The 53807-nt window shown below is 62.1% G+C and carries 64 protein-coding genes, 1 tRNA gene and 1 pseudogene (1 of these 66 running past the window's edge); 47 read left to right on the top strand and 19 right to left on the bottom strand.

What is annotated here, in order from left to right; genetic code table 11:
- The first annotated feature begins 80 nt into the window (after positions 1–80).
- A pseudogene (locus Q7V31_RS10075) lies at positions 81–844 on the top strand (IS5 family transposase).
- Here the strand turns inward: Q7V31_RS10075 and Q7V31_RS10080 are convergent.
- Complete coding sequence (locus Q7V31_RS10080; protein ID WP_304733982.1) at positions 841–1350, bottom strand: GNAT family N-acetyltransferase; 510 nt, start codon at positions 1348–1350, stop codon at positions 841–843. The pseudogene Q7V31_RS10075 and the gene Q7V31_RS10080 sit on opposite strands and share 4 nt — an antisense overlap.
- Before the next feature lie 376 nt (positions 1351–1726).
- On the opposite strand from Q7V31_RS10080, the gene Q7V31_RS10085 reads away from it, so the two are divergent.
- Positions 1727–2641, top strand: a complete 915-nt coding sequence (locus Q7V31_RS10085) for an SDR family NAD(P)-dependent oxidoreductase (RefSeq protein ID WP_304733983.1) — start codon at positions 1727–1729, stop codon at positions 2639–2641.
- 75 nt (positions 2642–2716) lie between these two features.
- On the top strand, positions 2717–2881 hold the full coding sequence (locus tag Q7V31_RS10090; RefSeq protein WP_304733984.1) for a hypothetical protein: 165 nt from the start codon (positions 2717–2719) through the stop codon (positions 2879–2881).
- On the opposite strand, the gene Q7V31_RS10095 is transcribed toward Q7V31_RS10090, so the two are convergent.
- Positions 2854–3792, bottom strand: coding sequence for a LysR family transcriptional regulator (locus Q7V31_RS10095; RefSeq protein WP_304733986.1), 939 nt, complete (start codon positions 3790–3792; stop codon positions 2854–2856). The two genes, Q7V31_RS10090 and Q7V31_RS10095, sit on opposite strands and share 28 nt — an antisense overlap.
- 124 nt (positions 3793–3916) lie before the next feature.
- Here Q7V31_RS10095 and wrbA point away from each other — a divergent pair, with 124 nt between their 5' ends.
- From wrbA to Q7V31_RS10110, 3 genes are read left to right on the top strand one after another with little or no spacing between them, the layout of a single operon-like run.
- Positions 3917–4528: an NAD(P)H:quinone oxidoreductase gene (wrbA, locus tag Q7V31_RS10100; RefSeq protein WP_304733988.1), complete on the top strand. Its 612-nt coding sequence runs from the start codon at positions 3917–3919 to the stop codon at positions 4526–4528.
- A gap of 30 nt (positions 4529–4558) precedes the next feature.
- Positions 4559–5269 carry a pirin family protein gene (locus Q7V31_RS10105; protein ID WP_304733989.1) on the top strand — a complete coding sequence of 237 codons (711 nt, stop codon included), beginning with the start codon at positions 4559–4561 and terminating at the stop codon, positions 5267–5269.
- A gap of 32 nt (positions 5270–5301) precedes the next feature.
- Positions 5302–6288, top strand: coding sequence for a glutathione S-transferase family protein (locus tag Q7V31_RS10110; RefSeq protein ID WP_304733991.1), 987 nt, complete (start codon positions 5302–5304; stop codon positions 6286–6288).
- 3 nt (positions 6289–6291) lie between these two features.
- On the opposite strand, the gene Q7V31_RS10115 is transcribed toward Q7V31_RS10110, so the two are convergent.
- Positions 6292–6663: a hypothetical protein gene (locus tag Q7V31_RS10115; RefSeq protein ID WP_304733992.1), complete on the bottom strand. Its 372-nt coding sequence runs from the start codon at positions 6661–6663 to the stop codon at positions 6292–6294.
- Positions 6664–6828: 165 nt separating this feature from the next.
- On the opposite strand from Q7V31_RS10115, the gene Q7V31_RS10120 reads away from it, so the two are divergent.
- Positions 6829–8256, top strand: coding sequence for an amidase (locus tag Q7V31_RS10120; RefSeq protein WP_304733993.1), 1428 nt, complete (start codon positions 6829–6831; stop codon positions 8254–8256).
- Between the two features lie 3 nt (positions 8257–8259).
- Here the strand turns inward: Q7V31_RS10120 and Q7V31_RS10125 are convergent, their stop codons facing one another.
- Complete coding sequence (locus Q7V31_RS10125) at positions 8260–8736, bottom strand: NUDIX domain-containing protein (RefSeq protein ID WP_304733994.1); 477 nt, start codon at positions 8734–8736, stop codon at positions 8260–8262.
- 111 nt (positions 8737–8847) lie between these two features.
- Between Q7V31_RS10125 and Q7V31_RS10130 the strand changes: the two genes are divergently transcribed.
- From Q7V31_RS10130 to Q7V31_RS10150, 5 genes are all read left to right on the top strand, one after another.
- Entirely contained in the window at positions 8848–9666 is an 819-nt protein-coding gene (locus Q7V31_RS10130; protein ID WP_304733996.1) for a hypothetical protein, read from the top strand.
- Between the two features lie 56 nt (positions 9667–9722).
- Positions 9723–10604, top strand: a complete 882-nt coding sequence (locus Q7V31_RS10135; RefSeq protein WP_304733997.1) for a class I SAM-dependent methyltransferase — start codon at positions 9723–9725, stop codon at positions 10602–10604.
- Positions 10605–10775: 171 nt separating this feature from the next.
- Entirely contained in the window at positions 10776–11273 is a 498-nt protein-coding gene (locus Q7V31_RS10140) for a response regulator (RefSeq protein WP_304733998.1), read from the top strand.
- Between the two features lie 11 nt (positions 11274–11284).
- Complete coding sequence (locus tag Q7V31_RS10145) at positions 11285–11821, top strand: hypothetical protein (RefSeq protein WP_304733999.1); 537 nt, start codon at positions 11285–11287, stop codon at positions 11819–11821.
- Positions 11822–11826: 5 nt separating this feature from the next.
- Entirely contained in the window at positions 11827–12327 is a 501-nt protein-coding gene (locus Q7V31_RS10150) for a response regulator (protein WP_304734000.1), read from the top strand.
- Positions 12328–12331: 4 nt separating this feature from the next.
- Here the strand turns inward: Q7V31_RS10150 and Q7V31_RS10155 are convergent, their stop codons facing one another.
- Positions 12332–13144: an alpha/beta fold hydrolase gene (locus Q7V31_RS10155; protein WP_304734001.1), complete on the bottom strand. Its 813-nt coding sequence runs from the start codon at positions 13142–13144 to the stop codon at positions 12332–12334.
- A gap of 185 nt (positions 13145–13329) precedes the next feature.
- On the opposite strand from Q7V31_RS10155, the gene Q7V31_RS10160 reads away from it, so the two are divergent.
- Positions 13330–14463, top strand: coding sequence for a ferritin-like domain-containing protein (locus Q7V31_RS10160; RefSeq protein ID WP_304734003.1), 1134 nt, complete (start codon positions 13330–13332; stop codon positions 14461–14463).
- A gap of 49 nt (positions 14464–14512) precedes the next feature.
- Here the strand turns inward: Q7V31_RS10160 and Q7V31_RS10165 are convergent, their stop codons facing one another.
- On the bottom strand, positions 14513–15115 hold the full coding sequence (locus Q7V31_RS10165) for a TetR/AcrR family transcriptional regulator (RefSeq protein WP_304734004.1): 603 nt from the start codon (positions 15113–15115) through the stop codon (positions 14513–14515).
- A gap of 91 nt (positions 15116–15206) precedes the next feature.
- Between Q7V31_RS10165 and Q7V31_RS10170 the strand changes: the two genes are divergently transcribed.
- The 11 genes from Q7V31_RS10170 (at position 15207) to Q7V31_RS10220 (ending at position 24529) form a co-directional block, all read left to right on the top strand.
- Complete coding sequence (locus tag Q7V31_RS10170; protein WP_304734005.1) at positions 15207–15860, top strand: hypothetical protein; 654 nt, start codon at positions 15207–15209, stop codon at positions 15858–15860.
- A 58-nt stretch (positions 15861–15918) separates the two neighbouring features.
- Positions 15919–16809 carry a serine protease gene (locus tag Q7V31_RS10175; RefSeq protein WP_304734007.1) on the top strand — a complete coding sequence of 297 codons (891 nt, stop codon included), beginning with the start codon at positions 15919–15921 and terminating at the stop codon, positions 16807–16809.
- 125 nt (positions 16810–16934) lie between these two features.
- A complete protein-coding gene (locus Q7V31_RS10180) occupies positions 16935–18545 on the top strand; it encodes an acyl-CoA synthetase (RefSeq protein WP_304734008.1) in 1611 nt (536 codons plus the stop codon).
- A gap of 21 nt (positions 18546–18566) precedes the next feature.
- Positions 18567–19046, top strand: coding sequence for a nuclear transport factor 2 family protein (locus Q7V31_RS10185; protein WP_304734009.1), 480 nt, complete (start codon positions 18567–18569; stop codon positions 19044–19046).
- Positions 19047–19162: 116 nt separating this feature from the next.
- Entirely contained in the window at positions 19163–20359 is a 1197-nt protein-coding gene (locus Q7V31_RS10190; protein ID WP_304734010.1) for an acyl-CoA dehydrogenase family protein, read from the top strand.
- An 82-nt stretch (positions 20360–20441) separates the two neighbouring features.
- Positions 20442–21581, top strand: coding sequence for an acyl-CoA dehydrogenase family protein (locus Q7V31_RS10195; protein WP_304734012.1), 1140 nt, complete (start codon positions 20442–20444; stop codon positions 21579–21581).
- A 31-nt stretch (positions 21582–21612) separates the two neighbouring features.
- Positions 21613–22332 carry a DUF1007 family protein gene (locus tag Q7V31_RS10200; RefSeq protein WP_304734013.1) on the top strand — a complete coding sequence of 240 codons (720 nt, stop codon included), beginning with the start codon at positions 21613–21615 and terminating at the stop codon, positions 22330–22332.
- Positions 22329–23300, top strand: coding sequence for a nickel/cobalt transporter (locus tag Q7V31_RS10205; RefSeq protein WP_304734014.1), 972 nt, complete (start codon positions 22329–22331; stop codon positions 23298–23300). The genes Q7V31_RS10200 and Q7V31_RS10205 overlap by 4 nt, the downstream gene beginning before the upstream one ends.
- Before the next feature lie 110 nt (positions 23301–23410).
- Positions 23411–23647 (top strand): AMP nucleosidase, encoded by a 237-nt coding sequence (locus tag Q7V31_RS10210; protein ID WP_304734015.1) that lies wholly within the window; start codon positions 23411–23413, stop codon positions 23645–23647.
- Positions 23644–24093: a hypothetical protein gene (locus Q7V31_RS10215; protein WP_304734016.1), complete on the top strand. Its 450-nt coding sequence runs from the start codon at positions 23644–23646 to the stop codon at positions 24091–24093. The genes Q7V31_RS10210 and Q7V31_RS10215 overlap by 4 nt, the downstream gene beginning before the upstream one ends.
- Positions 24094–24325: 232 nt before the next feature.
- On the top strand, positions 24326–24529 hold the full coding sequence (locus tag Q7V31_RS10220) for a cold-shock protein (RefSeq protein ID WP_304734018.1): 204 nt from the start codon (positions 24326–24328) through the stop codon (positions 24527–24529).
- Positions 24530–24628: 99 nt separating this feature from the next.
- Here the strand turns inward: Q7V31_RS10220 and Q7V31_RS10225 are convergent, their stop codons facing one another.
- A complete protein-coding gene (locus tag Q7V31_RS10225; RefSeq protein WP_304734020.1) occupies positions 24629–24772 on the bottom strand; it encodes a hypothetical protein in 144 nt (47 codons plus the stop codon).
- Positions 24773–24921: 149 nt separating this feature from the next.
- Here Q7V31_RS10225 and Q7V31_RS10230 point away from each other — a divergent pair, with 149 nt between their 5' ends.
- On the top strand, positions 24922–25548 hold the full coding sequence (locus Q7V31_RS10230) for a glutathione S-transferase family protein (RefSeq protein WP_304734022.1): 627 nt from the start codon (positions 24922–24924) through the stop codon (positions 25546–25548).
- Between the two features lie 13 nt (positions 25549–25561).
- On the opposite strand, the gene Q7V31_RS10235 is transcribed toward Q7V31_RS10230, so the two are convergent.
- The gene (locus Q7V31_RS10235) at positions 25562–26164 is read right to left on the bottom strand and encodes an exopolysaccharide biosynthesis protein (protein ID WP_304734023.1); all 603 of its coding nucleotides are present in this window, start codon (positions 26162–26164) and stop codon (positions 25562–25564) included.
- Positions 26165–26293: 129 nt separating this feature from the next.
- Between Q7V31_RS10235 and Q7V31_RS10240 the strand changes: the two genes are divergently transcribed.
- From Q7V31_RS10240 to Q7V31_RS10250, 3 genes are read left to right on the top strand one after another with little or no spacing between them, the layout of a single operon-like run.
- Entirely contained in the window at positions 26294–26551 is a 258-nt protein-coding gene (locus tag Q7V31_RS10240) for a GIY-YIG nuclease family protein (protein ID WP_304734024.1), read from the top strand.
- Positions 26548–26769: a SlyX family protein gene (locus tag Q7V31_RS10245; RefSeq protein ID WP_304734025.1), complete on the top strand. Its 222-nt coding sequence runs from the start codon at positions 26548–26550 to the stop codon at positions 26767–26769. The genes Q7V31_RS10240 and Q7V31_RS10245 overlap by 4 nt, the downstream gene beginning before the upstream one ends.
- A 7-nt stretch (positions 26770–26776) precedes the next feature.
- Positions 26777–27439 carry an RluA family pseudouridine synthase gene (locus Q7V31_RS10250; protein WP_304734026.1) on the top strand — a complete coding sequence of 221 codons (663 nt, stop codon included), beginning with the start codon at positions 26777–26779 and terminating at the stop codon, positions 27437–27439.
- Positions 27440–27568: 129 nt separating this feature from the next.
- On the opposite strand, the gene Q7V31_RS10255 is transcribed toward Q7V31_RS10250, so the two are convergent.
- The 4 genes from Q7V31_RS10255 to mnmA form a co-directional block, all read right to left on the bottom strand.
- Entirely contained in the window at positions 27569–27814 is a 246-nt protein-coding gene (locus Q7V31_RS10255; RefSeq protein WP_304734027.1) for a hypothetical protein, read from the bottom strand.
- A 163-nt stretch (positions 27815–27977) separates the two neighbouring features.
- Positions 27978–28054: transfer RNA gene (locus tag Q7V31_RS10260), tRNA-Met, on the bottom strand.
- A gap of 99 nt (positions 28055–28153) precedes the next feature.
- Entirely contained in the window at positions 28154–28843 is a 690-nt protein-coding gene (locus Q7V31_RS10265; RefSeq protein ID WP_304734029.1) for a class I SAM-dependent methyltransferase, read from the bottom strand.
- An 83-nt stretch (positions 28844–28926) separates the two neighbouring features.
- On the bottom strand, positions 28927–30171 hold the full coding sequence (mnmA, locus tag Q7V31_RS10270) for a tRNA 2-thiouridine(34) synthase MnmA (protein ID WP_304734030.1): 1245 nt from the start codon (positions 30169–30171) through the stop codon (positions 28927–28929).
- Between the two features lie 273 nt (positions 30172–30444).
- Between mnmA and Q7V31_RS10275 the strand changes: the two genes are divergently transcribed.
- The 12 genes from Q7V31_RS10275 to Q7V31_RS10330 all read left to right on the top strand — a co-directional run bounded on the left by Q7V31_RS10275 (position 30445) and on the right by Q7V31_RS10330 (position 43252).
- On the top strand, positions 30445–31923 hold the full coding sequence (locus Q7V31_RS10275; RefSeq protein WP_304734032.1) for a flagellar hook-length control protein FliK: 1479 nt from the start codon (positions 30445–30447) through the stop codon (positions 31921–31923).
- A gap of 18 nt (positions 31924–31941) precedes the next feature.
- On the top strand, positions 31942–32622 hold the full coding sequence (locus tag Q7V31_RS10280) for a flagellar hook assembly protein FlgD (protein ID WP_304734033.1): 681 nt from the start codon (positions 31942–31944) through the stop codon (positions 32620–32622).
- 131 nt (positions 32623–32753) lie between these two features.
- Entirely contained in the window at positions 32754–33029 is a 276-nt protein-coding gene (locus Q7V31_RS10285; RefSeq protein ID WP_304734034.1) for a DUF1153 domain-containing protein, read from the top strand.
- A gap of 298 nt (positions 33030–33327) precedes the next feature.
- Positions 33328–34998: a flagellar basal-body MS-ring/collar protein FliF gene (gene fliF, locus Q7V31_RS10290; protein ID WP_304734035.1), complete on the top strand. Its 1671-nt coding sequence runs from the start codon at positions 33328–33330 to the stop codon at positions 34996–34998.
- Positions 34999–35007: 9 nt separating this feature from the next.
- Positions 35008–36033 carry a flagellar motor switch protein FliG gene (fliG, locus tag Q7V31_RS10295; RefSeq protein ID WP_304734036.1) on the top strand — a complete coding sequence of 342 codons (1026 nt, stop codon included), beginning with the start codon at positions 35008–35010 and terminating at the stop codon, positions 36031–36033.
- Between the two features lie 38 nt (positions 36034–36071).
- On the top strand, positions 36072–36752 hold the full coding sequence (locus tag Q7V31_RS10300; RefSeq protein ID WP_304734037.1) for a FliH/SctL family protein: 681 nt from the start codon (positions 36072–36074) through the stop codon (positions 36750–36752).
- Between the two features lie 31 nt (positions 36753–36783).
- Positions 36784–37140 (top strand): flagellar motor switch protein FliN, encoded by a 357-nt coding sequence (gene fliN, locus Q7V31_RS10305; protein WP_304734038.1) that lies wholly within the window; start codon positions 36784–36786, stop codon positions 37138–37140.
- Positions 37141–37205: 65 nt separating this feature from the next.
- Complete coding sequence (locus tag Q7V31_RS10310) at positions 37206–38573, top strand: sigma-54 dependent transcriptional regulator (RefSeq protein WP_304734040.1); 1368 nt, start codon at positions 37206–37208, stop codon at positions 38571–38573.
- A gap of 39 nt (positions 38574–38612) precedes the next feature.
- Positions 38613–40748: a flagellar biosynthesis protein FlhA gene (gene flhA, locus Q7V31_RS10315; protein ID WP_304734041.1), complete on the top strand. Its 2136-nt coding sequence runs from the start codon at positions 38613–38615 to the stop codon at positions 40746–40748.
- A gap of 20 nt (positions 40749–40768) precedes the next feature.
- Positions 40769–41914 carry a hypothetical protein gene (locus tag Q7V31_RS10320; RefSeq protein ID WP_304734042.1) on the top strand — a complete coding sequence of 382 codons (1146 nt, stop codon included), beginning with the start codon at positions 40769–40771 and terminating at the stop codon, positions 41912–41914.
- Positions 41911–42729, top strand: coding sequence for a MinD/ParA family protein (locus Q7V31_RS10325; protein ID WP_304734044.1), 819 nt, complete (start codon positions 41911–41913; stop codon positions 42727–42729). The genes Q7V31_RS10320 and Q7V31_RS10325 overlap by 4 nt, the downstream gene beginning before the upstream one ends.
- A 172-nt stretch (positions 42730–42901) precedes the next feature.
- Positions 42902–43252: a hypothetical protein gene (locus Q7V31_RS10330; RefSeq protein WP_304734045.1), complete on the top strand. Its 351-nt coding sequence runs from the start codon at positions 42902–42904 to the stop codon at positions 43250–43252.
- Here Q7V31_RS10330 and Q7V31_RS10335 read toward each other — a convergent pair.
- The 3 genes from Q7V31_RS10335 to fliI all read right to left on the bottom strand — a co-directional run bounded on the left by Q7V31_RS10335 (position 43249) and on the right by fliI (position 45556).
- Positions 43249–43734 carry a YajQ family cyclic di-GMP-binding protein gene (locus Q7V31_RS10335; RefSeq protein ID WP_304734046.1) on the bottom strand — a complete coding sequence of 162 codons (486 nt, stop codon included), beginning with the start codon at positions 43732–43734 and terminating at the stop codon, positions 43249–43251. The genes Q7V31_RS10330 and Q7V31_RS10335 overlap by 4 nt on opposite strands.
- Before the next feature lie 77 nt (positions 43735–43811).
- Entirely contained in the window at positions 43812–44222 is a 411-nt protein-coding gene (locus Q7V31_RS10340) for a flagellar FliJ family protein (RefSeq protein WP_304734048.1), read from the bottom strand.
- Positions 44222–45556, bottom strand: coding sequence for a flagellar protein export ATPase FliI (fliI, locus tag Q7V31_RS10345; protein ID WP_304734050.1), 1335 nt, complete (start codon positions 45554–45556; stop codon positions 44222–44224). The genes Q7V31_RS10340 and fliI overlap by 1 nt, the downstream gene beginning before the upstream one ends.
- A gap of 357 nt (positions 45557–45913) precedes the next feature.
- Between fliI and ctrA the strand changes: the two genes are divergently transcribed.
- The gene (ctrA, locus tag Q7V31_RS10350) at positions 45914–46621 is read left to right on the top strand and encodes a response regulator transcription factor CtrA (protein ID WP_304734051.1); all 708 of its coding nucleotides are present in this window, start codon (positions 45914–45916) and stop codon (positions 46619–46621) included.
- A 97-nt stretch (positions 46622–46718) separates the two neighbouring features.
- Here ctrA and chpT read toward each other — a convergent pair whose 3' ends face one another.
- The gene (chpT, locus tag Q7V31_RS10355) at positions 46719–47381 is read right to left on the bottom strand and encodes a histidine phosphotransferase ChpT (protein ID WP_304734052.1); all 663 of its coding nucleotides are present in this window, start codon (positions 47379–47381) and stop codon (positions 46719–46721) included.
- Between the two features lie 172 nt (positions 47382–47553).
- Here chpT and cysQ point away from each other — a divergent pair, with 172 nt between their 5' ends.
- Positions 47554–48366: a 3'(2'),5'-bisphosphate nucleotidase CysQ gene (cysQ, locus tag Q7V31_RS10360; protein WP_304734053.1), complete on the top strand. Its 813-nt coding sequence runs from the start codon at positions 47554–47556 to the stop codon at positions 48364–48366.
- Between the two features lie 307 nt (positions 48367–48673).
- Here cysQ and Q7V31_RS10365 read toward each other — a convergent pair whose 3' ends face one another.
- Genes Q7V31_RS10365 through Q7V31_RS10375 form a run of 3 tightly spaced genes read right to left on the bottom strand, consistent with a single transcriptional unit; the run spans position 48674 to position 50830 of the window.
- A complete protein-coding gene (locus Q7V31_RS10365; RefSeq protein WP_304734054.1) occupies positions 48674–49024 on the bottom strand; it encodes a YdbL family protein in 351 nt (116 codons plus the stop codon).
- A gap of 13 nt (positions 49025–49037) precedes the next feature.
- A complete protein-coding gene (locus Q7V31_RS10370; RefSeq protein WP_304734055.1) occupies positions 49038–49271 on the bottom strand; it encodes a YnbE family lipoprotein in 234 nt (77 codons plus the stop codon).
- Positions 49268–50830: a YdbH domain-containing protein gene (locus Q7V31_RS10375; protein WP_304734057.1), complete on the bottom strand. Its 1563-nt coding sequence runs from the start codon at positions 50828–50830 to the stop codon at positions 49268–49270. The genes Q7V31_RS10370 and Q7V31_RS10375 overlap by 4 nt, the downstream gene beginning before the upstream one ends.
- Positions 50831–50863: 33 nt before the next feature.
- Between Q7V31_RS10375 and Q7V31_RS10380 the strand changes: the two genes are divergently transcribed.
- The 5 genes from Q7V31_RS10380 to Q7V31_RS10400 form a co-directional block, all read left to right on the top strand.
- A complete protein-coding gene (locus Q7V31_RS10380) occupies positions 50864–51295 on the top strand; it encodes a hypothetical protein (protein WP_304734058.1) in 432 nt (143 codons plus the stop codon).
- Between the two features lie 290 nt (positions 51296–51585).
- Positions 51586–52152, top strand: a complete 567-nt coding sequence (locus Q7V31_RS10385; protein ID WP_370690649.1) for a DUF1134 domain-containing protein — start codon at positions 51586–51588, stop codon at positions 52150–52152.
- Positions 52153–52247: 95 nt separating this feature from the next.
- Complete coding sequence (locus Q7V31_RS10390) at positions 52248–52937, top strand: hypothetical protein (RefSeq protein ID WP_304734060.1); 690 nt, start codon at positions 52248–52250, stop codon at positions 52935–52937.
- A gap of 79 nt (positions 52938–53016) precedes the next feature.
- Entirely contained in the window at positions 53017–53424 is a 408-nt protein-coding gene (locus tag Q7V31_RS10395) for an MAPEG family protein (protein ID WP_304734062.1), read from the top strand.
- A gap of 231 nt (positions 53425–53655) precedes the next feature.
- Positions 53656–53807 carry the 5' portion of a YccF domain-containing protein gene (locus Q7V31_RS10400; RefSeq protein WP_304734072.1) on the top strand. 313 nt of this gene lie beyond the right edge of the window, so 152 of the gene's 465 nt are visible here — the first part of the coding sequence; its start codon is at positions 53656–53658; the stop codon falls past the right edge of the window.

Here is a 53807-nt window from a genome sequence, read left to right on the forward strand (position 1 = left end):
TAGGTTCTGTACTCATAAAGGGATTCCGCTGACAGGCGAAGCGTGATTCACTTTCTCTCTCGGTTTTCTGGGAGGGAGAGATGGGACGGTTCGATCTGAGCGATGCGGAATGGGCTTTAATCAAGCCTTTGTTGCCGAACAAGCCGCGCGGGGTGGCGCGGGTGAATGACCGTCGGGTTCTGAATGGCATCTTCTATGTGCTGCGGACAGGCTCACCCTGGCGCGATCTGCCGGAGCGCTATGGGCCGTACACGACGGTCTACAATCGCTTCAACCGCTGGGCCAAGGCTGGCGTATGGGTGCGGATCTTCGAGGCCTTGGCGGCCAGATCGCCTCACTCGATGGCATTTATCGACAGCTCCATCATCCGCGCTCACCAGCATGCCGCCGGTGGAAAAAAGGGGGCGAAGATCACGCCATCGGCCGCTCTCGTGGCGGACTGAGCACCAAGATCAACGCCCTCGTCGACGAGAACGGCCTGCCCGTACGTCTCATATTGACGGCCGGCCAGGCCCACGATCTACGCGCGGCACCGCATCTGCTCGCCGGTCTGAAGTGCCGCCACGTCGTCGCCGACCGCGGCTATGACGCCGACGCGCTGCTGGCCCTGATCAGAGCCAGCGGCGCCAAAGCCCACATCCCGTCGACCAGCCAGCGCCTGATCCATCGCTCCGTCAACAAGCGCATCTATCGGCAGCGCAATCTGGTCGAGCGCTTCTTCAACAAGCTCAAGCACTTCAGGCGCGTCGCCACGCGCTTCGACAAGCTCGCACGCAACTTCCTCGCTGCGGTCGCCATCGCTTCAATCCGGATATGGGCCCGTGCTTATGAGTCCACTACCTAGCCCGCTTCCGGCGGCTTTTCGATGGCGCCCCTGACGCCGGTGAAGGCGCCGATGTCGAGCTCGCGATAGAGCAGCCGCGCCGGATCGACCGGGCCGGGCATCGTCAGCCGCCCCGGCGGCACCGGCCCGAAACCGACCCGCGCGTAATAAGGCGCATCGCCGACCAGAATGACGAGGCGGTGCCCGAGCGCCTTCGCATCGGCCAGCCCCTTTTCCATCAGCTTGATGCCGCAACCCTTGCCGCGCAGCTGCGGCTCGACGGCGAGCGGACCGAGCATCAGTCCCGGCCGGCCGCCGATCAGGATCGGCCAGAAGCTCAAGGCGCCGACCATGCGCCGCTCGGCGCCCTCGCCCGTAAAGGCGACATAGCAAAGCTCCGGCACCGGATGGTTGCCCTCGCGCAGCCGCTGCGCGGCCTTGGCATAACGGCCGGGACCGAAGGACAGGTCGAGCAGCGCTTCGATGGCAGGCCCGTGCTCGGGCCGCTCGGCGACGATTTCAAACATCGGAATTTCTTTCAGGCAGTGAACGCGAAAACAGGCTGAACCGCTTGCCCGTTGCGCTTTTGGCCCTCGCGCTCAGACGCGGGACGGCCGGATCGCACGGGCGTGCAAGGAACGGGGAGCACCTCGGCTCCCTTCCCTCATTCGTCGTCGCTGCATTGCGCCGCGTGCCATTTTCGTCGATCCATCTCGGGGCCGCCCGCCTTGGGGGTCAGCCGCTGCCTTGAACGATTAGTCGGGTAGCACGGCCAAATCCTTGCGTAAAGCCTCATGGCGGTCACACCGGGAATGAAAAAGGCTGGAACGGCGGCGCCCCCATCGGCTAGCTTGCCCGCCAACACGGGAAACCCCAAAGACAACGAGAGACAGGGAGCAAGCCATGGGACTTCTTGAGGGCAAGGTGGTGCTGGTCACCGGCGCGGCAGGCGGCATCGGCCGCGAATGCGCACTGATCGCGGCGAAACAGGGCGCCAAGATCGTGGTCAACGACCTCGGCGGCAGCGTCAAGGGCGGCGACGAGGGCAACGCCTCGGCCGCGCAAAAGACCGTCGACGAGATCAAGGCGGCCGGCGGCGAGGCGGTCGCCAATTCCGACAGCGTCTCGATGAAGTCGGGCGCCGAAAACATGATCGCCCAGGCGCTCGATACCTTCGGCGGCCTGCACTCGATCATCAGCCCGGCTGGCATCCTGCGCGACGGCATGTTCCACAAGATGCCCGACGAGGACTGGGACGCCGTGCTCGAAGTGCATCTGAAGGGGAGCTACAACATCACCCGCGCCGCCATCAATCACTTCCGCGAACAGCAGGAGGGCAACTTCGTCCTCTTCACCTCGACAAGCGGATTGATCGGCAATATCGGCCAGGCGAACTACGCCGCCGCCAAGATGGGAATTGCCGGCCTCTCGCGCATCATCGCCATGGAAGGCGCGGCGAAGAACGTCCGCTCCAACATCATTGCGCCATTTGCCTGGACGCGCATGATCGCCACCATTCCGGTCAAGGACGAAGAATCGGCCAAGCGCGTCGAGCGCATGAAGAATGCGATGCGCGCCGAACAGGTCGGCAATTTCGCCGTCGCCCTCGCCGCTCCGTCCTGCACGACGAACGGCCAGATATTCTCCGTTCGCGGCAACGAGATCGTGCTCTTCTCACAGCCCCGGCCCGTCAAGAGCGTCGCCCGCATCGACGGCTGGACGCCGGAAACGATCCTGTCCCACGGCCTGCCCGCCATGGCCGGCGGCTATACCGATCTCGGCAATACGGGTTCGGTGTTTACGTGGGAGCCGGTCTGAACCCTCGGCACGGGCTGGACAGATGAAACGGCCGGGTCTCCAATGACCCGGCCGTTTTGATTTCCGGAGCCCGGTATGACGAAGCGCAAACCGCCGCCGAAGCCACGCAACCCCGTGGCCAAAGCGCTGGCCGATCCGCTGTTCCGCAAGCGCATCGTCAAGCCGAAGCGCAAATATTCCCGCAAGACGGACGAACCCCCCGTCGAGGACGATCAGCCGGCAGACGACGAGACGGACTGAGCGACGCCTTCCCACCGCGCCTTGCCCGGCCCGAAATGCTCGACCGCGAAATCGACAAAGGCACGCACCTTGGCCGAGAGATGCCGCGCATGCGGATAGATGACATGAAGCGTCAGCGGCGGCATCGACCAGTCGTCAAGCGCGCGCACCAGACGTCCGGCACGAAGGTCCTCATGGCAAATGAAATCGGGCGCGAGGCAAAGCGCCGAGCCCGCCCGCATCAGCGGCAACATCGCATCGGCATTGTTGCAGAAGAAACGTCCCTTGACCTCGGCCGTTTCGCGCTGGCCCGTGCTGCGTGTGAACGTCATCTGGCCCGGCTTCGCAAGCAGCGTGTAGAGCATGAAGGGATGCGTCGCGAGATCGGCCGGCCGCTCCGGCTGCCCCTGCTTCTCGAAATAGGCCGGCGCACCGACGATGAAACGTTCGACCGGCGCAAGCTGCCGCGCAATCAGACTTGAATCCTCGAGTTCCGAAATCCTGAGCGACACATCGAACCCTTCCTCGATCAGGTCGACCCGGCGGTCGTTGAGCACGAGATCGATGTCGAGATCGGGATAGCGCGCAAGGAATGCCGGCAGCACCGGCCCGAGTTCACGAATGCCGAAGCTCATCGGCGCGTTGACGCGCAGCCGTCCGCGCACCTGGCCTTCAACGCAATTGGCCTCGGCGGCTGCCTCCTCCGCCTCGGCGACGATGCGGTTCGCCCGCTCGAAAACCAGCGCGCCCGCCTCGGTGACGGCGACACGCCGTGTCGTCCGGTTGAGCAGGCGGACACCAAGCTGGTCTTCCAGCGCCGAAACCTGGCGGCTGACCACCGATTTGGAGAGCCCCAGCGCCTCGGCCGCAGCGGTGAAGCCGCCCAGCTCGACAACCCGGGCAAAAACCGCAAACCCGTTGAGATCCGTCATCACATTGTTCCTTATTAGCAACAATCTGTTCCAATATGTCTGCATTGTATCTAATTCAATGCCAATTAGATAGGAGACATAGATTTGACGACATCCCCTTTGGGGGCCTGAACAGGAGGGCGGCATGGCCGACAAGACCAGGATTCTCGTGCTCTACCACAGCGCCTACGGACATATCGAAACGCTGGCGAAAGCCGTCGCCGAGGGCGCGGGCAGCGTCGGCGGTGTCGAGGTGACGTTGAAGCGCGTTCCCGAAACCATGCCCGAAGAGGCAATGAAGAACGCGGGCATGAAGGTCGACCAAGAGGCGCCGGTCGCCAGCCCTCAGGAACTTGCCGACTATGACGGTATTGTCTTTGGCAGCCCAACCCGCTTCGGCAACATGACGGGCCAGATGCGCACCTTCCTCGACCAGACGGGCGGCCTCTGGTCGAAGGGCGCGCTGGCCGGCAAGCCGGGCAGCGTCTTCACCTCGACCGGCACCGGGGGCGGCAATGAGACGACCATCACCTCGTTTCACTCGACACTGCTCCATCACGGCATGGTCGTTGTAGGCCTGCCCTATTCGGTCGGTACTGAGTTGTTCGATATTTCGGAAGTCCGCGGCGGCTCGCCTTACGGCGCATCGACGCTGGCCGGCGGCGACGGCAAGCGCCAGCCGAGCAAGAAGGAACTGAGCCTCGCGCGAAAACAGGGTGCGCATGTCGCGGCCATCGCGCAGAAACTGAAGCAATAGCGTCCGGCAAAAGGCCGGCGGGAGAAAATCATGATCGACATTCGTCCACTCGAAAGCCTCGGCGGCGCCGACCACGGCTGGCTGAAGGCAAAGCATCACTTCTCCTTCGCCGGCTACCACGATCCCGCCCGCATGGGCTGGGGCAAGCTGCGCGTCTGGAACGACGACCTGATCCGTCCCGGCACGGGCTTTCCACAGCACGGCCATCGCGACATGGAAATCATCACCTATATTCGCGAGGGTGCGATCACCCACCGCGATCACCTCAACAATGAAGGCCGGACAAAGGCCGGCGATGTGCAGGTGATGTCGGCCGGCAAAGGCATTCTGCACGAAGAGTGGAATCTCGAAGACAGCGACACACAACTCTTCCAGATCTGGATCGAAACGGCGCAAAACGGCATTCGCCCGCGCTGGGAGACGGCCTCCTTCCCGAAGGAAGACCGGAAAGGAAAGCTCGTCCCGCTGGCAAGCGGCAAGGCCGATGCGCCCGCCGAAGCCCTCTGGATCGCGCAGGACGCCGAAATTCTCGGCACAACACTCGACGCGAACACCGAAGTGACCCATGTCACTCAGCCAGGCCGACTGGTCTATCTCGTGCCGGCCAAAGGCAGCGTGACGGTGAACGGCACGCGTGTGCCGGAGCGCGCCGGCGCGGCTATCCGTGGCGAAACGGTGCTCACCATCCGGGCTTCGGAAGACGCAGAAATTCTGCTCGCCGACTTGCCGCCCGAAGATTGACAGGCCAGGCGGCGCAACGAAAGGACAGCAAAATGGGACTTCTGGTCGACGGAAAATGGACCGACAAGTGGTACGACACCAAGTCGACCGGCGGCCGCTTCAAACGCCAGGACGCCGCCTTCCGCAACTGGGTGACGGCGGACGGCGCACCGGGTCCCACGGGCGAAGGCGGCTTCATGGCCGAGGCCGGGCGCTATCATCTCTATGTATCGCTTGCCTGCCCCTGGGCGCATCGCACGCTGATTTTCCGCGCGCTGAAAAAGCTCGACGACAAGATTTCGCTCTCGATCGTCGATCCGCTGATGCTGGAGGACGGCTGGACCCTGCGCGGCGAGGGCGGCACGCGTGACACGGTCAACGGCAAGACCCGCCTCCACGAAATCTATACGCTGGCAAAGCCCGACTACTCCGGCCGCGTCACGGTGCCGGTGTTGTGGGACAAGAAGACAGACGCCATCGTCTCCAACGAGTCCGCCGACATCATCCGCATGTTGAACTCGGCCTTCGATGGCGTGGATGGTGTCGATGACACGCTCGATTTCTATCCGCGCGAACTGCGTGGCAATATCGATGCCGTCAACGAAGCCGTCTATGACAAGGTCAACAACGGCGTTTACAAAGCAGGCTTTGCCACCGACCAGTCCGTTTACGAAGAGGCCGTGACCGCACTCTTCGCCGAGCTCGACCGGATCGAAACAATCCTCTCCACGCAAAGCTGGCTCGCCGGCGACCGGCTGACCGAAGCCGACTGGCGCCTCTTCACGACGCTCATCCGCTTCGACGCCGTCTATCACGGTCACTTCAAATGCAACCTGCGGCGCATCGCCGACTATCCGAATCTCTCGGGCTTGCAGCGCAGGCTCTACAACATGCCGGGCATCGCGGCGACGGTGAGCTTCGACCATATCAAGCAGCACTATTACGGCAGTCACAAAACGATCAACCCCACCGGTATTGTCCCGGTGGGGCCGATCCTCGATCTCGAAGAACCGCGCGAAAAGAAACGCGCCGCCTCCTGACGCTCAGTTGACCGCCGACTGGCGCTTCTCGAGCACCTGCTTGATCGCAAGGCCGGTGTTGCGGTTTTCCTTGTAGCGCATCGAACGCGGCAGCGCGAAATGATAGGCACGCAAGGCGGCATCGTCGCTTTGTCGCATGAAGCGATCGACATCGGTGAAGACACAGGCCGATCTCAAATGTTGAGAGCGGCCAAAATCACCGCAATGGCGTACGGCGCGACGCACCGCACGCTCTTGATCGCTATCGAGCTGCTTCAAGGCCGCCTCACTTGTCGGCAACGCGCTCCAGTCGACATTGTCCGCCGCCTGGGCAATGCCAATGCCGCCAAACGCCAGCGCCGCAACCACGCACCCACCGATGATCTTCCGTCTCATGGCAACCTCCATCTGCACGCCCGTCTCCGGCCGCGCCGTCGCAAGCCGCCCCGCCGGTCTTCTTTCTAGCTCGCAAATGTGGCGAAAAATAATCATGGGCAGAACCCCCGCACCCTCCTTAAGATCGGCCGTCAAAAGCGAGACATTCGAAGGGGATGCGGGCAAATGGGCGGTTTTTCGGACTACGATAAATATGACGGTCTGGGCCTTGCCGCCCTGGTCAAGCGCGGCGATGTGAGCGCAAGCGACCTGCTCGACGAGGCGATCCTCCGCACCGAAACGATCAACCCGAAGATCAACGCCGTGGTGATGAAGCACTACGATGAAGCGCGCGCGCAGGTCGCGCGCGGCCTGCCCGAAGGCATTTTCAGCGGCGTACCCTTTCTGCTGAAAGACCTGCACCTGTTGCTCGAAGGCACGGTCACGACCTATGGCTCGGCGCTCTTCGAGGGCAACAAGGCGGATCACAATTCGACGCTGACCGAGCGCTATCTGAAGGCCGGTCTCGTCATATTCGGCAAAACCAACTCGCCCGAATTCGGCCTCGCCGGCACCACCGAGCCGCGGCTCTACGGGGCCACGCGCAATCCGTGGAACATCGAGCATTCGCCGGGCGGTTCGTCGGGCGGCGCGGCGGCGGCGGTCGCGGCCGGCATTCTGCCTTTCGCGAATGCCAGCGACGGCGGCGGCTCGATCCGCATTCCGGCCGCCGCCTGCGGCCTCTTCGGATTGAAACCGACACGCGGCCGCACGCCGATGGGCCCCGATCGCGGTGAGGGCTGGGCGGGCCTCTCGATCTCGCATGTCGTCTCGCGCTCGGTGCGCGACAGCGCCGCCGCGCTCGACGCAACGGCCGGCGACGCGCCGGGCGATCCATACGCGGCGCCGGCCCCGGCGCGGCCCTTCCTGCAGAAAGTCGGCGCGAAGCCCGGCCGCCTGCGCATCGCCTTCACGACACGGCGCTCCGACGGTTCGCAATGTCACCCCGATGTCGTTGCGGCTGTGAAGGAAGCGGCGGCACTTTGCGAAAGCCTCGGCCATCATGTCGAGGAAGCCGCCCCGCCCCTCGTCCGCGAGGAAATCTCCCGCCATCAGGCCGTCATCGTCGGCGCCAATACCGGCCTTACCTTCCGCCAGCGCGCCCAGGCGCTCGGCCGCGAGGTGACGCAGAACGACGTTGAGCACATCACCTGGCTGATCGCGAAAAGCGCCGAAGCACGCGGCAGTGTCGACTATGCGGAAGCAACGCTTTTCATCCATCGCCTCGGCCGCCAGATCGCAACCTTTCAGGAGACATATGACATCCTGCTGGCGCCGACGCTCGGCGTGCCGCCGCTGCTGCTCGGCAAACTCGATATGATGTCCGCGGATGTCGGCGAATATATGCGCGTCAGCTACGAATACATGCCCGGCACCGCCATCGCCAACATGACCGGTCAACCCTCGATGTCGGTGCCGCTCAACTGGAATGCCGACGGTCTTCCGATCGGCACGATGTTTACCGGCCGCTTCGGCGACGAAGCGACACTGTTTCGTCTCGCGGCACAACTGGAGGAAGCCCGTCCCTGGGCCGGGCGAAGGCCCTCGCTCTGAGCGCTACCACAATTCGTCAGGCGCTCGCCCCTCGACAACTTCGGCGATGCGGCGGCGCGTCGATATGCTGATTGCCTCAGGCAGTTCCGCCAGCGCGAAGAACCCCGCCTCGGCGATCTCCGGACTCTTGCGCGGCACATGTTTGTAGACGCCGTGCTCGAGCACATAAAGCGCAACATGGTCGGATTTGAACTCGCGAAAATTGGCAAAAAGCCCGGCAAGCCTCGGCACGCCATGGAGCAACACGCCCACCTCTTCGTCGAGTTCGCGCTTCAGCGAAGTCAGCATCGTTTCCCCGCGCTCGACACCGCCGCCGGGCAGATACCAGCCGGCGATATAGGTGTGGCGCACCAGCAGCACGCGGCCCTCCGCATCGAAAACCATGGCGCGCACGCCGGCCGTCAGCGGTCGCCGGACCCGCCAATAAAGCCGCGCCAGGGGCCGGGCTACTTTCCAGAGCAGGGCACGAAAATGGGGCATGGGCGCAATCTAGCACGGGATTTTGCCGCCTGCGCCTTTAGACGCCGTCAACCATCGCCGCGATAGTCTCGACCCCGGCGGCGCGCCTCCGCGCCCGACGGGTAGGGCAATATGGGTCTTTTTTCGCGACTGATCGCGCGGCGGCATCTCGAGCCGCCGGAGCCGGAAGAAGCGCCGCACATGACGCCGGCGGCGCTGAAACGCGCCTTGCGCAGCACTGCCACCGCGTCGGGCTCGCTGACAGCCGCCGAACTCGGCCAGCGCATTGCCACCGCCCTCAGCACCATCGAAACGGCTGTCCTCGCCATCGATGCCGTGGCCGAACGTCTGCGCGAAGCTGCCGATCTGGTCGCCGACGCCGGCCGAAGCGCCGACCTGGGCCGCCGCGCCCTCATGGCCGACCGCTATGACGATCTGCGCGCCGAGATCGACGCCATTGTCGGTTCGGCCTCGCACAACCGTGTCAACCTGATCAGCGGTCGCCGCATTGCCGGACAGCACGCCAGTTTCAAAATCGCGCTCGATAGCGAAGCGCGTGCCGGCGTGTCCATCCCGATCGTCAATCTGACGACCGGGCCGGGTGGTCTTTCCCTGTCGCCGCCGCGAAGCGCCTTCGCCGACGATACCGAGATTGAAGCCATCGCCGCCGAGCTGGCGACGGCGCGTCTGACCGGGGCCAGCGCCGCCGAACGCTTCGCTGATCAAGCGGCCCTGATCGCCGACCGGCTTGCGCGCCTGATTGAGATCGCTGGATCGCACCCGGTCGAAACACAGCTCCCGACCGGCATCGACGCTGAAGATGTCGATAGCGCGAAAGGTCAGAGCGCCGAATATGAACTCGGCATGGAAGCGGTCGAAGAGAAGCTCCGCGCGCTGGCGAGCCGCCTGAACGCAGAAGAGCCATCCAGGCGCAGCAACGCAGATACCTGAGTGCAACGGCCGCGCGCCTCATGCTAGCATGACCTCGAAATTCAGGAGGTCGCACAATGACGCCACACGCAGCCGACGGCGCGCTGTCGAACGACGGCCCCAATGCCGAACAGATCGAATACTGGAACGGTGACGCCGGCGAACGCTGGGCGCGCTATCAGGACAAGCTCGACAGCATGCTGCAGCCCTTCTCCGATGCCGTGCTGCGGATCGGGGCGGTAAAACCGGGCGAACGGATTCTGGATGTGGGCTGCGGTTGCGGTGCGACAACATTTGACATCGCGATCCGCGCCGGTGCGCAGGGGAAGACCGTCGGTGTCGACATCTCCGCTCCCATGATCGCCCGGGCACGGAACCGGGCGGCGGCGCTGAAAAGCACAGCGGAATTCATGCTGGCCGACGCATCGACGCATGCCTTCCCGCCGGGCACATTCGACCTTCTCGCATCGCGTTTCGGGATCATGTTTTTCCTCGAACAGGTCCCGGCCTTCACGCATCTGCGCCAGGCGCTGACGCCAGGCGGCCGCGTCGCCTTTGTCTGCTGGCGGCCGATGAAGGAAAATCCCTGGATTTCGGTACCGCTCTTCGCCGCCCTGCCGCATATCCCGAAACAGGAACCCGCCGTTCCGGGCGCCCCGGGCCCGTTTGCCTTCGACGATCCAGACCGTCTTCGCGGCGTCCTGACAAACGCAGGCTACAGCGCGATCGAAATCGAGCCCTTCGACGCGAATCTGGTTGTCGGCGGCGGTGCCGATCCTGTCGGCGACGCCCTGCAACAGACGTTGGACATCGGTCCGCTGGCACGCATTTTCAGGGAGTTGGACGAAACCGCGCGGACGCAATCCATCGACGCGGTGCGGGAAGCGCTGGCGCGACACGCCAGCGCCGAGGGCGTGGTCATGGATGGTGCGGTCTGGCTCGTCACGGCACGCGCATAGCCGACAAAACCCCGGATTCCTTGGCAAATTTGTCAGTCACGCCTTGCCGGCGCTTCCATTTTCTTAAGGAACGGCCATTAAGGTTGACGCCGGTAAAGGTTGAAATGGAGCGACGGCGTACGGCATGAGCCGGCCCGGCGTCCGTCTTCCGTTTCATATCCGGGTGGGGACATGACGCATTCGATTTTCAAGAAGCTGACCGTGCTGGTCGTCGACGACAGCGCCTATATGCGTCATCTGCTGATGACGTTGTTGCAAGCCCTGGGGGTTTCCAATGTCCACGTGGCGGCCGAGGGCGCCGAGGCCTGGGAGTTGTTCCGGCGCTACGAACCCGACATCGTCATCACCGATGCGGCCATGTTGCCGATCGACGGGTTCGCCTTCGCCGAAAGACTGCGCAACATCACCGGCGGCGCGCTTGGCATGGTCCCGATCATCATGGTTTCGGGTCATACCGACCTCGCCTCGATCGAACGTGCGCGCGATATCGGTATCACCGAATTCCTCTCCAAACCGATCTCCGCCCGCAGTCTCTATCAGCGGCTGATACAGGTGATCGACCGACCGCGCCAGTTCGTCGAAACGCCCACCTATCGTGGTCCGGATCGCCGCCGCCGCAGCCTGCCCTACGACGGCAGCGATCGCCGCGGCACCGTGGCACTTCTTTGAGGGATTGACCGATGACCGACCTTGACAAAAAGCTTCCCAAGGCACCAAGGAACGAGACGCCGACCGATGTGCGCTTCGTCCGTGTGCCATCGATCGTCGAACGCAAACTCGGCGCCGACTATGTCGCGCCGATGCGCCTCGACCCCCGCGTGCTCGATCAGATGCAGACGACAATCAAAGGCCTCGAAACACGCTACGGCGATGCATTGCGCGCACAGGTCCAAACCCTGTTGGCGCTGGTCGAGCCTGCCTGCGGTGGCGACACGGAAGTACGCGGCCGCCTCTATGCCATCGTTCATGACATGCGCGGCCTTGCCGGGACATTCGGTCATCCGATGGTCGGTCGCTTCGCCAATTCGCTCTGCAACTACATCGAAAGCGCGGGCACAACCGCCTGGAGCGACGATACGATCTTCCATTTCCATCTGGATGCCATCCGCGAGGCATTGGAAAGCCCAAGCGCCGATCCGGCAATCACGCTCGAAACGCTCAACGCCCTGCAAAAGCTGATCGCGGCCAGTGCGGCGGAACGGAGACGTTTGGGATGATGCCCGTGCCGACCAAGGCAGATGCCGCGTTTTTTCGCAAGCTGACGGTGCTCGTGGTCGATGACAGCCCCGAGATGCGCCGGCTGCTGGCGGCCCTGCTCGAATCGATGGGCGTGGAGCACGTTATCGAGGCGCGCGACGGCTTGAAGGGCCTCGACGCTTTCATCGAACACAAGCCGGACATCATCATCACCGACGGCGCGATGCAGCCGATGGACGGCTATGAAATGACGCAGCGCGTGCGCGCCGCCGGCGCCGCCGAGGGCGCCAATCCGGATGTGCCGATCCTGATGATCTCGGGCCATATCGGCCGCGAAAGCGTCGCCCATGCGCGCGACCAGGGCGTCACCGACTATCTCCCGAAGCCCCTCTCGGCTTCTGTTCTCTACGAGGCCATCGTCGCCGCCGTTTCAAAGCCGATCCATTTCATCGAGAAGCCGGGCTATCGCGGACCCTCGCCGACGCGCCGGCTGACGGCACGCAGCGCCGACGATTCGGCCGCCTGATCCCTCAAGTCACCTCGGCCAGAAACCGCGACAGCAGCGGATTGATGCGTTCCGGCGCCTGCCAGAACGGCATATGCGCCAATCCTTCCAGAACATGCACCTTGTCATCCCAGAGATGGCGGTAGCTGATGCTTGTCAGGAAGGCGTTGTTGACGAAAGGCTCGTCCGCACCTGAAACCACGGCAAGCGGCAGCGGCGAAGTCGCGGCGATTTCACGCCCGTCCATGTCGAGCCCCGCCGCCACCGATTGCAACATCAGCGGACGGAAACGCCCGTCGGCGCGCTGGCAGCCCTCGACCATCCAGGGCTCGAGCGGCACGCCCGCGCCGATCGTTTCCTGCGCATAGATCGCCGCCTGCTCGGGCGTGAAGCGCTCCGCGAATGTCAGCGCCATGTGTTCGGACGGCAGGAACGCTTCTCCCATGTCGGCGCCGCCGGCCGGCGGCGTGCCGGTGATCCAGGCGGCAACCGTGCCCGGCCAGCGCGCCATCATTTCGAGCGCGGCATGACCGCCAAGCGACCAGCCGACAATGACGGCGCGCTCGATGCCCATCGCCGCGGCAAACGCCATCGAAGCATCGGCGAAGCCGTGGATCGAATAGGTCTTGTCAGGTTCCGGCGCATCGGAACTCTGGCCATGTCCCGGCAGGTCGAAGGCAATGCAGCGATGGCGCGCGCCGATCTCGCTCTCCAACTGCCGGCCGAAGATCTCCTTGCAGGAGGAATTGCCATGGATGAACAGTACCGCCGGCCCCGCCCCGCCACTGTCCAGATAGCTCAGGCGGCCATGCGACGTCTCAACCGTTCCATTCTTCATTGCGCATATTCCCGTGCTTTTCGTTTGTTTTCAAAAGCTTGCCACAGCCGTCCCGAGAAAGTTGACAGAAGCGTCATTATTTTTTGCATCCATTAACCCCTCGCCCTATATTGATATTCGGCGGAACCAACAAGGCACAGCACGGGCCGTAGAGCCGTGCTTTGCGGATCAGGGCAGGAGCGAAGATGACAAAGATCACGACCAATATCACGGTGGACTCGGCTTACGAAGCCGTCGCGCCGGACGACTTTCCGGCAATGATGGAAGTCGAGCGCTACGGCAAGCGCTCCACCGCTTTCGACAAGATCATCTCCGCGACCCACGATCATTTCTGGGATCCGATGGACACCAAATACATCGATTTCTCCGCCCCCTTCGACATGGATAACGAGTATCTCATCGATCCGGAGCAGAACACCGACCTGAAAACGGCCGTCAAGGACAAGCTCGACGAGAAGCAGAAGATCAAGCTCGTCAATCTCGACGTGCAATGGGGCCTCTCCTCGATCCTCCACGGTGAAGCCGGCGCGCTGGCCCTGTCGGCGAGCCTCTGCCACATCCTGAAGGATCCGGGCGCGCAGGAATACGCCGCCAACCAGACCCGCGAGGAAGCCCGCCATGTCGCCGGCTTCTCCAACTACATCAAGGCCCGCTGGGGCAAGCCGGTGCCGGTCGGGCCCGCACTCGGCGATGTGCTGACCGAACTCGTCAACACGCCGCTGGTCTGGAAGAAACTCGTCGGCATGCAGATGCTGGTCGAGGGCCTTGCGATGGGCGCCTTTGCCTCCTTCTACAAATGGGGCCGCGATCCGCTGATGGTGAAGCTGATGCAGCTCACCATGACCGACGAGGCCTTCCATCACAAATTCGGCAAGATCTGGGCCGACCGCACCATTCCGAACCTGAAGGCCGAAGAACGCGACGCGATCGAGGACTGGGCCTGGGAAGTCTTCCAGATCCTTCTCTACAATCTCGGCTCGCCCGAACAGAAGAAACACATCTATGCTGCCGTCGGCCTTGAATGGGAATGGGTACAGGGCGCCTTCATGGAAGCGCTGACCGACAAGCACATCCGCGAAAGCATGCAGGAATCGTCCAACATCTTCCGCGTGCTGATCAAGACGCTGCTGAAGGCCGGCATCATCACCGGCCGCACGGCGCCCAACTATGCCGCCTTCATCGACATGAAGGAACTTTACGGCGAGAGCGACCGCATGATCGGCGACGACATCGCCGAAGAAGGCATCAAATACCTTCTGCAGCTCAACGGTCAGGGCAACCGCGCCTATTCGCTCGACAAGATGTCCGCCGCCGAATAACGGCACCGGCGGCACGCATCAGGGCGGCAACTCCGGTTGCCGCCCTTTTTCATGCGCGGCCTTTCATCAGCCCGCCGATCAGCCGGTCGAGCCCCGCCGCATAACCGGCCCGCGCCGCCTCCGGCGCGTCGGCCGCGGCAATGCCGAGGGCGGCCTGCTGCAGCGCCCCCGACAGCAATTCGTTCACCGCGCGCATTTCGCCGGCGGCGATGAAGCCCTCATCGACCAGATGCTGCAGCGCGTGATCGAGAAACAGCGTCGACAGCGGCGCCTGCAACGCGCGCCAGTCCGAAAGCCCGAGCACCGCCGGCCCCTCGATCAGAAACAGCCGCCGCACTTCCGGATCGGTATAAATGCCCAGCAACACCTGCGCCCCGACCTGCAGATCGTCGCGGTCATGGGCGATCCGCGCCATCGTCTCGTCAAACAGCCGCTGCCCGATCTCGGGCAGCATTTCCTCGAGCACGGCGCGGAAGAGATCCTGCTTGTCGGCGAACTGATGATAGAGCGCCCCCCGCGTCACCCCGGCCTCCCGCACAATGTCCTCGGTGCCGGTCTCGGCATAGCCGCGCTCGGCAAACAGCCGCCGCGCCGCTTTCAGCAGTTTGTCGCGGTTTCTGGAGGGCCGTTTGGCGGGGGATTCGCGCGTCATTTCCTCTTTCATACAGCTTGTATGGAAACTCGTTTCGGATTATACAGCCTGTATCTCATACACCTTGTATGAAAAATTCGGGAGCGAAACGATGACCGATCGAGCGGTTGAAGGCGTGGCGCCGGCGCGCGGCCGGCGCATCCCCTGGTGGCTCTTTGCCGCCGTCCTCGGCGTCGCCGCCGCCATCGCGCTCGGCAGCCTCGCCGTCTGGGGCACCGGCAGCGAAGGCCTCGTCCACATCACCCGCTACACCGCCCGCTTCGCCTTTCTGATCTTCGTCGTGGTCTTTGCCGCCGGTGCGCTGGCGCAGCTTTTCCCGTCCGCCACGACGCGCTGGCTGAAGCGCAACCGCCGCTATCTCGGGCTTTCCTTCGCCCTTGCCCATTTCATCCATCTGGGTGCCCTGACCTCGTTTTTCATCGCCATCGGCGAAGCGCCGGACCTGGTCACCATCATCGGCGGCGGCGGCGCCTATGTTTTGATCGCGCTGATGGCGCTGACCTCCAACGACTGGTCGGTGAAGACGCTCGGCCCCAAGGTCTGGCGCCGCCTGCATCTCACCGGCATCGCCTATGTCTGGCTGATTTTCATGAATTCCTATATCGGCCGCCTCGCCAGCGAGACGCCGCCGGAGCCCAAGGTAATCTTCGCCATTACCGCCGGCCTCGGCATTCTGGCGCTGGGGCTTCGCATCGCCGCCTGGATCGCCCGCCGCCGCGCCCGATCACAAGCTCTTGTTCGTTGACGCAGCGTCGCCTGTGCTATTCTGACCTTCGCAGGGCCTGAAGCCCCGGAGGCGCCGCATGGTTGCGACGAACGGCAGAGGCAGGCCCAAGGCAGGAGCCGTTGCACTTGGCGCCTTGCTGCTGCTGGCGGCCGGTGCCGCCGACGCCAATATCTTCGGCGTCGACGACCGCCGCGACATCCGGCCGGAAGACGGCCTCAGCGGCGTCGGCGTCATCGTCTGCGCCGGCACGACGCGCCGGCCGACCGGCGTGCTGATCGCCTCGTCGCATCTGCCCGACCAACGCGACTACGATGTCATCGTCACCGCCGCGCATGTCTTCATCGGCCCGCGCGGCCGCCTGACCGATTGCGAATTCAGGCCGCAACGCATGGACGGTCCCGGCGCGCGCATCCTCTACATCGAAAGCGGCAGCCACACGCCCTACCGCGACCGCGACTGGCACAACGACTGGGCGGTCGCCGTGCTCGACCGCCGCCTTGACGACGAGCTCGACCGCATCGAACCCCGCGTCGTCGACGAGGACGCCGCTGTCGAACGCCGCGAATCCGGCGCCCGTTTCATCCTTGCCGGCCACAATGGCGAGCGCGGGCCTTTGCAGATGTCCGAGAACTGCGGCCCGGAACGCAAGTTCAGCTCCCATCTCAACCGTTTCGACCCTCGCGTCGTCAATCACGATTGCGACATGATGCCGGGCTGGTCGGGCGGACCGCTCATTTTGCGCGAGGACGGCGTCAACTACATGATCGGCGTCAATTCATGGGCCTCCAACGCCATCACCCACACCTCCGGCCGTGCCTATAGCGGCAGCCTCAACCCCAATGTGGCGATCCGCGTCGACGGTCAGTTCAAACGGGCCATCGACCGCCTGCTGCGCGCGGGCACGACCGGCGTCACCGCCAGATGTCTCGTTGCCAGCCGGGACGAGTCGCCGGCCCTTCCCTGCTGACGCTGCGGCACCGCGACGCCGGATGACCGCCCGCCATTTCCTCCCTATATTGTCCGCAAAAGAATTGGCCCCGCCCGGCCACCGCGCCGGGGGGCCGCCAGAACACGCTTTCCGGGAGGGAAAACATGCCTTGGAATTTCGGCGACATTCTCGACGCCATTTCGCCCGCGCTGCCCAAGGACGCGCCGGCCTTCGTTCATGGGGCCCGCCGCATCACCTGGGGCGAAACGACGAAGCGCACCAACAATCTCGGCCGCGCCATGATCGAACGCGGCGCAAAGCCTGGCGACAAGCTGGCTTTCTACATGCGCAACCGCCCGGAATATATCGAGCTGCTGGCCGCCGGTTTCAAATCGCGCCTGACCCATGTCAACGTCAACTACCGCTACAAGCCCGATGAAGTCTTCTACATCTTCGACAATTCGGACGCGCAGACCGTCGTCTATGGCAGCGAGTTTCGCGACACCATCGAGGAAATCCGCCCGCGCCTGACCAAGGTCAAGACCTTCATCGAAGTCAATGACGGCGGCGACATCGCGCCCTTCGCCGAGCGCTACGAAACGCTGGCGAACACCGGCGATGGCGCCCCGCTCGACATCGAGCGCTCGCCCGACGACATGCTCTTCATCTATACCGGCGGCACCACCGGCATGCCGAAAGGCGTGATGTGGCGTCACGACGATCTGCGCGAAGTGCAGCTCGCGGCGCTGCGCCGCCTTGGGCCCGTCCCGGAATCCCTGCCCGCGCTGGTCGAGGCGATCAAGACGGTCGGCCCCGCCGGCCCGATGATCCCCGCCTGCCCGCTGATGCATGGCACCGGCCTTCTGACCGCGCTCGGCAACATGGTCTCGGGCGGCTGCGTCGTCACCCTCGACAACCACTCGCTCGACCCGCACGAGCTCTGGGCGGAAGTCGACCGCAACAAGGTCCAGCAGGTCGCCATCGTCGGCGACGCCTTTGCCAAGCCCATGCTGCGCGCGCTGGAAGAAGCGCCCGGCAAATACGATCTCTCCTCGATCGTCACCATCATCTCGTCCGGCGTCATGTGGTCGACCGAAGTAAAACGCGGCCTGCTGCAATACATGCCGAACGCGATCATGACCGACAGCTTCGGCGCCTCCGAAGCGGTCGGCCTCGGTTCCTCGCTGATGACGAAGGACGGCGAGATCGCCACCGCGAAATTCCAGATCGGCGAACGCTGCAAGGTCTTCGACGAGAACGACGAGTTGATCGAGCCGGGTTCGAAGACACCGGGTTTCATTGCGCTCGGCGCGCCGATCCCGGTCGGCTACTACAAGGACCCCGAAAAGAGCGCCCGCACCTTCAAGACGGTGCGTGGTGCGCGTTATGCAATTCCGGGCGACTGGTGCACAGTCGAAGCCGACGGCACGTTGACGCTGCTGGGCCGCGGCTCGGCCTGCATCAACACCGCCGGCGAGAAGGTCTACCCCGAAGAGGTCGAGGAAGTGCTGAAGCGGCACCCCTCGATCGAGGACGCACTCGTCGTCGGCCTGCCCGACGAGAAATGGGGTCAGTCGGTCACCGGCGTCGTCAAGCTCAACAACGGCGCGTCCTTCGACGAGGAAGCCCTGCGCGCCCATGTCCGCGCCGCACTTGCCGGCTACAAGACGCCGAAGCGCATTCTGATCGGCACGGTCCCCTTCCGTGCCCCGAACGGCAAGGCCGACTACAAGACCGTCACCGAGTTTGCCAAGCGCGAACTCGGCGCCGCCTGAACGCGAAAACGGAGAAGCGCAATGACGCCGGATGAATTTTCGAACCTGCTGGCGCGCTTCTCCGCCGCCGCCACGGCCGGCGACGGCAAGGCTTTTGCCGAATGCTTTACCGAAGATGGCGTCTATCACGACTACATCTATGGCGATCACAAGGGCCGGGCCGAAATCGCCCATATGCTGGAAGAGCTCTTCCACCGCGACGCCCGCGACTATGACTGGCGCATGATCGACCCGGTCTGTAACGGCAATCTGGGTTATGCATGGTCGCTGTCGAAATTTGTCTCGACGCTCCCGCAATATGAAGGCAATCAGGTCGTCATCGACGGCATGAGCCGCTTCGAACTGCGCGACGGCCTGATCGCCGACTATCGTGAAAGCGTCAATGGCGGCGTCGCCATGGCGCAACTCGGTGTCGAGGAGCCCCGCCTTGCCGGCGTGCTGCGCAAATGGGCGCGCCAGCTCCGCGAACGCCCCGAGGTCGCCCGCTACCTGAAGCCCTGAACGCCCGCATTTACCCTTAAAAGCCGCCTCTCCTACCCGCCGATGCCGGTTGCCTCGCCGGGGCCGGTTGCTATGCTGTCGCCAATCGAAATCGAACCCTCAAGAAAGAGATTTCCATGGATGCGCTGGAAAAATTCCGTCAGGAAACCCGAACCTGGCTGGAAGCCAACTGCCCGCCCTCGATGCGGACGCCGATGACCTCCGAGGACGAGACCGTCTGGGGCGGCCGCAATGCCAAATACGAAAACCCCGAAGCCAAGCTCTGGCTCGACCGCATGGCCGAGCGCGGCTGGACGGCGCCCACCTGGCCGGCGGCCTATGGCGGCGGCGGTCTCTCGAAAGACGAAAACCAGATCCTCCAGCAGGAGCTGCGCCGCATCAAGGCAAGGCCGGCCCTGTCGAGCTTCGGTATCTGGATGCTCGGGCCGGCCCTGCTCGAATTCGCCAATGAGGAACAGAAGAAAGAACACCTGCCGAAAATCGTCCGCGGTGAAATCCGCTGGTGCCAGGGCTATTCGGAGCCGGGTGCGGGCTCGGACCTCGCCGGCCTCCAGACCAAATGCGAGGACAAGGGCGATCACTACCTCGTCAACGGCCAGAAAATCTGGACCTCCTATGCCGACAAGGCCGACTGGATCTTCTGCCTGGTCCGCACCGATCCCACCAAAAAGCACGACGGCATCAGCTTCCTGCTTTTCGACATGGCGACGCCCGGCGTCGAGGCCCGGCCGATTTCGATGATCTCTGGCGCCTCGCCTTTCTGCGAAACCTTCTTCACCGACGTGAAAGTGCCGAAGGGAAACCTCGTCGGCGAACTCAACAAGGGTTGGACCATCGCCAAGCGCCTGCTGCAGCACGAGCGTGAAATGATTTCGGGCATGGGCCTCGGCGGCGCGGGCTCCGGCGCCGGTCTCGGCGGTCTCGAACAGGCGGCCAAGGACTATTACGGCGAGCAGAACGGCCGCGTCGCCAGCCCGTCGCTGCGCGACCATATCACCCGCCAGAAGATGGACGGCAAGGCCTTCGCGCTGACCATGCAGCGTTCTGCCGAGGAAGCAAAAGCCGGCCAGGGCCCCGGCGCCGCCTCGTCGATTTTCAAATATTACGGCACCGAGCTCAACAAGCGCCGCTTCGAACTGCTGCTCGAAATCATGGGCACGAAAGGCCTGGGCTGGGAAGGCGAAGGTTTCACCGGCGACGAAATCACCGTCACCCGCTCCTGGCTGCGCTCCAAGGGCAATTCGATCGAGGGCGGCACCAGCGAAGTTCAGCTCAACGTCGTGTCGAAGCGTGTCCTCGGTCTGCCGGACTGACGCGCGCGACAATCCGTTTGGGGCGCGCCCGCTGGCGCGCCTCCGCCTTTTCACAGAAACAGAATAAAGACATGGAAACGCGATGGCACTAGTACTCACCGAGGAGCAGCAGCTCCTGCGCGACACCGCAACGCAGTTCTTTCAGGAGCGCGTTCCGGTCGCCAATCTGCGCAAGCTGCGCGACACGAAGGACGCCGACGGTTTTGACCGTGCGGTCTGGAAGGAAATGGCCGATCTCGGCTTCGCCGGTATCATGATTTCCGAAAAATACGGCGGCACCGATTTCGGCCCCGTCGGTCTCGGCCTTGTGCTTGAGCAATCTGGCCGCACGCTGGCGGCAAGTCCGCTCGTTTCCACGGTGCTGCTTTGCGGCTCGGCCGTGCAACTCGCCGGCAACGCAACGCAGCGTCAGGAAATTCTCCCGGCCATTGCGGCCGGCGAACGCATCATGGCGCTGGCGCTCGAAGAGGGGCCCCACCACAATCCGACACGCATCGCGACCCGCGCGACGGCCGACGGTCAGGCCTTCCGGATTTCCGGCAGGAAGACCTTCGTTCTCGATGGCCATGTCGCCGGCCAGCTCATCGTCGCGGCGCGCACCGGTGGCAACGACAACGATCGCACCGGCATCACGCTCTTTCTGGTCGATCCGAAGGCGGAGGGGGTCAAGATCACCCGCACCTTGATGGTCGACAACCGCAACGCGGCCGATATTGCCTTCGACAACGTCGCCGTGCCGTCCACCGCTGTTCTCGGCTCGATCGATGGCGGCATCGACGTGCTGGAACAGGTGCTCGACATCGCCCGCATCGGTCTCTCGGCCGAAATGCTGGGGCTGGTGCAGGAAGTTTTCGATACAACGCTCGCCTATCTGAAAGAGCGCAAGCAGTTCGGCAAGGTCATCGGTTCTTTCCAGGCGCTTCAGCACCGTATGGCCGTTCTCTTCGCCGAAATCGAGCTGTCCCGTTCGGTCGTGCTCGACGCGCTGTCGGCGATCGAGGCGCGGCGCAACGATGTGCCGCTGGTCGCCAGCCTCGCCAAGGCACGCCTTTCCGATATTGCGACGCTGATGACCAATGAGGGCCTTCAGATGCATGGCGGCATGGGCATGACCGATCAATTCGATGTCGGGCTCTTCATGAAGCGGGCCCGCGTCGCAGCGGCAAGTTTCGGCGACGGAAATTTCCACCGCGACCGTTATGCTTCTCTGGAAGGTTACTGACGATCCTGCGGACATCCGGGCAACCCCCCGGATGTCTGCTCACAAGTCTACCGCGAAGGTCGGCTCGACGATGTTGAAGTCCCGGTTCGGTTTGGCAGCGCGTATTCTGCCGATTGTCGCTGCATTTCTGGCGGGTGCCGTTTTTACCGGCCCCGCTGCGGCCCATCCCCATGTCTGGATCGACTTGAAAACGGAAGCCCATGTCGATGACGAGGGTCGTTTGACCGCCGTCACCGTCAGCTGGATTTTCGACGAGTTCTATTCGGCCTTCGCCCTCGACGGTCTCGAAAAACCCGGCGGCGACTACAAACCCGAAGACCTGGCGGCCCTGACCGTGGTCAATATGACCAATCTTGCGGAGTGGAACTATTTCACGGAAATCACGCAGGGAGGCGAAACCGCGAAGTTCGGCGAACCGCGCGACGCACATTCGACCTGGAACGAGAAAAGCGGGCGTCTGACCCTGACCTTCACCCTCGACCTTGAAGACCCGCGCCCCGCCACGGTGGAAGCGCCGGCAAAATTCCGTGTCTACGATCCGACCTATTACATTTCGATCGACTATGTCGAAAAAGACACCGTGCGCCTTGCCGGTGCGGCGGCCGATCGCTGCACGGCCGAGATCGAGATCCCGAATGTCGAGAACGTCTGGACGACACTGCCCGAGACCGCCTTCACCGCCGGCACCGGGACGCAATTCGGCGCAATGTTCGCCGCCACCGCGACACTGACCTGCCGGATGGCGTCGTGACCGGCGCGCCGCGCAAAGTCGCGCTGGCGGCATTGACGATTCTGGCCGTGCTGCTGGCCCTGCAGCTGCCGGCACTGGCCCAAAGCCCTTTCGCCATGCCCGGCGGCGAAGCCCCGCCGCCAGAGCCCGGCTTCGTGGCCGGGCTGATGCGCTCCATCATGGCCATGCAGCAGGAATATTATCGCGCCTTGGCCGGTGCATTCCGCGCCGTCAATCTTCAAGGCTCGCTGGCCGCCGCCTGGGGTCTCGTTTCGATCTCCTTCCTTTACGGCGTCTTCCATGCCGCCGGTCCCGGCCACGGCAAGGTGATCGTCACCTCATGGCTGCTGGCCGACGAGCGCGACCTGAAACGCGGCATCCTGATCGCCTTTCTGTCGGCTTTTGCGCAGGCCGTGACGGCAATCCTTGTGGTCGGCATCCTCGCCGTCGCGCTCGGTATGACGCAGCGCGCCACCGCCGATATCGTGCCGATTGTCGAACGGGCAAGTTTCCTGCTGATCGCCGGTGTCGGCGCCTGGCTCCTGTGGCGCGCCTTCCGGCCCGCCCATCACCACCACCATGATCACGCGCATGACCACGATCCTGGACACGCGCATCTGCCGGCACCCAAGGAGATTCGCGGCGTGCGCGGCCTGAAAGGCATGATCGCGGTAATCCTGTCGGTTGGCTTGCGTCCCTGCAGCGGCGCGATACTGGTGCTGCTTTTCTCGGTGACGCAGGGCGCCTTTCACATCGGTGCCTTGTCGGCCTTTGCCATGTCGGTCGGAACGGCGATCACGGTTTCGGGCCTGGCGCTGCTGACGGTCGCCTCGAAAAACGGCGCCCTCCGCCTTGCCGGCAAGATCGACAGCCCCTGGACGCTGCGTCTGGAACGCACCCTGCGCATTGCCGGCGGCGCTTTCATTCTGCTCTTTGGACTGTTCCTGCTGGTGGGCTCTTTCACGCTGCCGCGTCAGCCCCTTTTCTGACTTCCCGGCCTATCGACAAGCCTCGCCCCCCGCCCCATACTGCCCCCGAAAACCGCGCTGCGCACCGCGCGCGCTCCCCTGAAGACAGATAAACGAGCTAGAGACAAGCGATGGCCGACGACAAGACCAGCGACCAGCCCGAGCGCATCACCGTTCTCGCGCGCGACTTCACCCCCGCCGCAATGGAGTTCCACCGCCGGAACATGAGCGAGAAGGGCTACCGCATGGAAGGCCAGATCGTGCAACGCAAGTTCCAGATGATCGAAGGGCTTGGCGCGCCGAAAGAGCTTTTCGACGGCGAAGCCTTTTACGCTGTCACCTTTGTCCGCAAGGGCATCGAGAAGTGACCAGGCCGCCCTTCGACAGGGCGGATGGCGAACCCGCCCCCGGTGGCACAAGGATCGATCGCTGGACGCTTTTCCGCGACGTCGCCGTTTTTCAGGGCAAGCTGGTTCTCGACAACATCAAGGACCTCACGCTCGTCCCGATTTCGCTCGGGGCGGCGGTCATTTCCCTTTTCAATCGTGACGGCGACACCGGGCGCCAGTTTTATGGCGTCCTCCATGCCGCGCGCCGTGTCGAGGACTGGCTCGACAAATACGGAGATGCAGACCGCATTCCGGTGCCGCCTTTTGCGCAGAAGCGTGATGGCGAGAGCATCGACGTTCTTCTGGCCCGCATCGAAGACCTGGTAAAACGCCAATATGAGCGCGGCGGCGTGACCGCAAATGCCAAGGATGCGATCGACCGGGCGCTCGATGCGCTGCAGGCAAAGCTCGACCGGCGCACCTGAAATCTGCTTATTTTCGGCGGAGTTCCGCCGTTCCTTGGCCTCCGGCGCCGGACAAACCCGTTGACTTGAAGTCGCTAATCCTGTTGTCTGATCGCGCAATCGACATTTTGGCCTGGCTTGGCTGATCCGCCCTTCGGGCCCTTTCAAGACTCCCAAAAGATCAGGTTGTACGACGCCGCGCGACGGGCGCGCGGTTATTGACGCATGCAAATGCGTTTGAGGAGACGAAGAGATGGCGACAGGTATCGTGAAGTGGTTCAACGGCCAGAAGGGCTACGGCTTCATTCAGCCGTCCGATGGCGGCCGTGATGTGTTCGTTCACATCAGCGCAGTGGAGCGCGCTGGCCTCAGCACGCTGAACGAAGGCCAGAAGGTCAACTACGAACTCGTGACCGAAAAAGGCAAAACGTCCGCTGCCAACCTGACTGTGGCGTGAGGCTTTATCCTTCGATGGATCGGATGGCCGGGCTTCGCGCCCGGCCATTTTCGTTTGCAGCATGATCCGGCCAGATTGGAGACCGGCCGGACTTCAATGCTACTTCTTGCCGCCCTTGCCTGCCGGCGCTGCCTTGCTGGGCGCGGCGAAAGGCGAAGCCGGTGCGGCGGCACCCTTTTTCTTGTTCTTGTCCGCCTTCGGCTTCTTGGCTTCGCGATTGCTCTTCTTCTGACCTTTGGCCAAAATCGACCTCCTGTTGAAACGCGTGATCGCAGCGCGAACAGCCCGCGCCGGAATCGGTGCGTATGCCTGCGTAGCCAACCATAAGCCGCGCCACGACACAACGCCTGCTGAATATGGTGCGCATCCACTCCTTCTGAAAGGCCTCCCGAATGATCACGGTCCATCACCTGAACAATTCGCGCTCCCAGCGCATCCTCTGGCTGCTGGAGGAGCTCGGCCTCGACTACGAAATCGCCAGCTACAAGCGCGACGCAACCACCAATCTCGCACCCGGCGAGTTGACGAAAATCCACCCGCTCGGCAAGTCGCCGGTCATCACCGATAACGGCACACCGATCGCTGAATCGGGCGCCATTGTCGAATATCTGATCCGCAAATACGGCAAGGGGAAATTCATGCCGGCGGAGAACGCCGCCGACTTCGTACCCTGGCTGCACTGGATGCATTACGCAGAAGGTTCGGCCATGCTCCCGGTCATGCTGACGCTCTATACCATGCGCCTTGGCGAGGCGGCGGCGCCGCTGCGCCCGCGCATCGAAAGCGAGATCGCCAATCACTTCGGCTATATGGACAAGGCGCTGGGCAAGAAGGACTTTTTCGTCGGCGACGCGCTGACCGGCGCCGATTTCCAGATTGTCTTTGTGCTGGAGGCCGCGCGCTCGCTCGGCTTGATGAAGCCTTACACCAACCTCAACCGCTATCTCGACGCAATCCACGCCCGCCCCGCCTACAAGCGCGGCGTCGAGCGTGGCGGTCAGTACGATCTGGGCGGCTGATGCCGCGCGCGGTCTACTGCGCCGCGTAGTTGAGCCCGAACCAGATCGCGGCGATGACAAACGCGGCAACGCCGATCGCCGCGCTGGCGACACTGGCGCCAATGCCGACCACAAGCCCGTCATGTTCGACCAGGCCGAGACCCACCACGAAAAGCGAGATGGCCGGCAGCCAGCCCGTGAAGGGCACCGGCATGCACAGCACCAGCGCGGTCGCGAGCAGCAGCACACCAAGCGGCCGCTCGGCCGGACCACGGAAGACGCCCGGCATGCGCATGCGCATGATGCGCGACAGCGGCCGGGCAAGCGGCAGCGCCTTCAGCGCACCGGCCCGCCAGCGCTTGCGGGCGAACAATCGCTTCGAGATCAGGTCGGGCAGCCAAAGCGCCGGACGGCCGAGCGCCATCTGGGCGGCGATGAAGATGGCAGGCAGTCCGAGAAAGAGATTGGCGCCTGGCGGCAGCGGCAACATGTTGATGAGACCGACCAGCACAAAGCCCCAGCCGAAGCTGCGGTCGCCGAGCGATTCCAGCACTTCGCCCAAGGTGCTGCCGTTCGGCTTCTTGCGGGTGCCGACCTGGGCGAGCCCGCGCAGTGCGCCGCTTCTTCTATGCTTCATCGATGTCTCATCGAATGGACTGCCTTCCCTGGGCCGGAGCGCATCTAACACCTTTTGACGCAGGCCGTCACTGCGCCATTATGGCATTTGACAACCGCGCCGCGCCTCGGGGCGCCAACGGAAATGCCCATGAGCAAGCCCTGGTATCTTTATATTCTGGAATGTGCCGGCGGCCGGCTCTACACCGGCATCGCGCTCGACCCGGAGGCGCGCTACAAGGTTCATGCCGAGGGACGGGGGGCGAAATTCACACGCAGCTATCCGCCGGTTCGGCTGGCGATGGTCGAGGCCTTTGCCAATCGCTCCGAGGCGTCGAAGGCGGAATACGCGATCAAGAAGCTGAGCGCGTCGGAAAAACGGAAACTGGTCGGCAAGGCACAACGATGACCGATGTAAAATATCTCAGTGAACGGATCGATATGCTGGAAGCCCGCCTCGCCCACCGCGAACACGAGATCGAGGAGTTGAACGGGCTCGTTGCCCGGCAATGGCAGGCCATCGACGACCTGACCCGCCGTCTCGGTGCCCTTGGCGGTCGCATGCAAGCCGTCGAAGAGCGTACCGAAAGCCCGGATGGCGTCGAGCCCCCGCCGCCGCACTATTGACCGGCCGATGCAACCCGCCCCCTTTCACCACGCCCCGCCGACGGACCCGCATCTGACGGTGCTCCATCGCGACGACGATCTGCTGGTCCTCTCGAAGCCGAGCGGGTTGCTATCGGTTCCCGGCAAGACGCCGGCGCTGGCCGATTGCCTGGAGCGCCGGGCGCGCGACGCAAACCCCGGCGCGCTGCTCGTCCATCGTCTCGACCGGGACACATCCGGCATCATGCTGATGGCGCGAAATCCGAAAGCGCAGCGCCACCTCGGTCTGCAGTTCGAACGGCGCATGACGTTGAAAACCTATATCGCGCGCGTCTGGGGCGAGATCGACGGCGAGCAGGGTTGTGTTGACGCCCCGATCGCCTGCGACTGGCCCAACCGGCCGAAACAGATGATCGACCGCGAGAACGGCCGGCCGGCGCAGACGGAATGGATGGTGATGGAGCGCGAGGCGCAGGCGACGCGCCTGATGCTCCGCCCGCTGACGGGTCGTTCGCATCAACTGCGCGTCCATATGCTGAGCCTCGGCCATCCCGTGCTCGGCGACAATTTCTACGCGCACGAAAGGGCACTGGCGGCGGCTGACCGGTTGCAACTTCATGCACTGGAACTGACGATCCGCCACCCGGCCGACGGCCGCATTTGCACCTTCCGCGACCCCTGCCCCTTCTAGGGCTGCCGCAAGGCACTTATCCCCGCTTTATCCCCGCCCTGATAGCAAAAGCCGGAAGCGGTGGTGCGACCCGCTTCCGGCTTTTGTGACAGTCTTATGACAGTTTTGTGACAGAGGGGGGGTCCGCTGTCAGCCGGTGACGCTGACCCGCAGGCTGGTCGTCGTCGAATTGCTGTTCGAATTCGAGTTCGAATTGCCGTTGACGTTGGTATTGCTGTTGAAATTGAAGTTCGAATTGAAATTCGAATTGATGTTGTGGTTGACGTTGCAGGCATAGGCCGACGAGGCGCCCACAAACGCATAAAGCGCAAGTGCCGCAACGACTGCCACGATCGCACCCAACGTCAATCCGGTCCGGGAAAGAAGGATCTTCATTTGCTCCATCCTGTTACACGCTCGCGCCATTTCGGCACAGAAGCGACGACATTCCGCGCCCCAAAAGGGCTCTTGGCCCTCTCGCTGCAGAACCCGTGCCGGAACGCCGCCAACGCCGCGGCATGAGCGTCGATGGATCAAGTATTTGATTTTAAAGGCAATTTGGTAGCGGAGGAGGGACTCGAACCCCCGACACGCGGATTATGATTCCGCTGCTCTAACCAGCTGAGCTACTCCGCCCCAAGGCATCGGAAGACGGATCGAAACCGCCGCGCCCCCGAAAGAGAACCGGATATAAGGGCCGCAACGAAGGCCTGTCAAGCAAGGGCCGCCGCTGCATCAGATAGCGGGCAGCCCAGCCTGCGACGCTGCTGCATCCGTCGCCGGATTTGTGGCCTCAGGCTTGTGAAATCGCAGCATCGTGAAGAGACCGAAGGGCTTCAGCTTGACGGTTTCGACAAGCTCCAGCGTCGCAATGTCGGTAATCGTCTCGGCGCGGAAATCCGGGTGCCAGCCAAGCGCACGCGCCGCCGGCGCCATGAAACTCTCGATCCAGCCGCGCACCCCGTGATCCTGCGCGAAATGGTTGACGATAAGGACCTCACCGCCCGGCGCGCAGACACGTTCAAGCTCTTTCAGCACCTGGATTGGATCCGGCACCACGGTCATCACGTACATTGCAACGACGGTATCGAAGGAAGCATCGTCAAACCGGAGTTCGGACGCATCCATTTCGTAGAGTGCGTCGATATTGGTCAAACCGCGCTCACGGACACGCTGGCGCGCGATCCGCAGCATGTCCGGTGAAAGATCGATGCCTGTAATGGCGAGATGCGGCGCATAGCGCGGCAGCGCCACGCCCGTGCCGACGCCGACTTCAAGCAGCGACCCTTCACGGCGATTGATGATGTCAATGGCGCGTTTGCGGCCTGAATCGGCGATCGGGCCGAAGGAAAAATCATAGACCGGTGCCCAACGCGCATAGGCTTTCAATACCGACTGTTCGTCTATCCGGACGATCCCGCTCAAAGCAGCTTACCCCTCGAATTGTACACGCCCACTCTGCGGGCAATGCCGCCATGCGCGCAACACTATATCTGGACCGAATACGGCTAAAATGCGGTCCCAGCGGCAAAACGTTCCAATTCGTGCGCCGCGGCGCTCGCTTGCCAGCGGCTCTCCGCCCGCGCGATCCAACCACCGCCAAGCACCCGTGTACCACCAGCCGGATCGTAGAAGACGCAAGCCTGCCCTGGCGCCACGCCATCCTCGCCTTCAAGCAGTTCGACCGATGCGCCCTCTGCCGTGCGCCGAAGGCGCGCTGCCACCGGCGGCCGCGTCGATCTGACCTTGACCGACACCTCAACGCCCGCCTCTGGCAGCTGCTCAAAAGCCGTGTCCCCCAGCCAGTTGAGATCGCGCAAGGTCAGCCAGCGCGTCTCAAGCGCTTCGCGGGGACCGACAATCACCTGGCGGCGCGCCGGGTCGAGCTTCACAACAAAAAGCGGCTCACTGTCGGGTTCGCTGGCGCCGAGGCCCAGTCCACGGCGCTGACCGATCGTGTAGCGAACGATCCCCTCATGCCGACCAAGAACACGCCCGTCGAGATGCACAATATCGCCTGGATCGGCGGAACCGGGACGCAGCCGCTCGACAATGGTCGTGTAGCGCCCCGACGGCACGAAGCAGATGTCCTGACTGTCCGGCTTCGCGGCAACCACGAGGCCCATGTGTTCGGCCATTGCCCGCGCTTCAGGCTTGGTGAGATCGCCCAGCGGAAACCGCAGAAAATCGAGCTGCTCCCGCGTCGTCGTGAAAAGAAAATAGCTCTGGTCGCGATCGGTATCCGTCGGGCGATGCAGCTCCCGCCCCGCCACACCGGGACGGCTCGCGATGTAATGCCCGGTTGCCAGCGCTGCCGCACCGAGGTCCCGCGCCGTATCGAGAAGATCACGAAATTTGACGCGCTCGTTGCAGCGCACGCAAGGGATCGGCGTCTCGCCGGCCACATAGGAATCGGCGAAATCCTCCATCACGGCGCGGCGGAAGCGATCCTCATAATCGAGCACATAGTGGGGAATACCGATCTGCTCGGCAACGCGTCGCGCGTCGTGGATATCCTGACCCGCACAACAGGCACCCTTGCGCGTCACGGCGGCACCGTGATCGTAGAGCTGCATGGTAATGCCAACGACGTCGTAGCCTTGTTCCTTGAGCAGAGCCGCCGTAACGGAACTGTCAACGCCACCCGACATGGCGACAACAACCCGCGTCTCTTCCGGCCGACCCGGCAGATCGAGGTTGTTGAGCCCACTCTTTTCGTTGAATAGAGGACGCATGGGTGTCGCGCCGGGCATCGCCCGGTCTCTCCTGACTGATGGACGCCAATAGACGCCTCTCGCACGGCCGCACTATAGGCGGGCGCCCATGCGTCGCAAGCAATCGCGCTGGCGCCACCGCATGGACCCGGCAAAATCTGCCGAACCGGCAGCGAATATCGGGTTCAAGCCGTCACAGGTCAACCCTGCCAAAGCACAACCCCATGAAATAATTGAACTTATTCCAGAAAGTCGCATGGCCCGCCGCTTGCTTCCTTTGGCGCGAGCCTTTCTCTGTAACCAGGTGACAGCATGGACTTGCCCACTTCAGCCACGCCGCGAACGAAATCCACCGATCCGCTCTCGATCCATCCGGACTCGATCCGCGTTTCGACCAACGCGGCCGCAGGCGAGTTCGCACGCCATCTGGCCGACAGTGGCCGCCTGAATGAGCCGGCACGCCGTGAGGACCGCGCAGCGGAACGGCGGGAGCGCCCCGCTGCCGCCGAATACAATCGCCGCGACGACGATGTGCGCGACCGCGAAGCAACACGAGAAACGGACGCGAGCGGCAATCAGCCCGTCGAAAGCAGCGTAAACGCGCCAGAGTCTACGGGCACCAGCGAACTCCTCGCCGCAATTGACAACACCACACCGGCGCCGGAGGATTTAGACAGCGACCAGCCGACGCCTGCAACAGAGGACGAAGCCAAAGCCGAAACGGCAGAATCCTCAATCGATCCCACCATCGAGAGCCCGGCCTTCGACATCGAAGCCGTCGCACTTGAAGTGCCCGCGGCGACGGCCGTCGCCGCACCCGGAGTCGACATCGACAACGCGCTCCAAGTCGCTCACGCGAATAGCGACAAATCCGGCACATTGACGCCGACCGTTCCGTCCGTTGGTGCCGCGCAGCAAACACCGGCATCCGGGACAGCCGGCAGCAACGACACACCGCAGGCCGCGCTCGGGGCCAAAGCACCCGTCGACGCGCCGCAGCCGCAGGCGGCCGCTCCGCAGCAAGTGGCCACCGACGCCGCGCCAGCTGGCTCGGCGCTCGATGCCGGGACCGCTACAGCGCCGGCGATTGTCGCAGCAGCCAAGCCACTCAAAGGCCTCGGCCAGGAAGCCGCGGAAGTGCTTGCGGACAAGAAAAGCGACGCAAAGCAGGCGGTCGCGTCGGCAAATTCCGTCCCTCAGGGCGCAACATCGCCCCAGGCGCCGCGCGGCGTCGGGACACCACAACAAGCCGCACCCCTCAATGTTGCGCAGGCCGAAGCACAGCCCACGCCGCGCGGTGGCGAATTGCCAACCAGCACCCAACCGGCAGGCGGTGCAGCAACGGTGCGTATTGGCACGCTGCCCGGGCAGTCCCAGCCGACGCAACTCCCTGCAATGGCGATCGCATTACAGATCGCACGCAATCTCCAGAAGGGTGTCAACCGCTTCGACATTCGTCTGGACCCCCCGGAGATGGGTCGCATCGACGTGCGCATGGAAGTGCGCCGGGATGGCCATGTCATGGCGCACCTGACAGTCGAAAAGCCGGAAACACTCGAACTGCTGCAACGCGACGCGCGTGCCCTTCAGCAGGCATTGAACAATGCCGGCCTGGACGCCGACGAGAACAGCCTCAACTTCTCGCTGCGCGACCAGAACGGCGATCAAGAAGGCCGCGACATTGCCGGCGACGACCGGAACGGCGATGGCCTCGATGACGCCGAGGCGGCAACGACGTCCGTCTACAACGTCAACCTCTCCGCCACCGGCGGCATCGACATTCGCGTTTAACGCAGAAGGACACCCGCCATGGACATCGCCTCAGCCTCAGCTGCCGTACAAGCCGCAACAGGTGGCAACAAATCGTCGACGGCTTCTGCTGCACTGGCGGGGAACTTCGATACCTTCCTGCGCCTTCTGACCACCCAATTGAAACATCAGGATCCCACCAATCCGATGAGCTCCGACCAGTTTACCCAACAACTTGTCCAGATGTCGGGTGTCGAACAGTCGATCCAGACCAATCGCAATCTGGAAACGCTCATCACCGCCTATTCGCTCCAGAACTCAAACCTCTCGGTCTCGCTGCTTGGCAAGGAGGTGACGGGATCCGGCACCGGCGCGCTGCTGAAAGATGGCGCGGCCAACTGGAGCTTTGCCGTCGCAGACGACGCGCCGGACACCACGCTCCAGGTGATCAATGCGGACGGAGCGACCGTCTACACCGAAAAAATGGATGCCGCCAAGGGCGACCACCAGTTCAGTTGGGACGGCAAGAACGGCAACGGCGTTGAGCAGCCCGCCGGCACCTACTTCCTCAAGATTGTCGCCAACACCGCGAACGGCGCACCGGTCGCGGCCGATACACGAACCACCGGCATCGTTACGGCAATCGACCTCACCAGCACGGATCCGCTGCTCACGGTTAATGGCGCTCAAATCCGATATTCCCAGGTCACCTCCGTAAAACAGCCAGTTACGCCGATCTGACCCGCCGCACGTCCCGCAATGAAACAGCTAAGCCTTTGATTTCCGACAATTTTTACCACGACGCTTATCCGTTTTTAAAGACTGTCCGGCATAGGCTGAAGGTCAGCGAAGAGCACGGAGACGAATGTTCGATGAGTGAGCAGCAGACATCAAAGGTCAACTATGTGATCGGCCCCGACGGGAGCCCGCTCACCGTTGCCGACCTTCCGCCGCCCGACACGAAGCGGTGGGTAATACGGCGCAAGGCCGAAGTCGTCGCAGCTGTCCGCGGCGGCCTCATCAGCCTTGACGATGCCTGCCGCCGGTACACCCTGACGCTCGAGGAGTTTCTGAGCTGGCAGCGCTCGATCGAGCGCCACGGCTTGGCCGGGTTGCGCGCGACCAGAGTTCAGCAGTACAGGCAGTAAGATAGATTTGTATCTGCGTACTTGCTGTCTTCAGGGCGCCAGCGGAACCTCCCTCCGCCGGCGCCCTTCTCCTTTTGTTCCCACCTCAATGGCGAGCCCGGCAAAAATTGCCGGGCGCATTAAGCTTCTGTTTAGGCTGCAGGCGGTAAATTTTGCCCTGTGGCACGGGGAACTCCGATTGGGCCAATGGGGGCTCGGAGTTCTGAGGGCAAAGAATTTGCGGCTCACCTGATGTCTGGCGTGGATGTTGATCCAGGAAACGGACCTGCACTCGCGCGCTGACACATGAGGTGGGTTGGTGAGCGGCTTCTCGAATCTTCTGCAATCCTTGGGATTGGTGCGTCTCTTGACGCTCGGCCTCGTGGCGGCGGTGTTGCTGGGCTTCTTCGCCTATATCGGTATGCGTTACAGCAGCGAGCCCAAAGCGCTCCTGTTCGCCGACGTCGCGGTCGAAGATGCGTCGAAAATGATCGGCGCGCTCGATGTCCTGAAGGTGCCCTACGAACTGCGCGGCGACGGTAGCATGATCTATGTGCCGCAGAGTCAGGTGCTCCGTCTGCGCATGTCACTCGCCGAACAAGGTCTGCCCGCGGGCGGAACGGTGGGCTATGAAATCTTTGACAACGCCGACGCGCTCGGAACAACAAGTTTCCTGCAGAACATCAATCATTTGCGTGCGCTTGAAGGTGAACTCGCGCGCACCATCCGTTCGATCGACGGGATCGACGCTGCACGCGTCCATCTTGTCCTTCCCGAGCGCGAACTCTTTTCCCGCGACCGGCGCGAGCCGACAGCCTCGATCGTACTCAAGGTGTCACGCAACACACTGGCAACGCAGCAGGTCAAGGCAATCCAGTACCTCGTCTCTTCGGCCGTTGACGGCTTGGCGCCTTCGCGCGTTTCGATCGTCGACGAACGCGGCACATTGCTCGCCAGCGGCACAGGAGACGACAGTCAGTCAATGATGGCGTCGTCGGTCGAAGAACGTCGCTCGACATATGAGAACCGCTTGCGGACATATGTTGAAAACATCGTCCAGCGTGTGGTCGGTATCGACAAGGTGCGCGTCGAAGTGACAGCACAGATGGACTACAACCGCGTTACACAAACATCCGACACTTTCGATCCTAATGGCCAGGTTGCGCGCTCGACACAATCCGTCGAAGACACGTCCACCAGCGCGGACGGCGCCGGCAATGATGGCGTTACAGTAGGCAACAATCTGCCGAACGCCAACCAGGCAGGACAAGAAGGCACTTCAGCTTCGCGACAGGCGGCAACACGAAGCGAGGAGACAATCAACTACGAGATTTCGCGCACGACAAAAACAGAGGTTCTCGAGCCGGGCCGCGTCACGCGCCTTTCGGTTGCGGTCCTCGTCGACGGCTCCTATACGTCGGATGCAGAAGGCAACACAATCTATGCCCCCAGATCCGAAGGGGAACTTCAGAAAATTGAAGCGCTGGTCAAGTCCGCGATGGGATATGACACCGCTCGCGGCGACCATGTCGAAATCGTGAATCTCCAGTTTGCCGCCGCACCAATTCTTGATGCAGGCGCCGAAGAGCCAATCGAGACGGGTTTTATGAACCTGACGGGCTCGGACGTTATGCGCATCGTTGAAATGGCCGTTGTCGCCATACTTGCCATCGTTGCGATGTTGTTCGTCTTTCGGCCGCTCATGACGCGGCTCGCCAGCGCGTCGGGTCGCGTATCGGGCGGGTACGCTCTGGCCGGTTCAGCGGGCGCACAAACTGTTGCCTTGGGAATGGCGGGCGACGAAGACGGCAACGCCTCGGCCGGCGCCCTGCCCGCGCCCGAGCAGTCGAACGAAAATATGATGATCGACATCGCTCAGGTCTCAGGCAAGGTCAAGCAATCCTCGGTTCGGAAAATCGGCGAACTCGTGACCGGCCACCCCGACGAATCCATTTCGATCCTGCGCAGCTGGCTGCACGAGAGTGCTTGAGGACAATCCATGGCTACCGCACCAAAAATCAAAGACGAAAAAGTCCTCTCCGGTCCCCAGAAGGCCGCGATCTTCATGCTCGCGCTCGGCGCCGACGACGCGGCCCCGCTCTGGAACATGTTCGATGAGGACGAAATTCGGGAACTCTCCCAGATCATGTCATCCCTTGGAACGGTCCAGGCCGGATCGGTTGAAAAACTGCTGGTCGAGTTCGCATCGAAAGTCTCGGGTACAGGTGCGCTTGTCGGTTCTTATGAATCGACCGAACGGTTGCTTATGCGCTTCCTGCCCGAAGATCGGGTCGTTTCGGTTATGGACGAAATTCGTGGGCCGGCCGGTCGCACGATGTGGGAAAAGCTTGGCAATGTGAATGAGACCGTGCTCGCGACCTACTTGAAAAATGAATACCCGCAGACCGTTGCTGTCGTCCTCACAAAGATTCGCGCCGAGCACGCTGCACGCGTGCTGGCCAACCTCCCGGAAGACTTTGCGCTCGAAGTGGTGACCCGCATGTTGCGCATGGAATCCGTACAGAAGGAGATTCTCGACAAGGTCGAGCAGACGCTGCGGTCGGAGTTCATGTCAAATCTGTCACGCACGAACCGCCGCGACAGTCACGAATTGATGGCCGAAATCTTCAATCATTTCGATCGCCAGACCGAGGGTCGTTTCCTCGCAGCACTCGAAGAGCGCACAAGGGAATCGGCCGATCGAATCAAGGCATTGATGTTCACGTTTGAAGATCTCGGCAAACTCGACCCGGGATCCGTCCAGACACTGCTGCGCGCGGTCGACAAGAACAAGCTGGCGATCGCGCTCAAGGGCGCCTCCGATACGCTCCGCGATCTCTTCTTTGCCAATATGTCCGAACGCGCCGGAAAGATTCTGCGCGAAGACATGGAGATGATGGGACCGGTCAGGCTGAAAGATGTCGATGAAGCGCAGACGAACATGGTCAACGTTGCCAAAGACCTTGCCAATAATGGCGAGATCATGATCGCAGCCGATGGCGCTGACAACGAGCTGATCTATTGATTACCGGAGCATCGTCACCGGAACCTCGGACAAATCGAATGAAGCACGCTGTGAAGTTCACCTTTGATACGCACTTTGACGAACCGTCGTCGCATTCGGCGATTGATGCGCCGGCACGTCGAAATCCGACGGTGGCCGACATTGAGCGGGCACGAAGCGAGGGCTATGCAGCCGGTTTTGCCGCCGGCGATGCCGAGGCGACGGCACGCGCCGATCGCGACGTACAAATGGCGATGAATGAATTGGCTTCAGGCGCAGCCACCCTGATCGCCGCAATGGAGGCGAAATCGAGGGCTCTGACCGCAGATGCGGTGCAGATGGCTGTCACATGCGCAAGAAAACTCGCGCCGGCGTCAATCGCGGCTCGACCGGAAACCGAGATCGAAGCCGTCGTCCGCGATTGCCTTTCACACCTCAATCGTGAGCCTCACATTCTCCTCCGTGTCTCGGCATCGCTCGTCGACCGACTTAAGGACAAAGTCGATCACATGGCGATGGAGCGAGGCCTGACAGGCCGCATTATCCTTCTCGGCGAACCCGACATGAGCGGCGGAAATTGCGTCGTCGAGTGGGCGGACGGTGGTGTCGTTCGATCCTACGAAGACATCGAAAGCGAGATCATGAAAATCGTCGCCCGCTACATCGAAACGCTGGACGCGCAAGACGCCAATGGCCTTTCCATGCCTGAGTTCGGTATGGCGGACAGCGACAGATCCTGACACTGAAAGACTTTCCCAAGGAGTAGATCCGATGGCCGACCAGGAAGAAGAAATGGCACTGCCAGACCTCGCAAACGCAGCGGACCTGCCTGCGGCGGCCGATGACACGCAGACCGCCGAAGACGAAGAGAGCATACGGTCCGCGCACGACCTCGAAGCGGTGTTCGATGTTCCCGTGAATGTTTCGGCGGTACTCGGCAAGACGCACATCGAGGTATCAAACCTCCTCAAGCTCGGGCGAGGCGCCATCGTCGAGCTTGATCGCAAGGTCGGTGAAGCGATCGACATTTATGTCAATGACCGCCTTGTGGCACGCGGCGAGGTCGTCGTCGTCGATGATCGCCTCGGCGTCACCATGACCGAAATCGTCAAGGGCGGCGTGAACTGATCGCGACCGCGACATAGCATTCGTTTTTTGAGCAAGTAGAGATAAAGAAAGTAGAGGAGCCGCAGATGCGCCTTCTGATCGTCGGAACCCTGAACGGACAGCTCTCCACCGCCACCAAAATGGCGATGGCCAAGGGCGCCAAGGTCACACATACCGAAACGGTCGATCAGGCGATCGATACGTTGCGTTCGGGACGCGGCGCTGACCTCATGATGGTCGACGTTGCGGCCGATATCGGCAACCTTATCCTTCGGCTGCAAAGCGAGCATATTTGCATCCCGGTTGTCGCCTGCGGCGTCGAAACAGACGCCCGAGCAGCGGTCAACGCCATCCGCGCCGGCGCCAAGGAATACATTCCCCTGCCGCCCGACGCGGAGCTTATCGCCGCTGTTCTGTCCGCTGTCGCAGAGGAAAGCCGCGCGCTGGTCTTCCAGGATCCAAAAATGGCGAATGTCGTGAAGCTCGCCGATCAGGTTGCGGCATCGGAAGCCAGCATTCTGATCACCGGCGAATCGGGCACTGGCAAGGAAGTGATGGCTCACTATGTCCATGGCCGCTCACTGCGCCGCGACAAGCCCTTTATCTCGGTCAACTGCGCCGCAATCCCGGAAAATCTGCTTGAATCCGAGCTCTTTGGCCACGAGAAGGGTGCCTTCACCGGCGCGATCGCGCGCCGCATCGGCAAGTTTGAGGAAGCAGATGGTGGCACCCTCCTCCTCGACGAAATCAGCGAAATGGATGTCCGCCTTCAAGCAAAACTCTTGCGCGCCATCCAGGAACGTGTGATCGATCGCGTCGGTGGAAAAACGCCTGTACGGGTCGATATCCGCATCATCGCCACGTCGAACCGCGACCTTCAGACGGAAGCCCGCGCCGGCCGCTTCCGCGAAGATCTCTTTTACCGCCTGAACGTGGTCAACCTGCAGCTACCCCCGCTGCGCGATCGTCCGGCCGACATCATGGCCCTGTCCGATCACTTCGCGGTGCGCTATGCGCGCATCAACGGCCTGGCGTCGAAGCCGTTTTCGGTTGAGGCGCGGCGCTTTCTTGCTCATCACCGTTGGAGCGGCAATGTCCGCGAGCTCGAGAATACGATGCATCGCGCCGTGCTGCTGGCGACAGGGGATGAAATTGACATAGAGGCCATCCGGCTTCCCGATGGATCGCGCCTCGACGACATGAATCTGGGCGATGTCGCCCACAAAGCGGCGGCGGCGGCCGACGCCGTCTCCCGCGCCTTCGTCGGAAAGACGGTCGCCGAAGTCGAACAGGATCTGATCCTGCAAACGCTCGACCACTGCCTCGGCAATCGCACCCACGCCGCCAACATTCTCGGGATATCGATCCGGACGCTCCGCAACAAGCTGAAGGAATACGGCGAGCATGGCGCCTCCATTCCGACTCCGGGTGAAGCGCGCCCGCAATTCGGCTGAACTTTGGCAACCTTCCGTATGTCCTTCGAAAGCTAGAAGATGAGCGACACGAGTTCCGCCGCAACGAAGATCGCATCGACCGGAGGCCCGAGCCTCTTCGGTGTAACTGCGGGTGGCGCCCTGACCAGCCTCGCCAAGCGAGGGGACCTCGCGCTGGCCTTTGGTGTGATGGCGATCATCGTCGTGTTGATCCTGCCTCTCCCGGCCTTCCTGCTCGACTTCTCTCTGGCGATCTCGATTACCTTCTCCGTTCTGGTGCTGATGACAGCGCTTTTCATTCAGAAGCCGCTGGAGTTCAGTGCCTTCCCGACAGTGCTCCTCATCGCCACCATGCTGCGCCTCGCCCTCAACCTCGCCTCGACGCGCCTGATCCTGGGCGAAGGACACGAGGGCACAGACAGCGCCGGCAAGGTCATCGAAGCCTTCGGCAACTTCGTGATGCAAGGCAACTTCGTAATCGGCATCATCGTCTTTGCGATCCTCGTTATCGTCAACTTCGTCGTCATTACCAAGGGCTCGGGTCGCATCGCCGAGGTTGCGGCACGGTTCACGCTCGACGCCATGCCAGGCAAGCAGATGGCGATCGACGCCGACCTGTCCGCCGGCCTGATCGACGAGAACGAGGCACGCACGCGGCGATCCAATCTCGAAAAGGAAAGCTCCTTCTTCGGCGCCATGGACGGCGCCTCGAAGTTTGTTCGTGGTGACGCGGTCGCCGGCTTGCTAATCACCTTCATCAACATTGTCGGCGGCATCGTAATCGGTGTGGCGCAGAACGGAATGAGCTTCGGCGACGCCGCCCACACATACACATTGCTCACGATCGGCGACGGCCTCGTCAGCCAAATTCCTGCCCTGATTGTGTCGACTGCCGCCGGCTTGCTCGTATCGAAGGCAGGCGTCGAGGGTCCTGCCGATGAAGCTTTGTTCGATCAGCTTTCAGGTTATCCGCAGGCCCTTGGCATGTCGTCTTTCGTGATGGGAACGATGGCATTGCTGCCCGGTCTGCCGGCCATTCCCTTCCTGCTACTGGCCGGAGGAACGGGGGGTCTTGCCTTCTATCTGACGACATCGAGAAAGAAAACCGCCGACGACATTGTCGACGCGCAGGAACGCGAGGCCGCAGCCGTACCTGTGGCGGACGAGCCGATCGGCACGGCACTGAGAATGGACGAGCTTCGGCTGGAAATCGGCTATGCGTTGTTGCCGCTGATCAATGGCAAGGATCACAAGAAGCTTACCGACCAGATCAAGGCACTCCGCCGGCAGATCGCCAGCGACATGGGATTTGTGATGCCGTCCGTCCGAATTCTCGACAATGTGCAACTCGACGCCAATGGCTATGTCATCCGCGTCAAGGAAGTCGAGTCCGGTCGCGGTGACGTCTATGTTGGTCAGCTTCTGGTCATGGACCCGCGGGGTGATCAAATCCAGCTTCCCGGCCTGCACACGACGGAGCCGGCCTTCGGCCTGCCCGCGACCTGGATCGACGAGGGCCTGCGCGAGGAAGCGTCCTTCCGCGGCTACACCGTCGTCGATCCGCCGACGGTCCTGACGACGCATTTGACGGAGATCATCAAGGACAATATGGCCGAGTTGCTGTCCTATGCCGAAGTGCAGAAGCTGCTCGACGAGCTGGGCAAGGAGCACAAGAAGCTGGTCGACGATCTCGTGCCCTCACAAATTACGGTTACAGGAATCCAGCGCGTGCTTCAGACCCTTCTGACCGAGCGTATCTCGATCCGCGATCTCCCAACCATCATGGAAGGGATCGCCGAGGCGGTCGGCCACACCCAGAGCCTGACGCTGATCACCGAGCACGTGCGTGCGCGCCTTGCCCGGCAGATCTGTGCCGCGCACATGGACGCCGACAGCGCGGTACCGCTCGTCACCCTGTCGCCGCGTTGGGAGCAGGCTTTTGCCGAGGCGCTGATCGGTCAGGGCGAGGACAAACAACTTGCCATGCAGCCGTCCATGCTCCAGGAGTTCATTGCCGCGATGCGCGACAGGTTCGAAGATGCCGCGCGCGCAGGCGAGGTGCCCGTACTTCTCACCAGTCCTGGCGTCCGGCCCTACGTCCGCTCGATCATCGAACGCTTCCGGCCCCAGACTTTTGTTATGTCGCAGAACGAAATTCACCCGCGTGTCAGGCTGCGTACAGTCGGTACAGTGTGATCTAGGAGAGGTTTCCTTGCATGCGACTCAGGACGTTTCTCGCAGAGTCGATGACAGATGCCATCGAACAAGTGCGCAATGCCCTCGGAGACGATGCGATCATCGTCTCGTCTCACGAGGATGGTACCGGTTCGGTTGAAGTCACGGCGGCGGTGGAAAACACGCGGCCAGGCTTCATCGGCGCACAGTCCGAGCCGGACGCCGACGAAGCCTCCGGCATGGAAAATCGCATCGAACAGATGCTGCATGCGCGTCTGCAAATGCCGGTGAGCACGGGCGCCGCGGAATTCAACGCCGTGCAGAGAGACCCTGTCATCGCCTTCAGCAAGGCGGTGATCGCGACCGCGCTTGAGGCACACGCAGTTCCGTCGGATTTGAGAGACGACCTGCTGGCCGCCGCGATCGCACTCGATCACGGCGACGCTATCGCGGCATTGGCCGGCGCGCTGGAAGCACGTCTCGGATTCGAACCATTGCCGATTCGCCCTCAGGCCCCCGTCATGGTGGTCGGCCTGCCGGGCGCCGGAAAAACCGTAACGCTGGCGAAGCTGGCCGCACGTGCCGTCGTGGACGGTGCACCCGTCGATATCATCACAACCGATACAGCACGAACGGGCTCTGTCGCGCAAAGCGAAGCCTATGCACATCTCATCGGGGTTCATCTTCGTCGTGCTGAGAGTGTCGATGCATTGTCGCTGTTACTTGACGAACGGAACCCCTCTTCCGGGACACCGCTGGATCGATCTGCGCGGCCCTGCTTCATCGATATGGCAAGCACCAACCCTTTTGACCGCAACGAATTCGCCGCGCTTTGGCAATGGGCGCAAAACGCGCGCCTGGCAGCTGGCGTCGAACCCGTTCTGGTTCTTTCCGCCTTCGGCGACGCCGACACATCGCGCGAAGCGGCCGTCGAGTACGCTCGCCTTGGTGCGCGCCGCATCGTCGCAACGCACATCGACATCGCGCGCCGCATCGGTTCCGTCCTGGCCGCCGCCGATGCGTCTGGAATGGCGATCGCACAGATCAGCGTTACGCCGTATCTCGCTCGCGGACTGGCGCAGGCGAATGCCTATGTTTGTGCACGCATGATATTGAACGGCAGCTCAGCATCCTCCGAAGGGGCGGCTACATCAACGACAAAACGTCAAGCGGGAAAACTGACATGAACCCCACGCGCATGATCCAGGTCGCTTCGGGAAAAGGCGGGGTCGGGAAGACGTGGTTCTCCGTCTCGATTGCGCATGCGCTCGCCGGAGCGCATCGGCGCGTACTCCTTTTTGATGGTGATCTGGGCCTCGCTAACATCGATGTCCAGCTCGGCCTCTCGCCGCGCCATGATCTCGGCGATGTAATTTCCGGCCGTGTGTCGCTCGCAGATGCGATCGCGACCTATCGCCCGCAGTCGATGGGAGGCGCAGACGCGGGCGGAACTTTCGACATTCTGGCGGGCAAGTCCGGATCTGGCGTATTGAGTGCCCTGACCCGACCCGAAGTTGCCGGCCTTGCGGCCGGCTTGTCGGTTCTGAGCGATACTTACGACCACGTCGTGTCCGATCTGGCGGCCGGCCTCGATCAGTCCGTTCTGTCTCTGTGCACCAATGGTGGTATCACGATTGTCCTGGTCAGCGACGAGCCAACCTCTCTCACCGACGCTTACGCGTTTATCAAGTTGCTGACGATGCAGGAACCAGGAGCTGACATTCGCATCGTCGTTAACATGGCGAATGACAAGAACCACGCCCGCCGGACTCATGCGGCATTAACCAACGCAAGCCGCAACTTCCTTGGTATCGACCCGCCATTTCTCGGATTCATTCCAAGAGATGAACTGGTCCGCGACGCCATTCGACACCAAACACCAATTCTCTTTCGGCATCCGCAGGCCAAGGCGAGCGAGGCGGTACGAAGAATCGCCAGAGAAATCCTCATTCTTTCCGCTGGAAACTCCCGGCTTCCGGCATCCGCCTTAAGGCCCGCATGACGGTTTTGCGACGCAGGCTGATGTTTTTGCGCTGCAAACCGCTAGACCTTGTCTCATTTTGGTCTAACCTCTCCCCGAACCGCCTGAAGCCCCACTTGTGTGGTGGCAGACGGGCTGGCGGATCATGCCGGAAGAGGGGCTCTTCCGGCGAGTAAAGTTTAGGGGGAACTCGATGGAACTTACGGAATATCTCAATCAGGTGCTCGACCTGGCACGGCAGGGGTTCGACACCGTTAACACGATTCAAGCGGTTATCATCGCGTTGATCGCAGCATTCGTAATGAGCCGCTACACACGAATTCTCGTGGTTGCGGCCGGCGCAACAATCATTCACGAACTGATCAATATTGGGCGGGTCGCTTACGGCGCGCGAGGCGAGGGCGACGTTGCCGGCAAGGCCACGGAGCTGCTCGCGGGTTACGTCAACCTCGAAGTTCTGCAACTTGTTGGTATTCGCTTTGTCGGCTTCCTGGTCGTGATCAGCCTGATCTATCTTGTTCGGCGGATTCTGTTCCGCGGCTAGTCTCGAAAATTCTCGTACTGGAGGGGCTGTTCAACTTTCAGCTCCTTCACAAACTGGATTGCGGCCTGAAGGTCGTCTCGCTTCTTTCCCGAGACACGCAGCTCATCGCCCTGAATCGCGACCTGCACCTTCAGGCCCGATCCCTTGATATCCTTCACAATGCGTTTGGCCAGATCCTTCTCGATCCCGTTGCGGATCGTCACTTTCTGACGCACGCTCTGTCCCGCGGCCTTCTCGGGGTCTTTGTAGTCAAGTACGCCTGCTTCGATTTTCCGGCGCGCAAGGTGGCCCTGCAATATTTCATGCACCTGTTTGAGCTTCAGGTCGTCATCCGCATGGATGGTCAGCTCCTGTTCCTTTCGCTCGACTTTGCAGTGCGACCCTTTGAAATCATATCGCTGCTCGATCTCTCGCGCCACATTCTGCAATGCGTTGTCGATTTCGGCGAAGTCGGTTTTGGAGACGATATCGAATGTGGGCATGGGCATGACCGCTCTGGAATTGTCGGGCGCCCATTCTAGATCAAATCTGAGGCGTTCGAAAAGCGGTGGTCGTCCGATTATTGACGACGATGAATTGTCAGCGCAATTTCGTCGAGCGCACCTTGCTCGATACGCATGGCTTCCTTGCGCATTTTGCGCTTTCGGTTGCCGTCGAGGAGTTCATATTTTTTGAGCTCCCGAAATGCATCGGCGAGCTCTTCTTTCGCCGTATCGAGTTGCCGCTCGATTCCCTCGATCGATTCCAGAATGTTCTCGCGGCGACGCAACACCGACTTCGCAAACATCGGATAGGCGAAATGCGCCACGTCGGAAATCCCGGCCTTACGTTGCTCAGCCTCGACCTGTGCTTCAAGATCGCGCTCGCGCTGACGGAACTCACCGAGCATAAGCTCGAGTTCGGCGACCTTGCGGCGCTTCTCGTCGACCTGGAATTTATGCAAACGGATGAGAGACTCGCGGTTGCGCATCACTCAATCTCCTTGGAAATGGGCTTGCTTGCCAGAATCTCCGCCAAAGCCGCATAGCCGGTGGCAAGATCGCTGGCTTCGTCCTTGCGTTGTGCCAGATAGGCTTCCAGCGCCGGCTGGTAATAGATCGCTTCGTCGACAAGCGGATCCGAGCCGGGACGATACGCGCCAAGCCTGATCAGCTCTTCCATGTCGCTATAGGTCGCCATCAGTGTCCGCGCTCGGCGGATGAGAGCGTTTTCGTCCGGCGCGTTGCAGTCCGGCATGGTACGTGACACGGATTTGAGTACATTGATCGCCGGATAGCGGCCGCGTTCGGCGATGGCGCGCTCCATCACGATATGACCATCAAGAATGGCACGCACCGCGTCTGCAACCGGCTCGTTGTGATCGTCGCCGTCGACAAGGATCGTGAAAAGGCCGGTAATCGCACCCTCCCCCGTTCCCGGTCCGGCACGCTCAAGCAGTTTCGGCAACTCGGCAAAAACGGTCGGCGTGTAACCCTTGGTCGTCGGCGGTTCACCGGTTGAAAGCCCGATCTCGCGCTGCGCGATGGCAAAGCGCGTCACACTGTCCATCATGCAGAGCACGTCCTGGTCGCCATCCCGGAAATATTCGGCGAGCGCCAGCGTCAGATAAGCGGCCTGCCGGCGCATCAGCGCAGGCTCGTCGGACGTCGCGACAACGACAACCGAACGCGCCAGCCCCTCAGGCCCGAGGTCGTCTTCGATGAACTCCTGAACCTCCCGGCCGCGCTCGCCAATCAGGCCGATAACGGCCACGTCGCAAGCGGTGTTCCGGGCCAACATTGAAAGCAGTACTGACTTGCCGACACCGGAACCGGCAAAAATGCCCATGCGCTGGCCGCGGCAGCAGGTGATGAATGTATTGAGTGCCCGAACGCCGAGATCGACCTTTCCACGGACCCGCTTGCGGGTATGGGCCGGCGGCGGCGTGTTGCGCAATGGATAGGGCTCATGTCCGTGGGCAATCGGCCCCTTGCCGTCGATGGGCTCACCCATCGCGTTAACGACACGTCCCAGCCACGCGCGGGACGGATAGACATGAGGTTCTTCGGAAGAGAGCACAGCCTTGCAGCCAACGCCGATCCCCGACAGCGAGCCAAAGGGCAGACAAAGCGCGCGGTTGTCGCGGAAACCCACCACCTCGCAGATTACGTCTTCGCCGATCCGGTTGGTCACGGCAAGCCGGCTGCCGACGCCCATGGCGTGTAGCGGCCCGGCCACTTCGACCACGAGCCCCTGGACGCTGAAGACGCGGCCATAATGTCTGACGTCGGCAAGTTCGCCGATTTCTGCCAACAATGCTCGCACCAGCCTAAAGCCCCCTCGCCACGCGCAAATCCACTCGGACCTGCAAAAATCCCCGGGATACGAAGCCAGATTGCCGGTATTTGTCCAAACCCGGCCTGACAAGGCGATCATGGCGCGAAGACTTTAAGGCCGCGTAAACCCTGACGATCGAGGAATTCGCCGGAACGGAACATTCAGGTACCGCGAAAATTCCACAGAATTCTTGGCTTTCAGGAACTTAAAAAGGTCCGCTAAATTTTTCTGAATTTTTTCCGTTTCGATTAACCTTTGTTAACCAAATCGCCTTAAGGTCTGAAATCTGGATTAACCGGGCTGCAGGCGATCGGAACCTTCCCAAATCGCCGAAGAGGGGGACCAATGCGAGTTCTGCTCATAGAAGACGATAGCGCGACAGCGCAGAGCATTGAGTTGATGCTCAAATCGGACGGTTTCAATGTGTACACGACCGACCTTGGCGAAGAGGGTGTCGACCTTGGCAAGCTCTACGACTACGACATCATCCTGCTCGACCTGAACCTGCCGGATATGAGCGGCTACGAGGTTCTGAAATCCCTTCGCGTCGGCAAGATCGCGACCCCTATTCTGATTCTGTCCGGCTTGGCCGGCATCGAGAACAAGGTTCGCGGCCTCGGCTTCGGCGCCGACGATTACATGACCAAGCCTTTCCATAAGGACGAGCTGGTGGCGCGCATTCACGCCGTCGTCCGCCGTTCAAAAGGCCATTCCCAGTCCGTCATCAACACCGGCAAGCTGACCGTCAATCTCGACACCAAGACCGTCGAAGTGGAAGGCAGCCGCGTGCATCTGACCGGCAAGGAATACCAGATGCTGGAGCTGCTTTCGCTCCGCAAAGGCACCACGCTCACCAAGGAGATGTTCCTCAATCATCTCTATGGCGGCATGGATGAGCCGGAACTCAAGATCATCGACGTGTTTATTTGCAAGCTTCGCAAGAAGCTCGCGGCTTCCACCGGCGGTGATCATTATATTGAAACGGTTTGGGGCAGGGGCTACGTGCTGCGCGACCCATCCGAGGGAGCCATGCAGGCGAAGGCTTCTGCCTGATTGGGCAGCCGGATCCTGCATTTCGCGCTAAACGTGTCAAAGGGGCGTCTCGGGGGAGACGCCCCTTTTTTCGTGACCGCACCGCTGACCGCCAGCCTCAAACGCCGGCCCCGCCTTCGACGAAGGACGCCTCAATGACGAAAGCATCGTCATCCATCCGTGCGTCGATCGACAGGCCGAGCGAGCGAGCGACAAGGCCCGTGAAATAGGGTTGTGCGGCACGCGCATCGAGAAAACGATCTGGCGCACGGCCACCAAGAAACTTGGCGGTCTCTTCGGGAACCCTGGCCGCTTGCCCCGTCGAGCGCACCTTGACTGCCGGCTTGGACAAATCGCCTTCGATTGAAACGGCAACTTCGCCGCCACGCGGGATCGCTGCCATCCCGATCAGGATCATATTGAGCACAAGCTTCACGTAATCCTTGCCGATCGTTGCCACGGGGGCCGACCAGACCAGCGACGCCTTTTCGCTCATCATCAACCCTTCGGCCACGCTCCGGGCATCCTGAAGGTCGAGCTCCGCACCCGCCGATCCGGCGGCACCGAAGCAGAGTCTGGCAAACTGCAACTTGGCTGAGGCCTGCGCGGCGCTCTTGGTGATGAGATCCATTGCATGGGCCTTCATCTCCGGATCGTCATCTTCGGCAAGCACTTCGAGTCCGTTTGTGATCGCTCCAACCGGGCTGATCACATCATGACAAACACGGCTGCACATCAACGCCGCCAATTCCAGTGCAGAGATTTCGTCTGTTTCGTTCATATCGAATTGCCCCACAACCCCTGAACGCCATAGATGCCTGATAGCATTGCACCGCACACAATGCCAGCCCCGCTTCCCCCTGAAACCCACGAGGCACGACCGCCTTGACCGGAAGCACCCGCAGATGGTGTTCTCCGCGTTGACCCGCCTGGACATACCGAAGGAAGCAAACGTGACAAGCCCGATAGCCGACAAAGCCGCCCTGACCGACAAACTTCGGCAAATCGCCGTGCAGGCGGGCGCTGCTATCATGGACCACTATCGTGCCGGCGTGGAAGTCGTTCGAAAGGAAGACAACAGCCCTGTCACCGCCGCCGACCATGACGCCGAAGCCCTGATCCTTGACGGCCTGAGGCGCATCGCCCCCGAAATTCCAGTGGTATCGGAGGAAGCGGCGGCCGGTGGTCATATTCCGGATTTCGGGCAGCATTTCTTTCTGGTCGATCCATTAGACGGCACCAAGGAGTTTCTCAGCAAGAACGGTGAATTCACCGTCAATATCGCTCTGATCGAAAATCGTCTGCCCGTGGTGGGCATTGTTTACGCACCGGCAAAGGAACGCATGTTTTTTGGATTTGCACCGGGCGAGGCTTATGAGCAGCGCATCGCGGCAAGCCATGACGGCACTGAAACCGGAGACGACATACGCCGCATTGTTGCCCGCAAGCCGGCGCCGGACGGGTTGGTCATCATCGCAAGCCGCACCCATCGCGACCACAAGACCGACGAATATCTGAGCCTCTATAATGTGAAAGAGTTTCTGGCCGCCGGCTCGTCACTGAAATTCTGCCTGATTGCCGCCGGCGAGGCCGATCTCTATCCACGTCATGGCCGCACGATGGAATGGGATACAGCGGCCGGACATGCGATATTGGCGGCCGCGGGCGGCACTGTTACCCAGCTCGACGGCACGCCGCTCATCTACGGCAAGATCGAACGCGGCCTCGACAATCCCTACTTCGTCGCACGCGGCGCTGGTGCCTGACATCCACAGTTGGACAATCAAAACCGACCCCGAGACCTGGATCGGTTCAGTGAACCGATCCAGGTCTGGTGCTGTCGAGGCCGTCGGATAGTGATCGGCTCGGTCGGCGCGAACCGGCGAACTGGCCCCCCGACCGTCGGGGGTCCGCGCCGACCCCGCCTGACATCTCTGTCGGCGGAGAGCTGATCGTGAAGATAAACTGCAACGGCCGTGCCGCCCAAAAGCGCCACAAACGCTCCTTCACGGCACGAATTCGGATATTTCCGATACTTAACACGACACATCCGTGCCGGATCGGGACGCGAACTCAAGGCTTCTTGACAAAGACCCCGGCGGAATTCTCGACATAGTGGCCAGACACCGTCTTGCCGATCAGCTTCTCGGCCGCAAGCCTCTCGACGGCGTTCAGCGAAGCACCGGGTGTACGCGCCGCAATCTCCTGATAGGAGGCGCGGCGACGCAGATTGATGTCGTCGACGAGATTGCGAAGATCAGGTGTCGGGCTCGACGTGACGATCCCGATATAGCCGTTTTGTCGTTCGCCAACGAGGCCCTGAGCCTTGGCGGAGTCGAGATCGATCGCGAAGGCGGGTGGAGCAAAGGCAAGGCCGACCAGAAGGGCCAGCATAACCGCAAATGATTTCGCAAAGAGGGCCATATCTTTCCGCTCCTCAGAACAGGTCGGGATTGTCGGCGAGCAATTGGTCGAGGTCGCGATCGACCTTGATGCGAATCTCCTGCTCGATCTTAATGTTGAGATTGATCTCGATTGGTTTGTCCGGCGCCTCAATCTTGACCGTCGGATTGCAGCCTGCCGCGAAAAGGGCTGCGCCAACGGCAAGCGCAAATGCTCTCGAGAATCGGATGCCACCGTTGTTGGTGGAATTGGCTTGTGTGAGCTTCATGGTTTTATCTTGTCGGCTGGAGGTGTAACCGCCGGTGCGGACTGGTCTCTGATGAATTCCATTGGCCGGAACCCGACGGTACCACGCCTGACCACGTCCGCAAGTGATCCCTCCAGCGTCACATTGATTGCAAAGGGATAGCCGTCATAAACATCGGGATTTGCACCCTTCAAGCCGAGCCGCAGCAACAGATCGCCATTCGCATTGCCTGAAAGACCGCCTGTCAGCTCCGTGTAGTGAAAATTGCGTAATGCTTTGGTAAGTAGTTGAGTTTCCTCGCCGGGTGCAATGTCGCTGCCCGCGCCGAGATAAATAATGATTCCACTCTCCTCCGCAGCCAATGCACCGTCGAGCAGAATTGGATCGCCGTCGCGAAGAACGACCGGAATCGCGCCGCTGATCCGCCCCGTGGCGCTAAGGCCTGGTACTTCGACGATCAGCAGCAATGCTGCAAGATCAATGTCTTCAATCTTCAGATCGAAGCGGGCATCGGGCCCGAAGATATCGCCACCGCTCGAAACCAGCACGACCTGCCCTTTTGCAAACGGCCAGCGCGCGTCGATGATGCGCAGGCCATCCCTGCCCATATCAAATTTGACGACGCCATCGTCAAGTGGAAGGCCGGCTTCGACGGTCCGCACTTTGAGTGTCTGTACACCCCGCGTCCGTGGCGGCAGCAGGCTTGCGAGTTTGACGGTACCACTGAGGCCGTCGAACGTCGCTGCCGTGGTGACGAAGCCGACATTCTTCAATGTCGCCTCGCCCGAACTCCCGAGCGCGCCCTCAGCAAGCGAAACATCTGCGACGTAGGATGCATTGCCGCTCATCCGGGTCATCATGCCGCGCAGTGCAGGAAGCAATGTCTGCAACTCGACCTTGCCAGGAGAAAAACTGAGATCACCGGCCGCACGGAGGTTGCCCTTCTGCGTATCGAGGTTATATCGGCCCGTCAGGTCGCCAAGCCTCGCACCGGCAATCGCCGGCAGCGCGCTGCGCGCCACGAAATGCCAGTCGAGCGCCGATCCGGAGAGCTTTGCGTCGCCATCGAGGCGGACGGGCGCAAACCGTTGCGGCGAAGAAAGGTCATCGATACGAAGGCCGGAAAGCCCGATCCGGCCGGGCGACGACACCTCTGCGCCGAACTTCTTTGACGCACTCACACGGCCGGAAAACGACGCCGCCCCCGCTGCGGCCTGCTGAAGCGACAATCGGTCGAGCCGCATATCGGCGGTGACGAGCGACCCTTCGGGCGACAGCATCAGATCAGCTTCGTAGGCCATCCCGCCGGTTACATCGAGATAATAGGGAGCAATGACAGGTGCAAGGGTTTGCGGCATCAGCCCACCGCGCGCGAATTCGAATTGACCTTCCGCGCGCATGGCACCGGCGCCATTGGCCATATCGTAGGTTCCCTCGACATGCCCCAGCGCCACGCCTTCTGCACCGGAAGCCGCGCTGGTCAGCGCCAGATTGAAACCGAGCATGCCGACATCGAGATTCACCTGTCCCGTCGCCACTATCGGTGCAATACGCGGCGCGCCATCTTCCGCGATCGTCACGCCGGACAATGTCGCGATGATGGTTGAGCCGGTTTGCGTTACCGCCACCGGACCGGTGAGCGTGAAGGAGCCCGCCTGCGTCTCGAGCGCGACCAGGGCACGCTCCACAGCGATATCCGGGAGCAGCATGACACCGCCGCGCTCACCGCCGCGCACCAGCGGGTCGAGAGCCCCGAAGGACAGACCGTTCTCGTCGGCACGAAGGCGCAGATAAACATCGCCGGCGTCAATCGACCTGACACGCCCGGACAACAACTCGCCGGCCGAATAGGTGACCGTGAGGCGATCGACAAGAACGTCGCCGTCTCCGATGTCGATATCTGTCAGCACGACGCTGCGCAGGCCGAGAAATCCGACCCGAAAGGTCGCCCGCTCTATGCCACGCTCGGCAAGCGCGCGCGCAAAGGCCTGTTCGGCGAAGGCGGTGCGCTCGACCCACAACCAGCCGGCCCCGGCAGCGGCTAGGAGCAGGAAAATGGCAAGACCGAAGCCCAGCCTGCGTTTTGTCGATTTCTGCATTCCTGGCGGTTTATCCGGCCTTTCCGCAGACATGCCCCTTTGCGGCCACCGTTTTGCCACCCGAGACAGTCATGATTTTCAGACTTGAGTTAAACTTCGCATGATTTAACGGCGATTCGATGGCGCGAGATTGGCCGAAAACTGAGGAATAATGCATGAAATCCGAAACGAACCCGTCGGCGACAGGGCGTTGGACGGCCCTCGACCGGCCCGTCTGGCCTGCATGGGCCTGCCTTCTGGCTTTTGCGGCCATGCTTGCCGTCGCGCCCGTACCGGCGCTGGCGCAGGGCCAGCAGGCGCCTGAGGTCAAGGGGACGCCGTCAACCTACACCCAGGACGAGATCGTTCGGGAGGCCGGCGATTTCTTCGGTGACGTATCCAAGGGCCTGGCCGACGCCGTTCACAGCGTTTTCGAGCGCTATGGCGAGCCCAACGCCTATATCAAGGGCGAGGAGGCCAGCGGCGCCTTTGTTTTGGGCCTGCGCTACGGACAGGGCGAACTGGTGATGAAGAGCGGCCCGCGCCAGCGCGTCTACTGGCAGGGCCCGAGCGCCGGCTGGGATTTCGGCGGCAACGCCTCGAAGGTCTTCACGCTGGTCTACAACCTCCCCAATGGCGACGCGATTTATCAACGTTTTCCGGGGGTTGAGGGCAGCGCCTATCTGATCGGCGGCATCGGCGTCAACTACCAGCAGCGCGACGATGTGGTGCTGGCGCCGATGCGGGCCGGCGCCGGACTGCGGCTCGGTGCGGCGGTCGGCTATCTGAAATACACGAAATCGCGCGAATGGCTGCCGTTCTGAGCCGGCAACGCGGCCGGCAGGCTGGATGAACAAGGGCTTTTCTGACACGCTGGCGGGGCGCTTGAACCGCCGCCGGCCGGCATGACGAGGATCACATGATCGAGAGCCTGATGCTGATGGCGCTTGGCTTTTTCGTCGCGACGCTGTTTGCGATGATCGCCGCGCGGCTGGTCTGGCGGCGCGCGGTGACGGTGACCGAAAGGCGCTTCGGCGCCGAAAACGGCGAGGCCGCGCGCAGCGCCGAACTCGACGCGCTGCTGATCCAGCAACGCCGCGAGCTCGAACCGCTGCACAGCGAGATCGCGGCGCTGACCCGAAAAAACGAGGCGCTGCAAGGAGATACGGCCGATCTGCGGGCGCGGCTCGAAGACGCCTATGCCGATGTGGCGGCGCGCGACGAGCGGCTGGCGGCGCTGGCCGAAGATCTCGGCCGCATCGGCGCGGCGCTGACGACCGAGGCCCGGCGCCAGGACGAAACCCGCAACACCCTGAAAAACCTCAGCGATTCGGCCACGCGCCTCGCCGGCGAGATCGCCCCCGCGGGCAGCCGCGCCAGCGAACCGCAAGCCACCCAGGCCGCCGACCCGGACGAGACGGCCGATGCCGACCGCCGCACGCTGGCGGCGATCGCCGCCTCGATCAACCGCATGGACAACGAAAACCGGCGGGAATCCGCCGAAAACAGCGCCGATGAGGCCGAACGCGACCTCGCCGCCGATGCCGTGCTGAGCGAAAGGGCGCTGGCCGCCCGCATCCGCGCGCTCGAGGCCGGCGTCGCCTCCTGACGGCTAGCCCTTTCTTTTCATTGCCGGAATCAGCGCAAGCTGCTTTGCTCGAACCCGGATTTCACTGGGAGGGCCGACAATGGGTTTTGCATATCCGCTGACCGGACTGGTGACGCTGATCACCCTGCTCGTCTATTTCTGGATGGCCTTCGAGGTCGGAAAAGCCCGCGGAAAACATGACGTTCCGGCGCCGCGCATGGACGGGCCGGACGATTTCCTCCGTGTACTGAGGGTCCAGGGCAACACCGCCGAGACGCTGCTGATCTTCCTGCCGTCGCTCTGGCTCTTCGCGCTGACGGTGGGCGACCTCTGGGCCGCCCTGATCGGCCTGATTTATCCAATCGGCAGAGTGGTTTACGCCCGCGGCTATTACGCGGCGGCGCTGCAGCGCTCGACCGGTTTCACGATCGGCCTCGCCTCGATGGCGGTGCTGCTGATCGGGGCGCTGATCGCGCTCGCCATGCAGGCGGTGGCGCTCTATCTCTGAGCGCTTGAAGCCACTGATTTAAAAGGAAGAATTGGCGTCCCCTAGGGGACGGACATGTTCCTGTAGTTTCAAAGCCTTAAGGGAAAGTGCGTCCCAAAAGCGGCTCGCGGATTTTCGCCATTCTTTGTGTGCGGTGGTCGCACTTTCCAAACACCGGCATTCTATCGAAACACCACATTAACCGCCCGAACGGTAGCCTTGAAGCTCGATATTCCGTCATTAGGAGGAACGATGTCTCCAATCCTCAACTTGCTCTGGTTTCTATTCGGGGGCCTCTTGATGGCAATCGGTTGGCTGCTCGCCGCCGTCATCATAGCCATAACGGTCATTGGTCTGCCATGGGCGCGGGCCTGCCTAAATCTGGCCTCCCTAGCCCTCTGGCC

Source organism: Parvibaculum sp., assembly GCF_030651915.1.
In the GTDB taxonomy this organism is placed as follows: domain Bacteria; phylum Pseudomonadota; class Alphaproteobacteria; order Parvibaculales; family Parvibaculaceae; genus Parvibaculum.

What these genes read in the sequence shown, in the direction of transcription:
- wrbA (WP_304733988.1), top strand. Translation starts at nt 3,917, where the DNA reads ATGGCCGACAAGACCAGGATTCTCGTGCTCTACCACAGCGCCTACGGA.
- Q7V31_RS10255 (WP_304734027.1), bottom strand. Translation starts at nt 27,814, where the DNA reads ATGAAGATCCTTCTTTCCCGGACCGGATTGACGTTGGGTGCGATCGTG.
- mnmA (WP_304734030.1), bottom strand. Translation starts at nt 30,171, where the DNA reads ATGCCCGGCGCGACACCCATGCGTCCTCTATTCAACGAAAAGAGTGGG.
- flhA (WP_304734041.1), top strand. Translation starts at nt 38,613, where the DNA reads ATGAGCGACACGAGTTCCGCCGCAACGAAGATCGCATCGACCGGAGGC.
- Q7V31_RS10120 (WP_304733993.1), top strand. Translation starts at nt 6,829, where the DNA reads ATGGGCGGTTTTTCGGACTACGATAAATATGACGGTCTGGGCCTTGCC.
- Q7V31_RS10275 (WP_304734032.1), top strand. Translation starts at nt 30,445, where the DNA reads ATGGACTTGCCCACTTCAGCCACGCCGCGAACGAAATCCACCGATCCG.
- Q7V31_RS10330 (WP_304734045.1), top strand. Translation starts at nt 42,902, where the DNA reads ATGGAACTTACGGAATATCTCAATCAGGTGCTCGACCTGGCACGGCAG.
- Q7V31_RS10340 (WP_304734048.1), bottom strand. Translation starts at nt 44,222, where the DNA reads ATGCGCAACCGCGAGTCTCTCATCCGTTTGCATAAATTCCAGGTCGAC.
- Q7V31_RS10250 (WP_304734026.1), top strand. Translation starts at nt 26,777, where the DNA reads ATGCAACCCGCCCCCTTTCACCACGCCCCGCCGACGGACCCGCATCTG.
- Q7V31_RS10365 (WP_304734054.1), bottom strand. Translation starts at nt 49,024, where the DNA reads ATGGCCCTCTTTGCGAAATCATTTGCGGTTATGCTGGCCCTTCTGGTC.
- Q7V31_RS10285 (WP_304734034.1), top strand. Translation starts at nt 32,754, where the DNA reads ATGAGTGAGCAGCAGACATCAAAGGTCAACTATGTGATCGGCCCCGAC.
- Q7V31_RS10200 (WP_304734013.1), top strand. Translation starts at nt 21,613, where the DNA reads ATGTCTGCTCACAAGTCTACCGCGAAGGTCGGCTCGACGATGTTGAAG.
- Q7V31_RS10115 (WP_304733992.1), bottom strand. Translation starts at nt 6,663, where the DNA reads ATGAGACGGAAGATCATCGGTGGGTGCGTGGTTGCGGCGCTGGCGTTT.
- ctrA (WP_304734051.1), top strand. Translation starts at nt 45,914, where the DNA reads ATGCGAGTTCTGCTCATAGAAGACGATAGCGCGACAGCGCAGAGCATT.
- Q7V31_RS10235 (WP_304734023.1), bottom strand. Translation starts at nt 26,164, where the DNA reads ATGAAGCATAGAAGAAGCGGCGCACTGCGCGGGCTCGCCCAGGTCGGC.
- Q7V31_RS10140 (WP_304733998.1), top strand. Translation starts at nt 10,776, where the DNA reads ATGACGCATTCGATTTTCAAGAAGCTGACCGTGCTGGTCGTCGACGAC.
- Q7V31_RS10195 (WP_304734012.1), top strand. Translation starts at nt 20,442, where the DNA reads ATGGCACTAGTACTCACCGAGGAGCAGCAGCTCCTGCGCGACACCGCA.
- Q7V31_RS10325 (WP_304734044.1), top strand. Translation starts at nt 41,911, where the DNA reads ATGAACCCCACGCGCATGATCCAGGTCGCTTCGGGAAAAGGCGGGGTC.
- Q7V31_RS10300 (WP_304734037.1), top strand. Translation starts at nt 36,072, where the DNA reads ATGAAGCACGCTGTGAAGTTCACCTTTGATACGCACTTTGACGAACCG.
- Q7V31_RS10210 (WP_304734015.1), top strand. Translation starts at nt 23,411, where the DNA reads ATGGCCGACGACAAGACCAGCGACCAGCCCGAGCGCATCACCGTTCTC.
- Q7V31_RS10095 (WP_304733986.1), bottom strand. Translation starts at nt 3,792, where the DNA reads ATGACGGATCTCAACGGGTTTGCGGTTTTTGCCCGGGTTGTCGAGCTG.
- Q7V31_RS10390 (WP_304734060.1), top strand. Translation starts at nt 52,248, where the DNA reads ATGATCGAGAGCCTGATGCTGATGGCGCTTGGCTTTTTCGTCGCGACG.
- chpT (WP_304734052.1), bottom strand. Translation starts at nt 47,381, where the DNA reads ATGAACGAAACAGACGAAATCTCTGCACTGGAATTGGCGGCGTTGATG.
- Q7V31_RS10185 (WP_304734009.1), top strand. Translation starts at nt 18,567, where the DNA reads ATGACGCCGGATGAATTTTCGAACCTGCTGGCGCGCTTCTCCGCCGCC.
- Q7V31_RS10370 (WP_304734055.1), bottom strand. Translation starts at nt 49,271, where the DNA reads ATGAAGCTCACACAAGCCAATTCCACCAACAACGGTGGCATCCGATTC.
- Q7V31_RS10165 (WP_304734004.1), bottom strand. Translation starts at nt 15,115, where the DNA reads ATGACGCGCGAATCCCCCGCCAAACGGCCCTCCAGAAACCGCGACAAA.
- Q7V31_RS10280 (WP_304734033.1), top strand. Translation starts at nt 31,942, where the DNA reads ATGGACATCGCCTCAGCCTCAGCTGCCGTACAAGCCGCAACAGGTGGC.
- Q7V31_RS10085 (WP_304733983.1), top strand. Translation starts at nt 1,727, where the DNA reads ATGGGACTTCTTGAGGGCAAGGTGGTGCTGGTCACCGGCGCGGCAGGC.
- Q7V31_RS10130 (WP_304733996.1), top strand. Translation starts at nt 8,848, where the DNA reads ATGGGTCTTTTTTCGCGACTGATCGCGCGGCGGCATCTCGAGCCGCCG.
- fliG (WP_304734036.1), top strand. Translation starts at nt 35,008, where the DNA reads ATGGCTACCGCACCAAAAATCAAAGACGAAAAAGTCCTCTCCGGTCCC.
- Q7V31_RS10310 (WP_304734040.1), top strand. Translation starts at nt 37,206, where the DNA reads ATGCGCCTTCTGATCGTCGGAACCCTGAACGGACAGCTCTCCACCGCC.
- Q7V31_RS10135 (WP_304733997.1), top strand. Translation starts at nt 9,723, where the DNA reads ATGACGCCACACGCAGCCGACGGCGCGCTGTCGAACGACGGCCCCAAT.
- Q7V31_RS10110 (WP_304733991.1), top strand. Translation starts at nt 5,302, where the DNA reads ATGGGACTTCTGGTCGACGGAAAATGGACCGACAAGTGGTACGACACC.
- Q7V31_RS10175 (WP_304734007.1), top strand. Translation starts at nt 15,919, where the DNA reads ATGGTTGCGACGAACGGCAGAGGCAGGCCCAAGGCAGGAGCCGTTGCA.
- Q7V31_RS10105 (WP_304733989.1), top strand. Translation starts at nt 4,559, where the DNA reads ATGATCGACATTCGTCCACTCGAAAGCCTCGGCGGCGCCGACCACGGC.
- fliN (WP_304734038.1), top strand. Translation starts at nt 36,784, where the DNA reads ATGGCCGACCAGGAAGAAGAAATGGCACTGCCAGACCTCGCAAACGCA.
- Q7V31_RS10240 (WP_304734024.1), top strand. Translation starts at nt 26,294, where the DNA reads ATGAGCAAGCCCTGGTATCTTTATATTCTGGAATGTGCCGGCGGCCGG.
- Q7V31_RS10080 (WP_304733982.1), bottom strand. Translation starts at nt 1,350, where the DNA reads ATGTTTGAAATCGTCGCCGAGCGGCCCGAGCACGGGCCTGCCATCGAA.
- Q7V31_RS10320 (WP_304734042.1), top strand. Translation starts at nt 40,769, where the DNA reads ATGCGACTCAGGACGTTTCTCGCAGAGTCGATGACAGATGCCATCGAA.
- Q7V31_RS10190 (WP_304734010.1), top strand. Translation starts at nt 19,163, where the DNA reads ATGGATGCGCTGGAAAAATTCCGTCAGGAAACCCGAACCTGGCTGGAA.
- Q7V31_RS10395 (WP_304734062.1), top strand. Translation starts at nt 53,017, where the DNA reads ATGGGTTTTGCATATCCGCTGACCGGACTGGTGACGCTGATCACCCTG.
- Q7V31_RS10170 (WP_304734005.1), top strand. Translation starts at nt 15,207, where the DNA reads ATGACCGATCGAGCGGTTGAAGGCGTGGCGCCGGCGCGCGGCCGGCGC.
- Q7V31_RS10220 (WP_304734018.1), top strand. Translation starts at nt 24,326, where the DNA reads ATGGCGACAGGTATCGTGAAGTGGTTCAACGGCCAGAAGGGCTACGGC.
- Q7V31_RS10090 (WP_304733984.1), top strand. Translation starts at nt 2,717, where the DNA reads ATGACGAAGCGCAAACCGCCGCCGAAGCCACGCAACCCCGTGGCCAAA.
- Q7V31_RS10245 (WP_304734025.1), top strand. Translation starts at nt 26,548, where the DNA reads ATGACCGATGTAAAATATCTCAGTGAACGGATCGATATGCTGGAAGCC.
- Q7V31_RS10230 (WP_304734022.1), top strand. Translation starts at nt 24,922, where the DNA reads ATGATCACGGTCCATCACCTGAACAATTCGCGCTCCCAGCGCATCCTC.
- Q7V31_RS10155 (WP_304734001.1), bottom strand. Translation starts at nt 13,144, where the DNA reads ATGAAGAATGGAACGGTTGAGACGTCGCATGGCCGCCTGAGCTATCTG.
- Q7V31_RS10125 (WP_304733994.1), bottom strand. Translation starts at nt 8,736, where the DNA reads ATGCCCCATTTTCGTGCCCTGCTCTGGAAAGTAGCCCGGCCCCTGGCG.
- Q7V31_RS10145 (WP_304733999.1), top strand. Translation starts at nt 11,285, where the DNA reads ATGACCGACCTTGACAAAAAGCTTCCCAAGGCACCAAGGAACGAGACG.
- Q7V31_RS10160 (WP_304734003.1), top strand. Translation starts at nt 13,330, where the DNA reads ATGACAAAGATCACGACCAATATCACGGTGGACTCGGCTTACGAAGCC.
- Q7V31_RS10335 (WP_304734046.1), bottom strand. Translation starts at nt 43,734, where the DNA reads ATGCCCACATTCGATATCGTCTCCAAAACCGACTTCGCCGAAATCGAC.
- Q7V31_RS10180 (WP_304734008.1), top strand. Translation starts at nt 16,935, where the DNA reads ATGCCTTGGAATTTCGGCGACATTCTCGACGCCATTTCGCCCGCGCTG.